General features: G+C 58.4%; 53 protein-coding genes and 1 tRNA gene (2 of these 54 only partly in view). 39 read left to right on the top strand and 15 right to left on the bottom strand.

Features of this window, described 5'->3' with window-relative positions:
* From pqqD to ACR0DB_RS13220, 7 genes are all read left to right on the top strand, one after another.
* Window positions 1-206, top strand: partial view of a pyrroloquinoline quinone biosynthesis peptide chaperone PqqD gene (pqqD, locus tag ACR0DB_RS13250; protein ID WP_170785996.1) — the 3' portion only. Its footprint begins 82 nt before the window's first position; the window shows 206 of its 288 coding nt (coding positions 83-288); its start codon lies beyond the left edge, outside the window; it ends in the stop codon at window positions 204-206.
* Window positions 203-1,282 (top strand): pyrroloquinoline quinone biosynthesis protein PqqE, encoded by a 1,080-nt coding sequence (pqqE, locus tag ACR0DB_RS13245; protein WP_480551452.1) that lies wholly within the window; start codon window positions 203-205, stop codon window positions 1,280-1,282. The genes pqqD and pqqE overlap by 4 nt, the downstream gene beginning before the upstream one ends.
* A gap of 125 nt (window positions 1,283-1,407) precedes the next feature.
* The gene (gene paaA / locus ACR0DB_RS13240) at window positions 1,408-2,403 is read left to right on the top strand and encodes a 1,2-phenylacetyl-CoA epoxidase subunit PaaA (RefSeq protein ID WP_170790034.1); all 996 of its coding nucleotides are present in this window, start codon (window positions 1,408-1,410) and stop codon (window positions 2,401-2,403) included.
* Between the two features lie 3 nt (window positions 2,404-2,406).
* Complete coding sequence (gene paaB, locus ACR0DB_RS13235; RefSeq protein ID WP_170785990.1) at window positions 2,407-2,697, top strand: 1,2-phenylacetyl-CoA epoxidase subunit PaaB; 291 nt, start codon at window positions 2,407-2,409, stop codon at window positions 2,695-2,697.
* Window positions 2,697-3,458, top strand: coding sequence for a 1,2-phenylacetyl-CoA epoxidase subunit PaaC (gene paaC, locus ACR0DB_RS13230; protein WP_480551450.1), 762 nt, complete (start codon window positions 2,697-2,699; stop codon window positions 3,456-3,458). Before paaB ends, paaC begins: the two co-directional genes overlap by 1 nt.
* 5 nt (window positions 3,459-3,463) lie before the next feature.
* Window positions 3,464-3,922 (top strand): 1,2-phenylacetyl-CoA epoxidase subunit PaaD, encoded by a 459-nt coding sequence (gene paaD, locus ACR0DB_RS13225; RefSeq protein ID WP_480551447.1) that lies wholly within the window; start codon window positions 3,464-3,466, stop codon window positions 3,920-3,922.
* Between the two features lie 9 nt (window positions 3,923-3,931).
* The gene (locus ACR0DB_RS13220) at window positions 3,932-4,999 is read left to right on the top strand and encodes a 2Fe-2S iron-sulfur cluster-binding protein (RefSeq protein ID WP_480551445.1); all 1,068 of its coding nucleotides are present in this window, start codon (window positions 3,932-3,934) and stop codon (window positions 4,997-4,999) included.
* Here ACR0DB_RS13220 and ACR0DB_RS13215 read toward each other — a convergent pair.
* From ACR0DB_RS13215 to paaI, 3 genes are read right to left on the bottom strand one after another with little or no spacing between them, the layout of a single operon-like run.
* Complete coding sequence (locus ACR0DB_RS13215; protein WP_480551443.1) at window positions 4,996-5,604, bottom strand: TetR/AcrR family transcriptional regulator; 609 nt, start codon at window positions 5,602-5,604, stop codon at window positions 4,996-4,998. The two genes, ACR0DB_RS13220 and ACR0DB_RS13215, sit on opposite strands and share 4 nt — an antisense overlap.
* 4 nt (window positions 5,605-5,608) lie before the next feature.
* The gene (paaK, locus tag ACR0DB_RS13210) at window positions 5,609-6,910 is read right to left on the bottom strand and encodes a phenylacetate--CoA ligase PaaK (protein ID WP_480551441.1); all 1,302 of its coding nucleotides are present in this window, start codon (window positions 6,908-6,910) and stop codon (window positions 5,609-5,611) included.
* 10 nt (window positions 6,911-6,920) lie between these two features.
* Window positions 6,921-7,346: a hydroxyphenylacetyl-CoA thioesterase PaaI gene (gene paaI / locus ACR0DB_RS13205; protein ID WP_480551439.1), complete on the bottom strand. Its 426-nt coding sequence runs from the start codon at window positions 7,344-7,346 to the stop codon at window positions 6,921-6,923.
* 149 nt (window positions 7,347-7,495) lie between these two features.
* Here paaI and paaZ point away from each other — a divergent pair, with 149 nt between their 5' ends.
* From paaZ to ACR0DB_RS13185, 4 genes are all read left to right on the top strand, one after another.
* Complete coding sequence (gene paaZ / locus ACR0DB_RS13200) at window positions 7,496-9,547, top strand: phenylacetic acid degradation bifunctional protein PaaZ (RefSeq protein WP_480551437.1); 2,052 nt, start codon at window positions 7,496-7,498, stop codon at window positions 9,545-9,547.
* 74 nt (window positions 9,548-9,621) lie between these two features.
* Window positions 9,622-10,356 (top strand): hypothetical protein, encoded by a 735-nt coding sequence (locus tag ACR0DB_RS13195; RefSeq protein WP_170785976.1) that lies wholly within the window; start codon window positions 9,622-9,624, stop codon window positions 10,354-10,356.
* 149 nt (window positions 10,357-10,505) lie between these two features.
* On the top strand, window positions 10,506-11,369 hold the full coding sequence (locus ACR0DB_RS13190; protein WP_170773555.1) for an SGNH/GDSL hydrolase family protein: 864 nt from the start codon (window positions 10,506-10,508) through the stop codon (window positions 11,367-11,369).
* A 23-nt stretch (window positions 11,370-11,392) separates the two neighbouring features.
* Window positions 11,393-12,277, top strand: coding sequence for an SGNH/GDSL hydrolase family protein (locus ACR0DB_RS13185; RefSeq protein WP_170773553.1), 885 nt, complete (start codon window positions 11,393-11,395; stop codon window positions 12,275-12,277).
* On the opposite strand, the gene ACR0DB_RS13180 is transcribed toward ACR0DB_RS13185, so the two are convergent.
* Entirely contained in the window at window positions 12,274-12,903 is a 630-nt protein-coding gene (locus tag ACR0DB_RS13180; RefSeq protein WP_170773551.1) for a response regulator transcription factor, read from the bottom strand. The genes ACR0DB_RS13185 and ACR0DB_RS13180 overlap by 4 nt on opposite strands.
* Window positions 12,904-13,121: 218 nt before the next feature.
* Here ACR0DB_RS13180 and ACR0DB_RS13175 point away from each other — a divergent pair, with 218 nt between their 5' ends.
* From ACR0DB_RS13175 to ACR0DB_RS13145, 7 genes are all read left to right on the top strand, one after another.
* Complete coding sequence (locus tag ACR0DB_RS13175; RefSeq protein WP_480551435.1) at window positions 13,122-14,363, top strand: pyridoxal-phosphate-dependent aminotransferase family protein; 1,242 nt, start codon at window positions 13,122-13,124, stop codon at window positions 14,361-14,363.
* 28 nt (window positions 14,364-14,391) lie between these two features.
* Complete coding sequence (locus tag ACR0DB_RS13170; protein ID WP_480551433.1) at window positions 14,392-15,591, top strand: malate--CoA ligase subunit beta; 1,200 nt, start codon at window positions 14,392-14,394, stop codon at window positions 15,589-15,591.
* Entirely contained in the window at window positions 15,588-16,478 is an 891-nt protein-coding gene (sucD, locus tag ACR0DB_RS13165) for a succinate--CoA ligase subunit alpha (RefSeq protein ID WP_170773545.1), read from the top strand. Before ACR0DB_RS13170 ends, sucD begins: the two co-directional genes overlap by 4 nt.
* A complete protein-coding gene (locus ACR0DB_RS13160) occupies window positions 16,478-17,449 on the top strand; it encodes a 2-hydroxyacid dehydrogenase (protein WP_170773611.1) in 972 nt (323 codons plus the stop codon). The genes sucD and ACR0DB_RS13160 overlap by 1 nt, the downstream gene beginning before the upstream one ends.
* Window positions 17,450-17,477: 28 nt before the next feature.
* Window positions 17,478-18,455, top strand: a complete 978-nt coding sequence (locus tag ACR0DB_RS13155) for an HpcH/HpaI aldolase/citrate lyase family protein (protein ID WP_480503809.1) — start codon at window positions 17,478-17,480, stop codon at window positions 18,453-18,455.
* A gap of 220 nt (window positions 18,456-18,675) precedes the next feature.
* Entirely contained in the window at window positions 18,676-19,197 is a 522-nt protein-coding gene (locus ACR0DB_RS13150) for a DUF4142 domain-containing protein (RefSeq protein WP_480551431.1), read from the top strand.
* Window positions 19,197-19,538, top strand: a complete 342-nt coding sequence (locus ACR0DB_RS13145) for a cupredoxin domain-containing protein (RefSeq protein ID WP_480551428.1) — start codon at window positions 19,197-19,199, stop codon at window positions 19,536-19,538. The genes ACR0DB_RS13150 and ACR0DB_RS13145 overlap by 1 nt, the downstream gene beginning before the upstream one ends.
* Before the next feature lie 102 nt (window positions 19,539-19,640).
* Here ACR0DB_RS13145 and ACR0DB_RS13140 read toward each other — a convergent pair.
* Window positions 19,641-19,725, bottom strand: a tRNA-Leu gene (locus tag ACR0DB_RS13140).
* Window positions 19,726-20,118: 393 nt separating this feature from the next.
* Between ACR0DB_RS13140 and ACR0DB_RS13135 the strand changes: the two genes are divergently transcribed.
* The 12 genes from ACR0DB_RS13135 (at window position 20,119) to ACR0DB_RS13080 (ending at window position 35,882) form a co-directional block, all read left to right on the top strand.
* Window positions 20,119-20,526, top strand: coding sequence for a hypothetical protein (locus ACR0DB_RS13135; RefSeq protein ID WP_174819453.1), 408 nt, complete (start codon window positions 20,119-20,121; stop codon window positions 20,524-20,526).
* 2 nt (window positions 20,527-20,528) lie between these two features.
* On the top strand, window positions 20,529-22,538 hold the full coding sequence (locus ACR0DB_RS13130; protein ID WP_480551426.1) for a dynamin family protein: 2,010 nt from the start codon (window positions 20,529-20,531) through the stop codon (window positions 22,536-22,538).
* 8 nt (window positions 22,539-22,546) lie between these two features.
* On the top strand, window positions 22,547-24,196 hold the full coding sequence (locus tag ACR0DB_RS13125) for a dynamin family protein (RefSeq protein ID WP_480551424.1): 1,650 nt from the start codon (window positions 22,547-22,549) through the stop codon (window positions 24,194-24,196).
* 30 nt (window positions 24,197-24,226) lie between these two features.
* Window positions 24,227-24,628, top strand: coding sequence for a hypothetical protein (locus tag ACR0DB_RS13120; RefSeq protein WP_170785957.1), 402 nt, complete (start codon window positions 24,227-24,229; stop codon window positions 24,626-24,628).
* A 23-nt stretch (window positions 24,629-24,651) separates the two neighbouring features.
* On the top strand, window positions 24,652-25,491 hold the full coding sequence (locus ACR0DB_RS13115) for a hypothetical protein (protein WP_480551422.1): 840 nt from the start codon (window positions 24,652-24,654) through the stop codon (window positions 25,489-25,491).
* A gap of 67 nt (window positions 25,492-25,558) precedes the next feature.
* On the top strand, window positions 25,559-27,601 hold the full coding sequence (locus tag ACR0DB_RS13110; RefSeq protein WP_480551420.1) for a dynamin family protein: 2,043 nt from the start codon (window positions 25,559-25,561) through the stop codon (window positions 27,599-27,601).
* Window positions 27,598-28,878 (top strand): dynamin family protein, encoded by a 1,281-nt coding sequence (locus ACR0DB_RS13105; protein WP_480551418.1) that lies wholly within the window; start codon window positions 27,598-27,600, stop codon window positions 28,876-28,878. The genes ACR0DB_RS13110 and ACR0DB_RS13105 overlap by 4 nt, the downstream gene beginning before the upstream one ends.
* Before the next feature lie 337 nt (window positions 28,879-29,215).
* Window positions 29,216-31,420: a protein kinase domain-containing protein gene (locus ACR0DB_RS13100; RefSeq protein ID WP_480551416.1), complete on the top strand. Its 2,205-nt coding sequence runs from the start codon at window positions 29,216-29,218 to the stop codon at window positions 31,418-31,420.
* A 202-nt stretch (window positions 31,421-31,622) separates the two neighbouring features.
* The gene (locus tag ACR0DB_RS13095; protein ID WP_480551414.1) at window positions 31,623-32,657 is read left to right on the top strand and encodes an FHA domain-containing protein; all 1,035 of its coding nucleotides are present in this window, start codon (window positions 31,623-31,625) and stop codon (window positions 32,655-32,657) included.
* 3 nt (window positions 32,658-32,660) lie between these two features.
* Window positions 32,661-33,449 (top strand): PP2C family protein-serine/threonine phosphatase, encoded by a 789-nt coding sequence (locus ACR0DB_RS13090; RefSeq protein ID WP_480551412.1) that lies wholly within the window; start codon window positions 32,661-32,663, stop codon window positions 33,447-33,449.
* Window positions 33,450-33,468: 19 nt separating this feature from the next.
* Window positions 33,469-34,731, top strand: coding sequence for a transporter substrate-binding domain-containing protein (locus ACR0DB_RS13085; protein ID WP_170790013.1), 1,263 nt, complete (start codon window positions 33,469-33,471; stop codon window positions 34,729-34,731).
* Window positions 34,732-34,775: 44 nt separating this feature from the next.
* A complete protein-coding gene (locus ACR0DB_RS13080; protein WP_170773525.1) occupies window positions 34,776-35,882 on the top strand; it encodes a LysM peptidoglycan-binding domain-containing protein in 1,107 nt (368 codons plus the stop codon).
* Between the two features lie 177 nt (window positions 35,883-36,059).
* On the opposite strand, the gene ACR0DB_RS13075 is transcribed toward ACR0DB_RS13080, so the two are convergent.
* The 7 genes from ACR0DB_RS13075 to ACR0DB_RS13045 all read right to left on the bottom strand — a co-directional run bounded on the left by ACR0DB_RS13075 (window position 36,060) and on the right by ACR0DB_RS13045 (window position 44,665).
* The gene (locus ACR0DB_RS13075) at window positions 36,060-38,276 is read right to left on the bottom strand and encodes an NADP-dependent isocitrate dehydrogenase (RefSeq protein ID WP_480551410.1); all 2,217 of its coding nucleotides are present in this window, start codon (window positions 38,274-38,276) and stop codon (window positions 36,060-36,062) included.
* Window positions 38,277-38,496: 220 nt separating this feature from the next.
* Window positions 38,497-39,522 carry a trans-3-hydroxy-L-proline dehydratase gene (locus ACR0DB_RS13070; protein WP_480551408.1) on the bottom strand — a complete coding sequence of 342 codons (1,026 nt, stop codon included), beginning with the start codon at window positions 39,520-39,522 and terminating at the stop codon, window positions 38,497-38,499.
* Window positions 39,523-39,530: 8 nt separating this feature from the next.
* The gene (locus tag ACR0DB_RS13065) at window positions 39,531-40,769 is read right to left on the bottom strand and encodes an NAD(P)/FAD-dependent oxidoreductase (RefSeq protein ID WP_480551406.1); all 1,239 of its coding nucleotides are present in this window, start codon (window positions 40,767-40,769) and stop codon (window positions 39,531-39,533) included.
* Window positions 40,766-41,698 carry a 4-hydroxyproline epimerase gene (locus tag ACR0DB_RS13060; protein ID WP_480551404.1) on the bottom strand — a complete coding sequence of 311 codons (933 nt, stop codon included), beginning with the start codon at window positions 41,696-41,698 and terminating at the stop codon, window positions 40,766-40,768. Before ACR0DB_RS13060 ends, ACR0DB_RS13065 begins: the two co-directional genes overlap by 4 nt.
* Entirely contained in the window at window positions 41,689-42,648 is a 960-nt protein-coding gene (locus ACR0DB_RS13055; RefSeq protein ID WP_480551402.1) for a dihydrodipicolinate synthase family protein, read from the bottom strand. The genes ACR0DB_RS13060 and ACR0DB_RS13055 overlap by 10 nt, the downstream gene beginning before the upstream one ends.
* A 155-nt stretch (window positions 42,649-42,803) precedes the next feature.
* Window positions 42,804-43,862: an ABC transporter ATP-binding protein gene (locus tag ACR0DB_RS13050; protein ID WP_480551400.1), complete on the bottom strand. Its 1,059-nt coding sequence runs from the start codon at window positions 43,860-43,862 to the stop codon at window positions 42,804-42,806.
* Window positions 43,859-44,665, bottom strand: a complete 807-nt coding sequence (locus tag ACR0DB_RS13045; RefSeq protein ID WP_170773516.1) for an IclR family transcriptional regulator — start codon at window positions 44,663-44,665, stop codon at window positions 43,859-43,861. The genes ACR0DB_RS13050 and ACR0DB_RS13045 overlap by 4 nt, the downstream gene beginning before the upstream one ends.
* Window positions 44,666-44,817: 152 nt before the next feature.
* On the opposite strand from ACR0DB_RS13045, the gene ACR0DB_RS13040 reads away from it, so the two are divergent.
* The 9 genes from ACR0DB_RS13040 (at window position 44,818) to ACR0DB_RS13000 (ending at window position 54,416) form a co-directional block, all read left to right on the top strand.
* The gene (locus ACR0DB_RS13040) at window positions 44,818-46,077 is read left to right on the top strand and encodes an ABC transporter substrate-binding protein (RefSeq protein WP_170773513.1); all 1,260 of its coding nucleotides are present in this window, start codon (window positions 44,818-44,820) and stop codon (window positions 46,075-46,077) included.
* Between the two features lie 95 nt (window positions 46,078-46,172).
* Entirely contained in the window at window positions 46,173-47,099 is a 927-nt protein-coding gene (locus ACR0DB_RS13035; protein WP_170785929.1) for a carbohydrate ABC transporter permease, read from the top strand.
* A gap of 1 nt (window position 47,100) precedes the next feature.
* Window positions 47,101-47,949, top strand: a complete 849-nt coding sequence (locus tag ACR0DB_RS13030) for a carbohydrate ABC transporter permease (protein WP_170773509.1) — start codon at window positions 47,101-47,103, stop codon at window positions 47,947-47,949.
* A gap of 22 nt (window positions 47,950-47,971) precedes the next feature.
* Complete coding sequence (gene melA, locus ACR0DB_RS13025; RefSeq protein ID WP_480551398.1) at window positions 47,972-49,312, top strand: alpha-galactosidase; 1,341 nt, start codon at window positions 47,972-47,974, stop codon at window positions 49,310-49,312.
* A 66-nt stretch (window positions 49,313-49,378) separates the two neighbouring features.
* Window positions 49,379-50,143 (top strand): SDR family NAD(P)-dependent oxidoreductase, encoded by a 765-nt coding sequence (locus tag ACR0DB_RS13020; RefSeq protein WP_480551396.1) that lies wholly within the window; start codon window positions 49,379-49,381, stop codon window positions 50,141-50,143.
* 4 nt (window positions 50,144-50,147) lie between these two features.
* Entirely contained in the window at window positions 50,148-51,041 is an 894-nt protein-coding gene (locus ACR0DB_RS13015; RefSeq protein ID WP_480551394.1) for a 2-dehydro-3-deoxygalactonokinase, read from the top strand.
* Window positions 51,038-51,643: a 2-dehydro-3-deoxy-6-phosphogalactonate aldolase gene (locus ACR0DB_RS13010; RefSeq protein WP_480551392.1), complete on the top strand. Its 606-nt coding sequence runs from the start codon at window positions 51,038-51,040 to the stop codon at window positions 51,641-51,643. Before ACR0DB_RS13015 ends, ACR0DB_RS13010 begins: the two co-directional genes overlap by 4 nt.
* Window positions 51,640-52,500, top strand: a complete 861-nt coding sequence (locus ACR0DB_RS13005; RefSeq protein WP_480551390.1) for an SMP-30/gluconolactonase/LRE family protein — start codon at window positions 51,640-51,642, stop codon at window positions 52,498-52,500. The genes ACR0DB_RS13010 and ACR0DB_RS13005 overlap by 4 nt, the downstream gene beginning before the upstream one ends.
* Window positions 52,497-54,416 carry a beta-galactosidase gene (locus tag ACR0DB_RS13000; protein ID WP_480551388.1) on the top strand — a complete coding sequence of 640 codons (1,920 nt, stop codon included), beginning with the start codon at window positions 52,497-52,499 and terminating at the stop codon, window positions 54,414-54,416. Before ACR0DB_RS13005 ends, ACR0DB_RS13000 begins: the two co-directional genes overlap by 4 nt.
* Before the next feature lie 21 nt (window positions 54,417-54,437).
* Here the strand turns inward: ACR0DB_RS13000 and ACR0DB_RS12995 are convergent, their stop codons facing one another.
* The 3 genes in view from ACR0DB_RS12995 to ACR0DB_RS12985 are tightly spaced (at most 11 nt apart) and all read right to left on the bottom strand, a layout consistent with a single transcriptional unit that may run on beyond the window.
* Entirely contained in the window at window positions 54,438-55,694 is a 1,257-nt protein-coding gene (locus tag ACR0DB_RS12995; RefSeq protein WP_480551386.1) for an ABC transporter permease, read from the bottom strand.
* Entirely contained in the window at window positions 55,691-56,611 is a 921-nt protein-coding gene (locus ACR0DB_RS12990) for an ABC transporter permease (RefSeq protein ID WP_480551384.1), read from the bottom strand. Before ACR0DB_RS12990 ends, ACR0DB_RS12995 begins: the two co-directional genes overlap by 4 nt.
* 11 nt (window positions 56,612-56,622) lie before the next feature.
* Window positions 56,623-56,864 carry the end of an ABC transporter ATP-binding protein gene (locus ACR0DB_RS12985; protein WP_170785917.1) on the bottom strand. 871 nt of this gene lie beyond the right edge of the window, so the window shows 242 of its 1,113 coding nt (coding positions 872-1,113); its start codon lies beyond the right edge, outside the window — the gene reads right to left on this strand; it ends in the stop codon at window positions 56,623-56,625.

Below are 56,864 nucleotides of genomic sequence, written 5' to 3'. Positions count from 1 at the left end.
CGGTGTTGATGGCACCCGAGAAGGTGATCGAGCTGGATCAGATCGGGATGGCTATTTTGTCTCGCGTCGATGGGTCTGCCCGGTTTTCCGAGATCGTGCAGGACCTTGCCGCTACCTACAACGCCCCGGCCGAGCAGATTGAAACGGATGTTCAGCGCTTTTTGCAGACCTTGCGCAGCCGCGTCTATCTGATGGTGCGGGAATGAGTGCCCCTGCCCCCATCGCCATGCTGGCCGAGCTGACGCATCGCTGTCCGCTGAGCTGCCCCTATTGCAGCAATCCGGTGGAACTTGAACGCAAAGAGACCGAGCTGGACACCGATACCTGGAAAGACGTGTTCAAACAGGCGCACGCGCTGGGTGTTTTGCAGCTGCATCTGTCGGGTGGCGAGCCCGCATCCCGCCGCGATCTGGAAGAACTGACAGAATACGCATCACAAATTGGGCTTTACACCAATCTGATCACGTCTGGCATCGGGCTGACCCCCAAAAGGTTGGACCGGCTGGAAGAGGTCGGGCTGGATCATGTCCAAATGTCGCTGCAAGGGACGAATGCCGCTCTGGCTGATCATATCGGCGGGTATCGCGGCGGGTTTGACCGCAAGATGATCGTCGTGCGCGAGATCCGGGATCGGGGCATTCCCTTGACCCTGAATGCCGTGATGCACCGGCAAAATCTGGATGATCTGGACCGCACGATTGAAATGGCCGTCGAATTGGGAGCACGCAGGCTTGAGGTTGCCTGTGTCCAATTCCATGGATGGGCTTTGAAAAATCGTGCCGCACTGTTGCCGACACGTGAGCAGGCTTTAGCCGTGAAGGACACGGTCGCCAAAGCCGCGCAGCGTCTGCAAGGTGTTCTGGCGTTCGATTTTGTTCCGCCAGATTACTACGCGGATTTCCCAAAGGCCTGCATGGGCGGCTGGGGCTCGACCGGGTTGAACGTGACGCCAGATGGCACTGTTCTGCCCTGCCACGCCGCGCAAACCATCAAACATCTGCAGTTTGACAACGTCCAAAGTAAAACGCTGGCGGAAATCTGGCAAAATAGTCCGGCCTTTAACGCCTATCGCGGGACGGATTGGTTGCCGGAACCTTGCCAGAGTTGCGAGCGGAAAGAGATCGACTTTGGCGGCTGCCGCTGTCAGGCATTGGCCTTGGCCGGGGATGCCGCGGCGACTGATCCGGTGTGCCGCAAGTCACCTTTGCATGCGCAGGTCTCGGCCATTTTGCAGGAAGAGCCGGAAGCAGGTTCGAATGATCTGATCTACCGAAAGCTTTGATTTCACGTTCGGTTTTTTGCTGGTGAAAATATGTTACAAAAATATTGAATATTGGAAAAAATGTAACATAATAGAGGGTGTGACGACTGAATCAGTCACCCAAGGTGTGTAAGGAGGACGCAGCCATGTACGCGCAGATGGTACAGTCGACCGGAAAAGGTGTTCAGGACCGCAAGGAGATGAGCCCCGAGGATCAGGCCTTTCAAGACCGCATTGATCGCGGCGAAAAGATCGAGCCCAAGGACTACATGCCCGACGCCTATCGCAAGACGTTGATCCGCCAGATCGGCCAGCACGCCCATTCCGAGATTGTCGGGCAACTGCCCGAAGGCAATTGGATCACACGCGCCCCGACACTTGAACGCAAAGCCAATCTGCTGGCCAAGGTGCAGGACGAGGCCGGGCATGGGCTGTATCTTTATTGCGCGGCCGAAACGCTGGGGGTCAGCCGGGATGAACTGGTCGAGATGCTGCATTCCGAGCGGATGAAGTATTCGTCCATCTTCAACTACCCCACCCTCACATGGGCCGATATGGGCGCGGTTGGTTGGCTGGTTGATGGGGCTGCGATCATGAATCAGGTGCCGTTGCAGCGCACCTCTTTTGGTCCTTACGCGCGGGCGATGGTGCGTATCTGCAAGGAAGAAAGCTTTCACCAGCGCCAAGGCTACCACATCATGATCAAGATGGCGAAAGAGGGCACAGCTGATCAAAAGCGCATGGCGCAGGATGCGCTGAACCGGTTCTGGTACCCCGCGCTGATGATGTTTGGGCCGTCCGACAAGGAAAGTGTGCATTCGGCGCAGTCGATGGCGTGGAAAATCAAGATCAACACCAATGATGAGCTACGGCAGAAATTCGTGGACGAAACCGTTCCGCAGGCCGAGTTCCTTGGCCTGACCATCCCCGACGAGAACCTGCGATGGAACGATGAGACCGGACACTATGAATTCAGCGAACCCGACTGGTCCGAATTCTTCGAAGTGATCTCGGGCAATGGCCCCTGCAATGTCGAGCGTCTGAACGCCCGGCGGAAGGCCTGGGACGATGGCGCGTGGGTGCGTGAGGCCATGCTAGCCCATGCCCGCAAATCCCAAAAACGCGCGCAAGCGGCGGAGTAAGAAATGACACATGAAAACGAATGGCCCCTGTGGGAAGTCTTTATTCGCGGTCAGCACGGGATGAGCCACCGGCATGTCGGCTCATTGCACGCAGCCGATGCGGAACATGCGATCCGCAATGCGCGCGATGTTTATACCCGTCGGAATGAGGGCGTCAGTATCTGGGTGGTCGAGGCCGCGAAAATCACCGCCTCTAGCCCCTCTGATAAGGGGCCTCTGTTCGATCCGGCGCGGGACAAGGTCTATCGTCATCCGACGTTTTACGACATTCCCGAAGAAGTTGGGAAAATGTGATGGCCGTGGAAAACCCCCTGTTCGAATTTCTGCTCAGGCAAGGGGACAATGCTCTTGTGCTGGGTCATCGCACGTCGGAATGGTGCGGGGTTGCGCCAATTCTGGAAGAAGATATCGCGCTGGCCAACATGGCGCTGGACCTGATCGGTCAGACGCAGATGTGGCTGGGCTATGCGGGCGAGGTCGAAGGGGCCGGTCGCTCGGCCGATGATCTGGCCTATCTGCGCGACGTCTACGATTTTCGCAACCTGTTGATGCTTGAGGTCCCGAATGGCGACTTTGGCCGAACCCAGATGCGTCAATTCCTGTTCGATGCGTTTCAGGTGCCTTGGCTGACGCGCTTGCAAGCCTCCGGCGATACCCGCATTGCGGAGATCGCGGCGAAATGCGTGAAAGAGGCGCTCTATCATCTGGAACGGTCGTCCCAGACCGTGATCGCGTTGGGTGATGGAACCGAGGACAGCAACGCGCGCATGGCTGAGGCGTTGACGTTCCTGTGGCCCTATAGCGGCGAGATGTTTGTCGATGACGCAACTGATCAGGCGATGGCCGATACGGGCGTTGCCCCCCTGCCCTCGGACCTGCGCGCGCCGTGGCTGGAGACCGTCGAAGCTGTTGCGGCAGAGGCCTGTCTGACCCTGCCCGATAGCGACTATGCGCAGAAAGGCGGGCGCACAGGGTTCCGCCACACGGAACATCTGGGCCATATGCTGGCGGTGATGCAAACTTTGCAGCGCTCCTATCCGGGGGCCACGTGGTAGGTACGATGGCTGTCACCGAAGCGGAGGTCTGGGATTGGCTTGAAAACGTGCCCGACCCCGAGATTCCGGTGATCTCGGTCGTTGATCTGGGCGTGATCCGGGGGGTGGACGTCAGGAATGACACTGTGACTGTGACGATCACGCCGACCTATTCCGGGTGTCCCGCCATGGCCGTGATTGCGTTGGACATAGAAACCGAATTGGCGCGCAACGGTATCGACAATCTGGACATCCAGACCCGTATAGCGCCGGCATGGACAACTGACTGGCTGTCCCCAAAAGGCCGCGCTCGGCTGGAGGAGTTCGGCATCGCCCCGCCGCAATCCGCAGGTGGCCCTGAACGGTGCCCGCATTGCAAATCCGAGCAGGTCGAAAAGATCAGCCAGTTCGGCTCGACCCCTTGCAAGGCCCAGTGGCGCTGCATGGATTGTCTTGAACCCTTTGACTATTTCAAATGTATCTGAGGTCCCGTTATGGCTATGTTTCATCCCCTTAAAGTAACGGACATCCACAAAACCATCCGCGACGCGGTGGTCGTGACCTTGCAACCTGTTAACCCCGAACATTTTGAATTTGCGCCGGGCCAGTATCTCACGTTCAAACGGGATTTTGATGGAGATGAGTTGCGCCGGTCCTATTCGATCTGCGCCGCCCCGCATGAAGGTATCTTGCAGGTCGGCATCAAAAGCGTGGATGGCGGGGCCTTTTCCACCTGGGCCAATACCGAGCTGCAGGTGGGCGATGTCATGGACGCCATGCCGCCGATGGGCAATTTCCATGCGGCCGCCAATGCCGATGCGCCGCACTACCTGGGCTTTGCCGGGGGCTCTGGCATCACGCCGGTGTTGTCGATCCTGAAAACCGCATTGACCGAGGACCCCTCGGCCCGGTTTACGCTGGTTTACGCAAACCGTACCCCCAATACGATCATGTTCCGGGAAGAGTTGGAGGACCTCAAGAACCGCTTTCTGCACCGGTTGAACATCGTGCATATCCTGGAAGATGACAGTCAGGAAATTGATCTGTTCAAAGGCCGCGTCGATGCCGAAAAATGCGCGGCCTTGTTCCAGCACTGGATCGACATCAAATCGGTTTCGTTGGCTTATATTTGTGGGCCAGAGCCAATGATGTTGGCGATTTCGCAATCGTTGAAAGATTACGGCCTGACCAAGGATCAGATCCGGTTCGAGCTGTTTGCTTCATCCCAACCGGGACGTGCCAGAACCCGCGCTGTCTCGCGGTCGGTGGCTGAGAATGGCATCAAGGGGCGCGTCACATTGGGCGGCGAAACGCGGCAGTTCACCATTCCCAAGGATACCAGCCTGCTTGAGGCCGCGCTGGCTGAAAACCTGGATGCGCCCCATGCCTGTAAGGCGGGCGTGTGCTCGACCTGCAAGGCGAAAGTGTTGGAGGGCGAGGTCGAGATGGTCGCCAACCATGCGCTGGAAGACTATGAGGTTGAGGCAGGGTTCGTTCTGACTTGTCAGTGCTTTGCACTGTCCGACAAGGTGGTCTGGGACTATGACGAGGCGGGGCACTAGCCCGCGTTCTGCACTCCGGGCAACCCGGCAACGGTTAGGCGCGCGATGGTTCTGGCATAGCCTTCGCGGTCGGCCCGCGTGGCTTTGGGTTGCCACATATAGTACCAGTTCAGCATTCCGAAGACTGACATGGTCACTTCGCGCAAAAGCTGCTGGTTGTCCCCCAGCTTGCCGTCACTGATTGCGTTGAGAATGGCGCTCATCTGCGAGACCATGTCTTTTTGGTAGGCCTTCAGAACTTGTTGCATGTTCTGCGGCAGTAGCGACACGCCTTCGCTTTGGATTTTGTGTTCGAAATCCATGCCTTCATAGGCCAACAGGTATTCCCGCAGAACCAGCTGCAATTGATCTGCAGGGGCTATGCCGTCCAGATCAAGGGCCGTGACGCGGCTGTTCAATTCAGAGAGGTAAGTGTCCAGAATGTCGAACAGCAAAGCCTCTTTGCCGTCGTAATAGTGGTAGATGTTGGCCTTGGAAATCCCCGCAGCCTTAGCCACTTGGTTCATCGAAGCCCGCGCGATGCCTTCGCTTGCGAACACGCTGGCGGCGACCGACAGGATGCTTTGACGTTTCTGGTCGTGATCCTTTGCGATGGTGCGGGCCACTGGCTTAGCCCTTGGGCCTGTTGTCGATCACGCGGCGGGCTTTGCCCTGACTGCGTTCAACACTGCCGGGGGTGCCGACAGATACGGTCGCGCCGACGCCAATTGTGTCCCTGATCTTTTTGGTCAACACCCCGGACAGGGCCTGTCTGGCGTCCTCGCTTGCCGCAGCCTCAACATGCACTGTCATCGCGTCCATGCGCCCGTCGCGGGTCAGTTCGATCTGGAAATAAGGGGCCAGATCAGGAGTTGCGAGAACAAGTTCCTCGACCTGAGTGGGAAAGACATTCACGCCGCGCAGAATGATCATGTCGTCCGAGCGCCCGGTGATCTTCTCCATCCGCCGCATGGACCGCGCCGTTCCCGGCAACAGCCGTGTCAGATCGCGGGTCCGGTAGCGGACCATGGGCAGGCCCTCTTTGGTTAGGGTAGTGAAAACCAATTCTCCCATTTCGCCATCCGGCAGAACCTCACCGGTTTCGGGGTCGATGATTTCGGGAAAGAAGTGATCTTCCCAGATATGCAAACCGTCTTTGGTTTCGACACATTCATTGGCCACACCCGGCCCCATGATCTCGGACAGGCCGTAGATATCGACCGCGTGCATGTTGAACGCTTCTTCGACCTCGGCACGCATGGCGTTGGTCCATGGCTCTGCGCCAAAAATGCCGACTTCCAAAGAGGTGTCACGCGGGTCGATCCCCGCCGCGTGGAATTGTTCGAGGATGTTGAGCATATAGGACGGCGTCACCATGATCGTGCTGGGGCGGAAGTCTTGAATCAGCATCACTTGCCGCTCGGTCATACCGCCCGAGACCGGGACGACAGTGCAGTTCAGCTTTTCCGCACCGTAGTGTGCACCCAAGCCGCCGGTGAACAGGCCATAGCCATAAGCGACTTGCACAGTATCACCGGGTTTGGTGCCGCTGGCGCGCATTGATCGGGCGACCAGATGGGCCCAGTTGTTGATATCCGTGCGCGTATACCCGACCACCGTCGGCTTTCCGGTGGTCCCGGATGAGGCATGAACGCGCAGGATCTGATCCTGTGGCACGGCGAAAAGCCCAAACGGATAATTGTCGCGCAGGTCATTTTTGTAGGTAAATGGGAATTTGGACAGGTCGCTCAGGTCCGTCAGGTCATCCGGGTGAACCCCTGCTGCATCGAACCGTTGTCGATACATGCGCACATTGTCATAGGCGTGTTTCAGTGACCATCTGAGCCGCTGTAACTGAAGCGCTCTGATTTCATCCAGAGACGCAATTTCGATCGGGTCGAGCGTGTCTCGGGCCGGTGTTAGGTCTTTCATGGGCGCCTCCCTATTCTTCGAACAACTGTCCGCGCACGGCCCGAGAGCATCCGCGGAATTCAGCGATCACAGCGTCGCTTTGGTTGGTGACGGTCACGTCGTAAATGCCGTTGCGCCCGGTCAGAGCGACCTCGCGCGCGCGGGCCGTCAGTCGGTCGCCCAAGCGGCCGGGCGTGATATAAGAAATCGTGTTGTGTTGGGCGACTGTGGATTGATTGCGACTGTTGCAGGCAAAGGCAAAGGCGCTGTCGGCCAGCATGAAGATCAGCCCACCGTGGCAAATCCCGTGCCCGTTGACGTGGTGTCCTTCGACGGTCAGGGACAGCTGCGCCTGTCCCTCATCCATCATATCAATCTGCATACCTGCCCAGGGGCTGGCATTGTCCGAGGCCCACATGACCTGGGCTGCACGTTCGGCGCGCTCTTTCGGGGTCATGAAGGCACCCTTGGGCGTCTGTCAGGCGCGTTATCCGGCACGACATTCTCCTTGATCTTTGCCCGTCCTAAATCTAAACATTCCATAAACCGACCGGTAGGTCAATTAATCAGTGACGCCTTGCCGGTCCTTATCGCGGGGATCGCCAGATGAATATTCAGGACGTGCACAGCTATGTTTGCGGGCAATGGATCGGCAGCGACAGCACCGCACGCGAGATCCATTCGGCCGTTACCGGCGAGCTGATCGCGCGCGCCGGAACCAGCCACTTGGATGTGGGCGCGATGCTGGAATACGCGCAGACCAAAGGCGGCCCTGCCCTGCGCAAGATGAGCTTTCACGACCGGGCCAGAATGCTCAAGGCGCTGGCGCTGCATCTGGGTCAGCATAAACAGGCGCTTTATGACGCCTCGTTTGCGACAGGGGCGACTCAAAGGGATCACATGATTGATGTCGATGGCGGGATCGGCACGGTTTTGGTCATCGCCAGCAAGGGTCGGCGCGAGATGCCCAATGACACGATCTATCTGGACGGCCCGGTTGAACGTCTGTCGCGGCAGGGCACGTTTTTGGGCCAGCATGTCTGTACCTCGCTGACCGGTGTGGCCGTTCACATCAACGCGTTCAACTTCCCGGTCTGGGGGATGCTGGAAAAGCTGGCTCCGACCCTGCTGGCCGGTATGCCCGCGATTGTGAAACCGGCCACCGCGACCTGCTATGTGACTGAGCTGTGTGTTCGGATCATGCTGGACAGTGGTCTGCTGCCCGAAGGGGCCGTGCAGCTGGTCAGCGGCAATCTGGGCCCGATACTGGATCATCTGGGCGGGCAGGATGTCGTCAGCTTCACAGGCTCGGCGGCGACGGCCCGCAAGCTGCGCAGTGCGCCCTGTATTCTGGACAACGCCACCCGCTTTGTGGCCGAGCAGGACAGCCTGAACGCGTCAGTCCTTGGTCCGGACGCAGTGCCCGGAACGCCCGAGTTTGACTTGTTTATCAAGGAGGTCCAGCGTGAGATGACCGCGAAAGCCGGGCAGAAATGCACCGCCATCCGCCGCATCATGGTGCCTGAGGCGCATATCGACGCGGTGTCAGATGCCCTGCGGGATCGGTTGAGCTCGGTCGTGATCGGGAATCCGGCGGATGAGAAGACTCAGATGGGAGCGCTGGTTTCGCAAGCGCAACGCCGTGATGTGTTGGAAAAGGCGGCTCTGATCGGGCAAGAGGCCGAGCGTATTTTCGGCGACCCCGATGATTTTATTGTCCTCGGTGCCGACGCGGACGAAGGGGCATTTGTCCCGCCGATGCTGTTCCGCTGTAATACGCCGGATGCGGCCCAAACTCTGCACGCGGTCGAGGCTTTTGGTCCTGTTTCTACCGTGATGCCCTATCGGGATTTGGATAACGCGATTGAACTGGCCAACAAAGGCGATGGCAGCCTAGTGGCCTCGGTCATTACACATGACCCCGAGGTCGCGCGCCAGTTTGTGATTGGTGTCGGGGCGTTTCATGGGCGGCTCTACCTCAACAACCGCGACTCGATGAAAGAAAGCACCGGCCATGGATCCCCCCTGCCCCACATGGTTCATGGCGGCCCTGGTCGCGCAGGCGGCGGCGAAGAGCTGGGCGGCATACGCGGTGTGATGCACTATATGCAGCGAACTGCCGTACAGGGTAGCCCGGACCTGTTGACGCGGATCGGCGAGAAATGGGTGCCGGGGGCGACCGAGGCCACGGACCGAGCCCATCCCTTCACCCGCACGTTCCACGAATTGGAGGTCGGTGAGACGCTGGTGACGGACCCGCGCGAGATATCGCTGGATGATATTGAAACCTTCGCCCATTTCACGGGCGACACGTTCTACGCGCATATGGACGAGGCAGCGGCAAGTCGAAATCCGTTCTTTCCAGGGCGGGTTGCCCACGGATACCTGCTGCTGAGTTTTGCGGCGGGGCTGTTTGTACAGCCGGACGAAGGCCCGGTACTGGCCAATACCGGCCTCGACAATCTGCGGTTCCTGAAACCGGTGCAGGCGGGCGATAGTATCCGCGTGCACCTGACGGTCATGCAAAAGACCCCGCGCAACCAGGACTATGGTGAGGTGCGCTGGCATGTCTCGATCCGCAACCAAGAGGACGAGCTGACCGCCGAATATGAACTGCTGACTATGAACGCCTATGCGCTGACTGATCCTGCGGGATAAGCGTAGCCACGTGACCCGTCGGCATGGTACTTAAAGGGGCGCAACAGAGTGTACCCCCTTGGAAAGACCTACATTTGACTCCTGCCGAGACATTGATTGAAGACCTTAGCGCGCTGGAGCCGATCAAGACCTGGTCCCTGATCGTGACGCTGTTTGGTGACCTGAATGGTCAGCCCGTCACCGGCAAGCAGCTGGGTGCAATTCTGGGCCGGGTCGGGATTAAGACCGAAGCCATGCGCGTTGCCCTGCACAGGCTGCGCAAGGACGGCTGGATCGTATCCACCAAAATCGGCCGCGAAGTGACCTATAGCCTGTCCAGCCATGGTTTGGCCGAAACCCGCGCGGTCTATGAGGACGTGTACCGTCAGGATGTTAAATTTCCCGATGGTTGGTGTGTGGCTTTGACTCGACAGGATTGTGAGCCGACCGGCGCGATGATCCGTCTGGACCGGGCATTGTTTCTGGTGCCGGTATCCGAGGCTACGCGCAGCGATCAGACACGGCTGCGGTTTGAACCCGAGCCCGTGCCCATGTGGTTCGCCGGCAAGATTGTTGCACCGCAGACCATAACGCATGTGCAGCGTCTTCATGATCTGGCGGGACGCATGGATTTTCTGACCCTGCCCGCCCTGCCCCAAGCCACGATACGCCTTCTGCTTCTGCACCATTGGCGCAAAATTGCGCTGCGAGGGTCAAGCTGGGCCCATATCTCACTATGTCCAGACGGCCCGCTTGCGCTATGCCATCAACGTGTTTCGGGTTTGTTGGCCGAACTGCCCAAACTTTCAACGGATCACCTGACGATGTGAGATCGACTCCGTCGTGCTCACCGATACAACAGCGCAACGAACCCTTTTTGTAACCTGGTGTTGATTGGTATTTCATTGCCCAATACGCCATCTTTTACCGATCAGTAAGAAAACGGGTTGAAATTTGACCGCACGATCAAGGTGACTGCGTGACGACAAAGATAGTTTCATTTCTAAACGCAGCGCTGGTTTCGGTGCTGATGTTGGGCGGCCACTCGGCCTCGGCACAGCCAGATATTCTGGTGCTTGGGGATAGCCAGATCTCGTTCGGGGCGGGCAAGGAATATGTTCGATTCTTTGCGGAATTGCCGAACCGCTGCGAGATGACGCAAAAGCGCACCAAGCTGCTGGAAAAGCTGGGCACGCGCCAGACGGCGGCCATCGGGGTGCGGTCGACATCGCTTCAATCATGGACCTCGACCAGCGGGCCGACGCGCGGTGCCATTTGTGACGTTGACAAGAAATACGGCGTGAATGCAGGGGCCTACGGCATCGACGGCAACCCGGACCGCGTGTTCATCCAGATCGGTAAAGGTAAGTCCTATCAGTTCTGCAAGCCGAAACAGACCGCCTTCGAGTCGATGTTTGCAGATGGCTACTATGACCCTGACCTGCTGATCCTGACCTTTCTGGGTAATTCTGCGGACAGATGGGCAAACTCACCCGACGCGGCCGAAGAGGACGTGCGGCGGACTTTAGCTCAGGTGCCTGAAGATACGGCATGTATCTATATCTCCAGCGCGCCGGTTTACCTGAAAAAGACCAATGACAAGCGGATGAAAGCGCAAACCGCCATCGCCCGCGCGTTCGACCGCGCCGATGCGCAGTGTATTGCGGTTGAGGGGTTCAACGCGAAAACACGTGCGGCAATCGAAGGGAAGCCCAAGTTTTTTCGCCGCAACGATGCCGGTCGCGTCAAAGACCCGCATCATCCCAGCAACGCCGCCATTCGCCAATTTTTAAAGATCAACACGACCGAGTTTTGCGATGCCATATTCTCGGCCCTTGAATAAAGAGACCGCATAAAGGGGGAAAAATGCAGTTTCTGACAAAAGCACTGAGCCTTGTCATAGGCGCGTTGATGATGGTGCCTGCAGCGCAGGCGGAACCTTTCGACTCGCCCGAGATTTTGATTATCGGTGACAGCCAGATATCTTTCGGGTCAGGCCCGGCATTTCTGGAGTTTTTCAGCGACATAAAAAGCCATTGCAAACCAAACGCCCAGCAAAAAAGCCATCTGAAACGTTTGGGGAAGATGCGCGTGGGTGTCATTGGTGTTCGTTCCAGCTCGATCAGCGCGTGGACGGCGCGATCGGGGGCCGGAAAGGACACGATCTGCAAGGTCGATCCGAAATGGCGGGTGAACGCGGGTGCCTATGGTTTTGTCAACAATTCCGACAAGAAATTCGTCCAGATCGGGCAAGGGCGCGAATACCAGTTCTGCGCGCCGGGGACCTCGCCTTTGGAGCAGATGCTGCGCGAAGATTACTATGACCCAAAGCTGATACTGATGTCATTTCTGGGCAATTCGGCCAAACGTTGGGCCAACAGCCCCGAGGCCGCGATCCGCGATGTGCAGCGCCTGAAAAGCCAGCTGCCGCCGGATTTGCCCTGTATCTTCATGACGACGGCACCGGCCTATAAGAAAAAGATCGTGGACCTGCGTCTGCGCGCGCAGGAAAACCTGATGAAGGCGTTTGAAACCTCTGGCCTGCGCTGTTCTTTCGTGCCGGGGGCGACGCCGGAAACCGTTGCGGCCAATCAGGGCAACAAAGAGTATTTCCGGCTGAACAAGAAAGGGCTGGTCAAGGATCCCTACCATCCCAACGAAGCGGCCGCGAAAAACTTCTTTGCGCTTGAGATGGATCAGATTTGCACGGCCATTTTCACCCAGATCGAACCGGTGAAAGAGCAGAGCTAGTCCGACGCCGTCTTGGACGAATAGTAGAACGCAATTGCCTGGGCCCGGTTCTTGACCGAGAGCTTTTCGTAGATGTTGGACAGGTGAAACTTCACCGTGTTGGCCGAAATTTGCAGCTCTTTCGATAGATCACGGTTGGATAAGCCTTTGGCCAAGGCTTCAAGGATTACAATTTCCTTGCGCGACAGGCTTTGCAGCGGGTCCCTTTGCATTTTGCGCACGTCGATAAAAGGGAACACCATCTTGCCGCGCGCAACGTCGATGCAGGTTTCCAGCAGCCCCTCGACCTCGCCCGAGCGCGAAGCGAACCCGGCCGCCCCCGCCTGCATCGCCAATCGGGGGATTTCTCCGCCGTCATCGCCATAGACGACAAAACGCGGCGGGTTCTCTTGTTCGCGCAGGACCTCGATCAGCTTTGCAGCACCAAGAACGGGCAAATTCCACGAGATCACGCAGATTTTGACCGGCACCCGCATGATGGCACCCAGAAACCCTTCGGCCGTTGCTGACGTAGCGACCAGAGAGAATCGGGGGTCACGCTCGAATATTTCAGACATGGCCGACAGAACCAGCGGGTTGTTGTTGGCCAGCATGACATCAATGGGGCGAGAGGCGGCATCGGACATTGATTTTCCCCGAAAAATTACAAAAACTACCCGTATGGGTAGGATAAAAATCCGTATACAACGGCATATTTACCAGAATGGGTAGTTTCTTACCCACCCCAACAGATATCCAAAGGCAGTAGTAAGTTACGTTGCGTGACGAGGCAAGATTCGATTTTCCTCAACCTCAACACGTCTGGCCGGGCGCCCCCAACCCCGGTCGTTTTGGAGGATCGAACGTGACATTTCAAATCTACCCTACCCTCGAAATCCCTGAAACACTTGCTGCGGGTCCTGGCCCCGGCAACACGGATGCCCGCGTTTTGCAGGCATTCGCCAGTGCCGGTGTTGCCGACCATATGCAGGGAGACGTTCTGCGCGGCATGATCGAATGCAAGCACATGCTGCGTCAGATCTGGGGGACTGAGAACACCTATACTTTCGCTGTCGCCGGAACCGGTTGGAGCGGGCTGGACACCATGTTCTCGGCTGTGATGCCGGGTGACAAGGTTGTCGCCTTTACCAACGGCACCTTCTCGGGCATCGATGCGCTGACCCTGCGGATCAAAGCCGCCACCCCGGCCGAGCACGCAGCAAACCCGCTGGACCCGCAAGCTGCCAGCGTCACCGTGATTGAGGTGCCCCATGGCCAACCCGTCACCGGCGAGATGGTCGACGAGGTTTTGGCGCAGCATAAACCGAAATGGGCCTTCATGGCGCACTGGGAAACCGGTTCGGGCCGTGTGAACGATATTCAGGGCTTTTCGGACGCGTGCGAACGTCATGGCGCGATGGGCCTGATCGACGCTGTGTCGTCTCTCGGTGTGTCGGATTTCCGCATTGACGATTTCCCTGGTGTCGCAGGATGGGCGTCGTGTCCGCAAAAAGGCCTGTGCTGCCTGCCGCTGACCTATGCACCAGTCAGCTTTACCGACGCTTATATCGAGGTATTGAAGACGTCGGGCGCTTATTCCTACGTTCACAACCCGATCTTCGAGGCACGCCACTGGGGCATCGTCGATGGACAAGATGTCGAGAAAGGCACTTACCACCGCACCCATTCGGGCTATGCCGTGGCCGCCTTCCATGAATCCCTCCGCCTGACCCTGATCGAGGGGCTGGCCAAACGTGCCCAATCCTACAAAACGCACGAGGCCGTGCTGCGCGATGCCGTGACTGCGATGGGATGCCAGGTGACGTCGGATATGCCCAGCCTTGTGGTGTTGAACCTGCCGCCGGAACTGGCCGGTCGTGAGATGGAGCTGGTGCAGAATTGTCGGGCACAGGGATTTGGTATCTGGCCGACGCTCAGCGCGCCTGTTCAGGTCCGGATTGGCATCCTGAACCAGCTGAACCACCAGGCCATCAGCCACATCGTGCGCCTGTTCGGCCAAGCGGTGCAGGACATGGGCGGCTCGGTTGATCTTGAGGCGGTCGAGGCCCTGCTGGAAAGCCGCTACGGCACGTCGATCGCGGCCTGACCGCACTGCATGAACGGGAGGTTTGCAGATGGATATCCATGAATATCAAGCGAAAGAACTGCTGTCGAAATTTGGTGTCGAGACCCCTTCTGGGGCCTTGGCCTACAGCCCCGAACAGGCCGCCTATCGCGCGCGTGAGCTGGGCGGAGACAAGTGGATCGTCAAGGCGCAGGTCCATGCCGGTGGGCGTGGCAAGGCCGGGGGCGTCAAGCTGTGCAACTCGGAAAGCGAAATCCATGCGGCCTGTGACGACATGTTCGGGCGCAAGCTGGTCACGCATCAGACCGGACCCGAAGGCAAAGGCATCTACCGCGTCTATGTGGAATCTGCCGTGCCGATCGACCGCGAGATTTATCTAGGCTTTGTGCTGGACCGGTCCAGTCAGCGGGTGATGATCGTGGCCTCGTCCGAAGGCGGGATGGAGATCGAGGAAATCTCGGCCGAGCGTCCCGACAGCATCGTGCGCTCGATCGTTGAACCGGCGGTGGGCCTGCAGGAATTCCAGGCCCGCGAGATCGCGTTTAAATTGGGGCTTGAGCCGAAGCTGACCCAACACATGGTCCGCACCTTGCAGGGTTGCTATGCCGCTTTCAGCGAGCTGGACGCAACTATGGTCGAGATCAACCCGCTGGTCATCACTGGCGATGACCGTGTGTTGGCACTGGACGCGAAGATGAGCTTTGACGACAATGCTCTGTTCCGTCGCCCTCAGATCGCTGAACTGCGCGACAAAAGTCAGGAAGACCCGCGCGAAAGCCGCGCGGCGGATCGGGGCCTGTCTTATGTCGGGCTGGATGGCAATATCGGCTGCATCGTGAACGGCGCCGGTCTGGCTATGGCCACGATGGACACGATCAAGTTGGCCGGTGGCGAGCCTGCGAACTTTCTGGATATCGGTGGAGGTGCCTCGCCCGAGCGGGTGGCCAAGGCCTTCCGGCTGGTTCTGTCAGATGACAATGTTCAGGCGGTTCTGGTCAATATTTTCGCCGGTATCAACCGGTGCGACTGGGTGGCCGAAGGTGTCGTGCAGGCGCTGCGCGAGCTTGAGATTGACCTGCCAGTTATCGTGCGCCTTGCGGGCACAAATGTTGAAGAAGGTCAGAAAATCCTGGCCAAGTCGGGCCTGCCGATCATCCGCGCGACGACACTGATGGAAGCCGCCGAGCGCGCCGTAGGCGCATGGCGCAACGATTTGACCCAAAACACCAAGATGAGGGCCGTGCAATGAGCATTCTACTGGACCGTGATAGCCGCGTTATCGTTCAGGGCATCACCGGACGCATGGCGCGCCTGCACACCAAGGACATGGTGCAGTACGGCACCAATGTCGTCGGCGGCGTTGTCCCGGGTAAGGGTGGCGAAACCGTTGAAGGTGTGCCCGTCTTTGACACCGTCAAACAAGCGGTCGAGGCCACCGGCGCCGATGCCAGCCTTGTCTTCGTGCCGCCCCCGTTTGCGGCGGATTCGATCATGGAAGCCGCAGATGCCGGTATCCGTTATTGCGTCTGCATCACCGACGGTATCCCGGCGCAGGATATGATCCGCGTCAAACGCTACATGTACCGCTATCCCAAGGACAAACGCATGGTGCTGACCGGCCCGAACTGCGCTGGAACCATCAGCCCCGGTAAGGCGCTGTTGGGGATCATGCCGGGCCATATCTACCTGCCTGGCAATGTGGGCATCATCGGACGCTCGGGCACGTTGGGCTATGAAGCCGCAGCGCAGTTGAAAGAGCGCGGCATCGGTGTTTCGACCAGCGTCGGCATCGGCGGCGACCCGATCAACGGCTCGTCCTTCCGCGATATTCTTGAGCGTTTCGAACAGGATGAAGACACTGAGGTTATTGCTATGATCGGCGAGATCGGCGGCCCTCAGGAAGCCGAAGCGGCGGAATATATCCGCGATCACATCACCAAGCCCGTTGTGGCCTATGTCGCGGGTCTGACCGCGCCCAAGGGCCGGACGATGGGCCATGCAGGTGCAATCATCTCGGCCTTTGGCGAAAGCGCCAGCGAGAAGGTGGAAATCCTGTCGGCGGCGGGCGTGACCGTGGCCGAAAACCCGGCGGTGATCGGCGAAACCATCGCTCGTGTCATGGGAAAGGCTGCGTGATGGTCAAACCTTCGGTCCTTGTCACCCGTCGCTGGCCTGCCGCCGTCGAGGCGCAACTGGCCGAAAGCTATAACACCGTGCTGAATACCGGGGACATTCCGATGTCCCCGGCCGAGATCCGCGACGCGCTGAAAAAATACGACGCGGTTCTGCCCACTGTGACCGATACGCTCAGCGCCGAGGCGCTGGACGTGCCCGCCGCGCAAACCAAAATCCTCGCCAATTATGGCGTTGGCTACAGTCATATCAACGAACCGGCCGCCCGTGATCTGGGCATGACCGTGACCAACACGCCGGACGTCCTGTCCGAATGCACCGCCGATCTGGCCATGACGCTGTTGCTGATGGCCGCCCGTCGCGCGGGTGAAGGTGAGCGCGAGCTGCGCGCTGGTGGCTGGACCGGCTGGCGCCCGACCCATCTTGTGGGCACCAAGGTCAGCGGCAAGACGTTGGGCATTATCGGTTTTGGCCGCATCGGTCAGGAAATGGCCCGCCGGGCGCATCACGGGTTCGGTATGAACATTCTGGTACAAAACCGCAGCACGGTCTCGCCCGACGTACTGAAGCAATTCAACGCCACGCAGGTCGACACGGTGGACGATTTGCTGCCGCAATGCGACTTCGTCTCGCTGCACTGCCCCGGTGGGGCCGCGAACCGTCACCTGATCAACGGGCGCAGGCTGGACCTGATGAAGCCTGATGCCTTCCTGATCAACACTGCGCGCGGTGAGGTGGTAGACGAGCATGCTCTGGTGCAGTCGCTGATGTTCGAAACCATCGGCGGGGCCGCGCTGGATGTGTTCGATGGCGAGCCGCGCATTAGCCCGGACCTGCTGCAATGCGACAATCTGGTGATGCTGCCGCATCTGGGCAGCGCCACCCGTGAATCGCGCGAGGCCATGGGCTTTCGCGTGTTGGACAATCTGGGCGACTTCTTCGCAGGCCGCTCACCCCGAGACCGCGTGATCTAACGCACACTTCTTTCAAAGGACCAAACCCATGAGCTTTTATGCCATCGAACAGGCACCCGCGCGCCTGAACCGCAGCGAACTCGCCGTGCCGGGCAGCCAGCCCAGTATGTTCGAAAAAGCGGCCCAGTCGGATGTCGATGTGATCTTCCTTGATCTGGAAGACGCGGTCGCGCCCGACGAAAAGGAACAGGCCCGCAAGAACATCATTCAGGCTTTGAATGACATCGACTGGGGTAACAAGACCATGTCCGTGCGGATCAATGGTCTGGATACCCACTATATGTACCGCGACGTGGTCGATGTGGTCGAACAGGCGGGTGAACGTCTGGACCTGATCATGATCCCCAAGGTCGGCACCGCAGCAGATGTTTATGCGGTCGACATGATGGTCACTCAGATCGAAGACGCGATGGGGTACAAGAAACGCATCGGGTTCGAGCACATTATCGAGACCGCGTTGGGCATGCAGAACGTCAGCGAGATCGCGGCCGCCTCGAAACGCAACGAAAGCCTTCATTTCGGTGTGGCTGACTATGCGGCCTCGACCCGCGCGCGCACCACGATCATTGGTGGCGTGAACCCGGACTATTCCGTACTGACCGATCCCGATGGTGACGCATCCCGCGCAACCCATTGGGGCGACATGTGGCACTATGCGCTGGCGCGTATGGTCGTGGCTGCGCGCGCCAACGGCCTGCGCCCGATTGACGGCCCGTTCGGCGATTTCCAGGACCCCGAAGGCTATAAGGCGGCTGCCAAACGCGCAGCCGTTCTGGGCTGCGAGGGTAAATGGGCCATCCACCCCAGCCAGATCGCGCTGGCCAACGAAGTCATGTCGCCCAGCGATGCTGAAGTCACCAAAGCACAGCGCATTCTGGTCGCCATGGCCGAGGCCGAGACTGCCGGCAAAGGGGCCGTATCGCTGGATGGTCGCCTGATTGACTATGCTTCGATCCGGCAGGCCGAAGTCATGGTCGAAAAAGCAAAGCAGATTGCAGCCGCTTGATCTGCTTGCCTCGCGCGGCGCTGCCTGATCCCAAACAGCGCCGCGCGTTTTAGTCCCTTTTCTGTGGGTTTGGACGGTCTGACTTGCCAATCCTGGTTCACATTTGCGCGCGCGTTCCGAAATCTGAACGATCTGTGCTGGATTTTGAACGGCTGAGTATGTGGTCTTGATCATCGTTGGGGATACTGGGCGCATCAGTCCAATCCAACGGAGATCCGTCATGAAAAGATTCCTCGCCACTTTCGCCATTTCGCTGGCTGTCGTAACCGCCGCTACGGCGCAGGACGTTGCTGATATGAGCGACCTGGAATACGCGCATATCGCCTATACTGCTGACAACATTGACATTCGCTATGCGCATCTGGCCTTGGCGTTGTCGGAAAATCCCGACATCCACGAGTTTGCCAATACGATGATCCGGGATCATACCGCCGTTAACGCAGCGGCGCTGGGATTGCTGGACAAGCTGGGTGCATCGGCGCAGGACAATGCATTCAGCCAGACATTGAATTCCAACGCGGAAGAGATCATCAACAATCTGTCGCAGCTGCGTGGTGCCGAGTTCGACAAGGCCTATGCGGCCAATGAACTGGCGTATCATCAGGCCGTCAACGAGTTGGTTGAAAACACAATGATCCCCAATATCGACAATGCCGAGGTCAAGGCGCTGTTCGAACAGGGCCTTGAGATTTTCAAGGCGCATGAAGGTCATGCGGAAATGATGGTCGAGTCTCTGAACTGATGTCCAAACCTGTGTCACGTCGATTCGTCGTGATCGGAGCGGCTGCTTCGGCAGCCGCTTTGGTATCGCGGGGAAGGGCAGAGAATGTCCCAAAGACGCATGAAATCCAAATCCGCCGCTTCAAGTTCGAACCCGATCATATACAAGTTCATCCGGGGGACAGGATCAAGTGGGTCAATCTGGATATCGCACCCCATACAGCGACCGCAGTTGATCGCAGTTGGGACACGTTTGAGCTTGTGAAAGACGCAAGCAGTGAAATTCAGGTTACGGAAGGGATGGAACAGTCCTATTTTTGCGAGTTTCATCCTCATATGAAGGGCCGGATCGAAATCCTTTGATCGGTCGATTTGGCTTTACCTAAGCCTCATCGAGCGAACCGTCGTCCCAATCTTTTGGAGCGTGGAAATCGGTTCCATTCCAACAAAAACTTTAGAAAGAAATGGTGCGGGTGGAGGGACTTGAACCCCCACGCCTTGCGGCGCCAGAACCTAAATCTGGTGCGTCTACCAATTTCGCCACACCCGCATCCGTGGCATCTCGTGCCAGACTGAGGGCCAAATAGCAAAGCTTGAACCCAAGTGCGAGAGGGAAATTTCGACTCAGGTCAATAAATTCGGCTGGTCGGATCACGTCGTAATCACGGGCCGGCAGCGTTCGCCGCTTGCTCGCGTGGACAGCTTGGTGGTTGAGTGCATTATTGTCGCCTGCGGTCGCACAAAAATTATCGCTAAGATATTGTATATAAACAAGAAACATATTTGCGCCACATTTCAAACGCCAAAAAATCTTATTCGCGTCAAATTAAGACCCCCTTGCAGATGGTTGATGGGCGCTGGGACCAGATGAGTCTTTTTGCCTCCGGGCGTTGTTGAAGAGCTTTTGCTCAACTCCAGAAAAAGGGTCGAAAACGTGACCAACATGATGAATTCAGCTGTGACCGAGCAAGATGCCGTTGGCCTTGCACGGGAAAGTTTTCTGGGCGAACTGAAATCCCTGAACCGGGATCACCCTAATACGGGTTTTGGCATTTCGTTGCGCACACATTCGGGGGGGCACTATCTGTTGGCCAATTCCCGCATGCCGCTGCCCGAAACCAAAGCCGCAGGTTTCCCCACGGGCCGTCGTCTGGCCTGTCTGGAAAACAGTGACAGTTTCAGCTCGATCGAAGTGCTGGCCGATTCCGGGGCTTATGAAAAGATTTCGCCCTCGGCCGAGGCTGCCATTCTGGGCAACGCACTGAACCTGATCGCGCGGATCGACACGCTGACCAGCGTGCAGCACGACCAGATAGACCATCCCATCGCCGCTACAGGAACCGGAGGTTAACCATGGCGCGTAACGATCACCTTTTGTCCGTTGGCAACGAAGCTCTGACGCCGATGACCTCGGCCATGACGGCTTTGACCACGCAGATCGACCAGCTGACAGAAGTGGCGGATGCGCGCTCCTCGGCGCGTCTTGCGACGCTGAAAACGCGGATGGAGAACTTCACTGCGAGTGTCACGCTTGTGGGGCAGGTCAAGGCAGGGAAATCGTCGATCGTGAATATACTGGCCGGGCGCCCTGCCCTGTTGCCGTCGGATGTGAACCCGTGGACCTCGGTGGTGACAACGCTGAACATCAACACCCGGACCGAGGGTGACAATAAGGCCAAGTTTACTTTCTTTGAACAGGAAGAATGGGACAACCTGATGGTCGGCGGTGGCCGGCTGGGCGAATTGGCCAATCGCGCCGGGGCCGATGACGAGATGGATGATATCCGCCGTCAGATTGGTGAGATGAAGGCCAAGTCGGAAGATCGTCTGGGCAAGCATTTCGACCTGATCCTGGGCCAGAGCCACCAATATGATTATTTCGACGAAGAACTGATCCAGCGCTATGTTTGCCTCGGGGATGAGGATGACCCGGATATCAATCCAAAGACTGGGCGATTTGCCGATGTGACGAAGTCTGCGGAACTGTTCATGGACATCCCGCAATACCCGATTTCGCTCAAGCTGTGTGACACGCCTGGTGTCAACGATACCTTCATGGTGCGGGAGCAAATCACCTTGCGCAGTCTGCGCGGGTCCGAGGTTTGCGTGGTCGTACTGGCGGCAAGCCAGGCGCTGACCACGATGGATATGGCGCTGATGCGGATCATCGCGCAGTTCGAGAACCGCCAAATCATCCTGTTCGTGAACCGAATTGATGAACTGGCCGATCCGGTCAATCAGGTACCCGAAATCCGCGACCGTATTCAGGACACGCTGAAACAGAACAATATCGATGGCAATACCAGCGTCGTGTTTGGCAGCGCGCTTTGGGCCGAGGCCGCACTGACCGGTAATCCTGACATCATGAACGAGGAATCGCGGCAGGCGCTGAACACCTTCTATTTGGCTGCCGGGTTTGGCGATCAGGCCCCCTCGCTGGACAAGATCTGGGCGCTTTCAGGCCTGCCCGATCTGCTGTTGGCGATGAACGAACGGATCGCCGAAGGCGCAGGCACCCGCCTGTTGGACCGTGTGCGCCACAAAGCGCGCAACATTGCCAGCCAAATCCGTGCAACTGCCGTGGCCAAGAAACTGTCAGATGGTGATGGTGTGGTGCGTGACCTCGACGGTGTCTCTCCTGAGCAGGCCATTGCGACCGTTATTGCGGAATATGACAAAAAGGCCGCTGTGCTGACCACATCCCTGCGGGGAAAAGTGCTGGAGCGTCTGAACTCGGCCGAAAAGAACTTTGTCAAACGCGCGACGGATTCCTTGATTGCGCATCTGGAAGAGAATGGCGAAGAAGGCACTTGGCAATACGATCCCGCCGGACTGCGGACCTTGCAAAAGGCGGCGTATTTCAGCTTTGCCCGCGCGATGCGCAAAGAGGCTGGTGCGCTTTACAGTGCTGCTGCGGCGGATGTTGAAGCCCTCTATCATAAGCTGCTGGGTAATCATCTTGGCGAGTTCGCAATCGAAGCACCAATTGTGCCGCGTGTCCCGCCCCCGTTGGGCATCGGGCGCACGATTGCGCTGGATTTGCAAAGCACGTGGTGGCGCCGCTGGTGGCAACGCCGCAAAGGGTTCGAGGCTTACGCCGCAGACTACACCCGCCTGATTGCGTCCGAGGCGAGCTCGATCACCAAGGATATCGAAGAAAACCAGATCGCGGCGGTGTTGGAAAACGTGCGTGCTGTTCTGTCTGACTTCCTGCGCGAGCAGAAAGAGACATTGCTGAACATATCGGCCACCGCCGAGACCGACGCATCCCGGAATGCGCTGATGGCGGGCATGGCCCCGCAGAAATCGCGCGACGATATCCTGGGCGACATCCTGAAAGATCTAAGCAACGAGGCAGCATAAGTAGCGACATGGCAAAAGATTCACAAACCCGCTTCGTTTCAACCAAGGCTTGGCAGCGCATTGAAAACTGGTCCCGGCGCAAACCCGTTTTCGCGCTCATGGGAGAGTTCAGCGCAGGCAAATCGACGCTGATGAACTTCCTGCTGCGCTCGGACGCTTTGCCGACACAGGTCACCGCCACCCAACTTCCGCCCGTGTGGTTTAGCTGGGGTAAGCAGTCCGCCTATGTCCAACGACCGGATGGGTCCCGGGACACAATCGGATTGGATCAGCTTGAATCGGTCGGGGTCAACGACGCTCAGTTCGTTCGGATTTTCCTGCAATCGGATATTCTGGAAGCTGTCGATCTGATCGACACGCCCGGTATCTCGGATCCGAAGATCTCGGATGATGTCTGGCGGCGTGCTGTGGGTCAGGCGAATGGCGTGTTGTGGTGTACCCATGCAACGCAAGCCTGGCGCGAGACTGAACGCGCGACATGGGTTTCTCTGCCCGAGCGGTTGCAGCACAATTCACTGTTGCTGATCACGCGAGCCGACGTGCTGGACGCAAAGGACCGCCAGAAAGTTTTGCGCCGGGTCAACCGTGAGGCTGGGCATCTGTTCAACCGTTCCATTCTGTTCTCGGCCCGCGATGCGATTGTGGCACGTGACAAAAGCGGCGATGCCGAGCAATGGGCGCGCAGTGGCGGTGGCAAAATGGTGGACAGTTTTCTTGAGATCACCGAACAGATCATGGACAACCGTGCCCATCAGTTGGCCAGATACCAGATTGATGACAGCCTGACCGGCGCGCCTGACATGAACGCTTTGCGCCCCGATGCCAACGGTGCGCGCGCGCCACTGAAGCTGGTAAACCCGGTTGATGTCTCGGATGCCGAGGATGTTGTGACATCCTTCCCGGTTCGCCCCGCCCGAGTGGAACTTTGCAAGGACGACGCGGATCGCGCGCCTCGGATCGACGCGGACGAAGCGGAACGGATGCGTGCGGAGATGACGAACTCGCCCGAGGACGCACAGGAGGAAGACCTGCGATCCTTCTTCCGGGACGCCGAAGAGCCCGAAGTGACGTTGACAGAAATGTCCGCTGGAGAAGAGAGCGACGACACCGAGGTTGATGCGTTCGAACAGGAAGTTGCTGCATTCGAAGCTCCAGTTGACTCGGACGAGGAAACATTTGTCGATGCGCTTGAGGAAAAACTGGCTTCAACTCCAGAACAGCCCGAGGTTGAGGATACCTCGGCTCCGGAAATCAGCGCGGAAGGGTCCGTTTCGTCCATTGCCGCGTTGATGGCCGAACAGCCCGAAAGTGCCGAGGATGAGTTTGAGCCTGAACCCGAGAGCAACAGCCTGATCGACATTCAGGTCGTCCCTCTCGCAGGGGCCAAGCGGACCGACAGCGACGCGCAGCCCGAAAAGCTGGAAGATCTGTTGAATGTGCCCGCCGGATCACCGCTGAGTGCGGCCGCGATGTGGCGCGACATTACCGAGGACGAGGACCTGCCTCAGGATGCGGACGGCCTGAAAGCTATGTTCCAGTCCTTCCTGGTCGAGTTTGACCAGATCGCGGCAGAACACAGCGCACGCAAATCTAAGCAGGACATGTCTTCGCTTGCCAAAAGCAACAAATCCGGCGGGGCCGAGTGGCATGTTCTGTAACCGACCGGCAGGTAGAAAGTAGACGTTCAGATGCCTATCGAAGCCGCTTTGAATGCCGCCATGAGCACAATACCCGACTGCATCGCAGCCGGGTATGTCGATATGGAGACGGGGATGTTGTTGGGCTCGGTCACTCCGGACCCAAACGATGCAGAGAATCTGGATACGCTCGCGATCGCGGTTGCCAACCTGTTTCAGGGGCGTGGTGTAAAGGGGTTCGAAGCACTGCTGCGCGAGGCCGGCGAGGATGCGAATGAACCGACTGGATTTGGTGAAATTGCGGTGTTCTCGAAGGACCGTTTGAACATCTTCCTGCGTACCAAGGCCTATCCGGACCATGTGCTCTGCTACATCTGCCGCAGCAGCGCCAATCTGGGCCTTGCGCTAACGAAATCACACCTAACCCGCGGGCCGGTTGCGGCTGCGGTATGAGCGGGACCAGAGGGGGTCACGGCATGATCGACGCGAACATACTCGATATGCTCGAGAATATCGGGCGCAGCGTTGTCGCGCGGGTGAATCCAGCGGTAACCTTGACAGGTACAACGGCTCAGGATCGGCGTGATCAGGTTTTGCGCACTATTCGCGGAACCGTTTTGCCCCGCAGGTTGGAGTTTACGGCAGCCAATGGTGACTGCCTCGCGATTGAGGTCAACAGCTCGCGCGTCACAGATGTTTTCTGCGTGAGCGACGGGGTTGCCCCTGATTTTGAAACAACTTCGCGGGAAGAGTTGGCTGACCGCCTGGCGCAGCTTGTCAGTGACATTGCCACCGCCCCTGCCCCGCTGGAGCTTGTGTCCTTGCAACCTGATACAACGCTGGATGCAGATGATGTCGGGATCACGTTCAGCGAGATTTCCAAATGCTGCAAAGCGATTGAATTGCATGCCGAGCCAGTGGTGTCGCTGGTGACAGATGCGCCAAAGGCAGAAGAAACGCAGGGCTTGGCTGATCTATTCTATGACGGGTCCGACCGGTTCGGATTGGGTCGCGTGTTGGCTTCGGCCAAGGACGGGACCCTCATGTCCACCGCAGGCGATTGTGCTGCCGACGGTTCCGTGCATGTAAGTCAGGACCTGATGCAGAGTTTCGCGCGTGATCTGGCGGGTTGGGACAAGGATACCCACGCAGATCTGGATTATCCGCAGCTAGTTGTCATGCGCCCCTCGGGCGGCAAAGGCACCGGGCTGGCCGTTCTGCATGACGGTGAAAAGGTCTCGGTCGTGACCCATGAGGCGCGCAGGCTGGGTGCTGTTGTGGGCGTATGGACAGCGTTAAAGGGGACGGACGAATGATTGCGCCCCAACCATTCAAATTTTCCAAGAATCCGATCAGTGAACAAGTGTGACCAGGGTAAGTGTTATGAGTGAGAGTAATCGCCGCGAGTTGATACGCATCGCCGAAGACCTGAACGAGGTCAGCAATGACGAAACACGTCAGTTTATCTCGCGCATCGTGGGAGATCTGTCGAACCTCAAGCCCTCGATCGCCTTTGTGGGTCAGATCAAGGCCGGGAAATCGCGCCTGATCAATGGCTTCACTGGTCAGGCCGAGTATTTGCCGTCGGACGTCAACCCGTGGACGACCGTGATTACTGACATGCATTTCGGCCATCCTTCGGGTCGGACAGAGGGCGCCGAGTTCCACTTTTTCGACAATCGCCAATGGCAAGCCCTGATCGCAGAGGGCGAAGAACTGCGCAACATGTTCCCCGATGACGAGGACAGTTATAAGCGCGAGATGATCGAACAGCAGGTCGAGGCGATGAAAACCCGCGCCAAGCTGCGGTTGGGCGAAAGCTATACGCAGCTTCTGGGCCAGCATCACGATCTGGATCATCTGACATCTGACGATCTGGCGCGCTATGTCTGCGCCGGTGATGAGCCGTCTGAGGATGGCACGCTTGATCCCGGTTCCGATCGCGGGCTTTACAGCGACATCACCCGCAAAGCCGAGGTTTACTTCGACATTGGCCATTTCCCGTTCCCGATCACCGTGACGGACACGCCGGGCGTCAATGACCCGCTGCTGATCCGCGAGGAAATCTCACGCCAGTATCTCAAGGAAAGCGATTTCTTCGTAGTTGTCCTGTCGGCGCATCAGGCGCTGTCGCGGGCGGACCTCAAGCTGTTCCGTCTGATGCAAGCGTTGGAGCTGGGCCAGATTGTGGTTTTCATCAACCGTGTCGATGAATTGGGCGGGGGTGCAGATGACGCGACCAAAGTCCGCGCCGATGTAATGGACGGGTTGGAAAAAGCGCTTGGGAATTCGGATATCGACGTTCTCATGGGCAGTGCGCAATGGGCGCACTACGCATTGACCGGCGATGAAACCGGCGTAAACCATGACGATGTTCTGGCCTGGCTACGTGCCCACCCCGAGCAGATGAAGCAATATCTGGACGGTGTCGAAGAGATCAAGCAAGGTCCCGGCCCGATTAGCCGCGAGGGCGTTCTGCGTTTTGCGGCCATGATCGCCTCGGGACTGCCGGATTTGCGTCGCCATGTGACCCGCGCCCTGGCAGATGGGCCGCGCAACGAGCAGATGCAAATGGCGTGGCAACACCTCAACAGCTTTGCGCAGGGTGAGCTTGACCGCACCAAGGCGCATCTGCGCGCGATCGAGGATCAGGGCACGGACGGGGCGGATGACCCCAGCGAAAACGACAAGACTCAGGCCGACCTGCGCGCGCTGGTCCAAGACAAGACCGAGATGATCGTCAAGGATATGGATGACGTTTTGGCCAACCTGCGTGGTGTCATGGACGATACCGTGGCCGAGGCCGTATCGGACGTGGTGCGTGGCCCGAACGGAGATTCTCCGCTGTTGGCCAAAGGGGGCGAGACAGAGCTGAACTTTGGCCCCTTACGTGATCGGATGCGAGAGCTGGTGCAAGGCGCAACCCAAGTTGTCCGCCAGCGTATGCTGAGCGAGCTTTATGCGGTGGACATGCAAAGCAATGCGACGTTGCGATCCCTGCCGGGCTGGCAGGATTCCGGGGACAACCGGATGAACACCAGCGCGGTTCGCTGGTTCCGCCCTGATACGACGGCCTTGACCCGTGGCATCACCGTGGAACTGCGCGTGACATGGTTATCGCGACTGATTTCGCGCAAAAGCGTGGTCAATCGGGCGGAACGCATGATCGTTCAGGAATTCGAAATGATTGGCGACGATCTTGTCGATACGGCCCGTGAAAACCTGCTGGGGCGTTTGAACACAGTGCTCGACCACTATCTGGCCCTTCTGGCAGGACACCTTGAGCATCGCGCTGGAAGTGGTGAGACCAACGAACGGACCGAGGCGCAAACTGCCTTTAACACCGCGCAACGGATTGCGGATGAACTGGGTGCTGTCTACGGACCGGGCCAATCAGAAATTGAAATACCAAAGGCTGCGGAATGATCGAATTTCCAGGGACCGAACAGGAAGTACGCCAACTCGAGCGTTTCCTGACCGCGACTGAAAAACTACCATCCGACGATTCTGTGGATGACATGCGCGCGCGTGCACTGAGCCATGCCGAGCGGCTGTCGAATGCGATCAACATTGGGTTTGTTGGGGAGTTTGGAGCTGGCAAGTCGAGCCTCGCCAATATGTTGGCAGGGGCCGATATCCTGCCAACCGGACCACAGCATCTTAAATTGCCCTTGGTGATCGTGGCCTATGCGGATGAGCCGGAAACCACGGTGGGCTGGTGGGACAAGGAACCCAAGGTCTATTCTGGCATCGCTTTGGAAAAGGCAGCGGCAGACAAGCCTGATTTCATCTCGGTTGGGCTAAATACGCCCGCTTTGAAGGAAATTTCCCTGTTTGACCTGCCTGGCACGGGGTCGCTTGATGACGCGTCGAAAACTACGCTGGATATGTTACAATATGTCGATTGCGCCATCTGGTGCACCAATGGCACCAGCGCCTGGCGCGAGTCAGAGCGGCATTTGTGGTCCAAAGTCCCACCCGAATTGCGTGCAAACAGTCTGCTGGCCATCACACATACGGACCTTCCGCCGGTTCATGACGCGCTGGATCGGGTCCTGGCCCGGTTGAATAAGGAAAAAGGCGGTATGTTCCGGGCGGTCGTGCCGATTGGAACGCCGGTTGCCGTCAAAGCCATGGCGCAAGAGCCCGAGCCCGATTTTGCCCTGTGGGAGAGCTGTGGTGGTCAGAACCTTGCTGAGCAAGTATTGCAAATCGCCTCGGACCGGCGGCTGGGAGATTTGAAGGCCGCGCGGGATGCGCTGGAACGCGAGTTTCTGCCCTTCCTCGACAGTACGACCCTCGATCAGCCTGCACCTGTCGCGTCGCCCTCGGTTCAGGCCCCGATTGAGGCTGCGTTGCCTCCGTTGGAAAACCCGATCCTAGAAGATTGGTTGGCTGCTATCGCCAGCATCTATGAGGATTTACGTGAATCCTCGGATATGGAGCCCAGCAGTTTTCTGAGCAGTTGTCAGGAGATTGTCGAAAATTTTGCCGAGCGTCTGGAACAGGGTGGCGAGATTGATCCGTCAGCCGATTGGATTCCAGCCGAGTTTGAAAAGGCGACCGACCTGCTGTTGTTGCTGCAATTCGAAACGGGGGCCGGGCCGCTTAGGGATGCCGTCAGTATCCTCACACAGCTGAGTGACTGCCTTGCCTGGGCCGGAAGTCGCGCAGAGCCCGTTCACACAAAAACCGGAACCTGAGGTCATATCGCATTTGAATCGCGCCGCAGGGCGCGATTCGAGTTGTCAAGAATCGCGCGCTTATTGTTTCGGAATCGCGCAACAATCATCCTAAATCCTGCGTTCAGTCCGCAATTTCTTGCGGGAGTTAGACTATATATTGCCTCGTTAGTCGTGTCGGAAACAATATATGCGATTCGCGAAGATTTGGTTCTCAGTGAAGCCATGAGGCGGCCCCAATAAAGTCAAATTTGAAACGTCTAACGTTCTTAAGTGTCCTGCGGTTGTGTTTGGTCGTGAGTTGACGGGCAGTTTACCCGAACACGAACCGCAAAATGTTTAGAACGGGCGGAAAGAAATGAGCCACAATCAGGCTGTCGATACGACGCATGACGAACCCAAAATTGAAGGCCTGGCACCCGGCGCAAAGCTGTTGCGCGGGCAGTATGAAATCCTGCGGTTTCTCAGCAATGGCGGTTTTGGCATCACCTATTTGGCGCGCGACAGTCTGGAACGCGACGTGGTTATCAAGGAATGCTTCCCCGGCGCCCTGTGTCATCGCAACGGCGATACGGTCGAACCAATCGATCCTTCCTACAAGGACGACCTGCGCTCGATCATTGACCTGTTTATTTTGGAAGCCCGCAACCATGCGCGGCTGGTGCACCCCAACATTGTCGACGTTCATCAGGTGTTTGAGGACAATGACACAGCCTATATCGCGATGGATTTCATAAAAGGCTGCGACCTGCTGGATTATGTTGAAAACCCCGAGAATGATGCCGGTCCCGATTTCATCGTGCAGGTCACCGAAAAGATGCTGTCGGCCGTGTCCTTCATCCATCAAAGCGGGATGCTGCACCGGGATATCTCGCCCGATAACATTCTGATCAACGAACATGGTGAGCCCGAACTGATTGACTTCGGTGCGGCGCGGGATCAGGCGGCCAATCAATCGGCGGCGCTGTTGACCCTGCGTGTGATCAAGGACGGGTATTCGCCGCATGAATTCTATGTGCGGGGGGCCGAGCAAGGCCCAAGCAGCGACCTCTATGTTCTGGCGGCAACGCTTTACCATGCCATCAGTGGCGAACGCCCCATTGATGGTCAGACGCGGCTGACAGCCTTCAATAACGGGCAGGATGATCCCTATCAGCCTTTGACAGGTCGGTATGATGGATACCCCGATGGGTTCCTTGAAGCGATTGACAAGGCGATGGAGGTGCACGCAACCGACCGTCTGCAAAACGCGCTGGACTGGCTGCGGATGTTCCGTGGGCCTGGCGTAATGTTCGATACCTTCGCTCACCGTCCCATCTCGGTCATTGTCGGGATGGATCGCAAGGATGAAGAGGCCGAGAAAGCCCGGATCAAAGCAGAAAGCGAAAACGCCGAGGCAGTGGTGACCGCACTGCTGGCAGGCAACCCGGATATCGTCCTGGGTCATGAGGACAAGAAAGAAGAGGAACTGGCCACATTCACCGCGCCTGAGGAACCCCCGATCGCCGTTGATACCGTGGTCAAAAGCGGCTCGGGTGGTAGTGGAAAACTGATTGCTGCTGCCGTAGTCGTCATCGCGGCCGCAGCCGCAGGTGGGTTTTTCGTGATGTCGGGTCAGGACGCGCCTGCAACTCAGGACCTAGCCCTTGACGAAACTCCTGCCGAGATTGAACCGGTCGAACCACCCGAACTGGCCGTGCTGCAAGACCCGGCCCCTGTTGAGTTGACCGCGACCTCCGAACCGCAAGACATCGCGCCAGAGCTGACCTCACCCGAGGTTTACGCTGGCGAACCGACGTCACCCAAGCAGGCGGAAGCAGTGCCAGAACCTGTCGAGCAGACCTTGGCCGAAACGGCTGCCACAGAAGGGCTAGAAGCCCCGGCAGCCGACCTTCCCGCAGAAGATGTGACCGAAACTGTCGCGGAAGACCCGGTTGAGCCTGCAACTCCGGTCACTTTGGCCGAACAACAGGTGGCGTTTTCCCATTGGGACGTTGAAATTCCGTTCCAGACCTCGAAACGGCGCGCATCGACCGGCAGCGTCATTGCTGTGACTGGTGTTGATCCGGCGCTGGACATGTCCGTGATCGGAGATTGGGTGCAGCGTGGGGCCGCGATCTACACCCTGAATGGCGAACCGATCGAGGCCGACACCAGCTTTGCGGCTCAGGTTCTCAATGATCTCAACGTGGATCCTGACGGCTATACCCGCATCACCGCGCGCTATCGCCCGCTGGGTCAGACCCGCGCGCAGAACGGCCTGTTGGCTCTGCCCACCATGCGCATGGTGGGGCTGGACAACGGCTATGGCTTCACAGTTCGCAACAGTGGCGGTACCGGATGGCAAACCGTGGTCAAAAGCGTTCCCGCCGCAACCGCTGGTAGCCTGCAGGTGGGCGATATCCTGATCTCTGAGGCGCAGACGGGGCTGGCCATCGACGGGCCGCAAAGCCTGGATGCCATGCTGGCTGATCTTGTGTCCGAAGGACAAGCTGAAGCCCAGTTGAACGTTCTACGGAACGGTACCGAAGTAGATGCCACCATGCAGTTGACGCAGGAGTAATCAGACCGGTTCGTTTGTAATCCGCCAGTGTGTGTTTGCTGAGGGTCACGACAGTGGAGTGACCCCGACGGGAACCGGCCCGTCGCGGAAAGTACCAGTGACGTTTGTTTTCCATCATCAGTGCCTCTGCGTGATCTGCGAAGGGGTGAGTAGAAGCCCAGCGGGGCATTGCCTCGTGCCAAGAAACAAAGGTGTCGTCACCATGTTCAAATATAAAAGCCCTCTCAGCCGGCTTCTCGAAGGTGCCGGCAAACCGAAAGAAGCCGAGGCGGAAGACATCGCTGAAACCAGCGAAGACAAGCCCGAGCCGATTGCAGACTTCAACGCACTGCGCGTGGCGCTTGCTGGAAACAACATGCCAGCGTCGGACAGCTACGATGAGGCTGAGGACCTGATCCCCGAAGCCGAGATGCCGGACTTCTCCGAGACCGATGCCGAAGACAGCGCTGAAACCGATGATGCGGCAATCCTTGCGGATGTTGTGGACGTCCTTGAGCCGACCGAAGAGCCCGCCGCCGAGGAAGAGATTGCCGAAGAAGACCCGATTGTGACGTTGCACGTTGCATCGGACGAAGAGGTTGACGAGGCAGAAGAAGAAAACAGTAACCTGTTTGATACGACGCCGGCCGATCCTGTGATCGAAGTCGTCGCGGAAGATCCTGCGCCCGAGTCGGTGGCCGAGATCGTGGAGGCTGTGGACCTGCAACCTGAACCACTGCCCAATGCTCCGGCGGCGCAGTTGGCGGAAACACCGTCCGCCGCGCAACCGGCCCAGTCGGATCGTCGTGGTCGTGTCAAAACCACCTTCCTGGGGTTTGAGCGAGCCGACACCCATGTTCAGGACCTGATGGAAACCGCCGAGCCCGTCGCCAAAACCGAGACTGCACAGCAGACCTTTCCGGTCGGTTGGCTGGTTGTAACCGGCGGTCCGGGCCGCGGCGCGTGCATTACTCTGACCGAAGGGCTGATGCAGATTGGTCGCAACGACGATCAGGCGATCCAGCTTGATTTTGGCGACACCGGCATTTCGCGCAGCAACCACGCTGTGATTGCCTATGACCCTGAAGATCGCAAATGCTATCTGGGTCACGGTGGCAAGGCCAATCTGGTACGTCTGAACGGTAAACCCGTTCTCAGCACCGTGGCGCTGGCCAGCGGCGATTTGATCCGCATCAGCGAAACCTCGATCCGGTTTGCAGAATTCTGCGGTGACAATTTCGACTGGCGGGATGCCTGATAGATGCTGGCGACCCCGGCATATGACATTGCGCTGATCCTCGATCAGGGTCGGCGCGACACGCAAGAAGACTCGGTCGCCGCGCGCATGTTCGATGTGGCGAATGCTGGGTATATCGTGGTTGCTGATGGCATGGGCGGGCATGCGGCAGGTGACATCGCATCCGAGCTTGTGATCAAAGCCTGGCGGGGTGCGCTGGACCCTGAACTGGAAACGGGTGCGCCATCGAAGCCCGCCCTGATCGACGCCCTGCCCTTGGCGGCAATGCAGGCAAATGCGCTGATCGCGCAGCATTCCGAAGAACAGGGTGATGGTTTCAACATGGGCTCGACCCTGTTGGGTACTCTTCTGATGGGGTCGGACGTCTATTGGATATCGATCGGGGACAGCCCTTTGTACCTGTTCCGCGACGGAGCGCTGCGCCAGATCAACGAAGATCATTCGATGGCGCCGATCATCGACGCGCAATGCGCCGAGGGCAAGCTGACGCAGGACGAAGCGCATACGCACCCGGATCGCAACCAACTGACCTCGGTCATCATGGGCGCGGCGATCCCAAAAGTGGATTGTCCCGAACACCCCGTCGCTTTGACTGCGTCGGATGTTCTGATCGCGGGCAGCGATGGGCTGCAATATCTCAGCGATGCTGAGATCGAGGCCATAGTTCAGGCCCAATCGGGTGACTTGGCACAGGATATAGCCGACGCGCTTTGGCAGGCGCTTCGGGATAAAGGCGACCCCGATCAGGACAACGCGTCCATTGCGGTCGTGAAATTGACAAGAAACGAATGAAGGCAAAGCGACAGGACACATGAGACCTCAACTGATCATCTCCAGCCTGGCTCTTGCGGCGGCAACAGGTGCCGCCTCGGCGCAAGAGGCGTGCTCGACCTACGAAATCAAGCGCGGCGACAGCCTGCGCGAGCTGGCCATTCAGGTCTATTCGACCGAAGACTTCAGCATAATCTTTGACGCCAACCGCGATGTGATCGGGAACAATCCCAACATCATTCGCGTGGGCGACGTTCTAACCATGCCCTGTCTGGAAGATGTGGGCCGCGCGCCGGAACCGCCTGCGACCGAAGCCGAAGCGATGGCCGCCGAGATGGCGTCTGAACTGGTCAAAGCCGCTGAGGAACGTGCCGCCAAAGCCATTGCTGAGGCCGAAGCTCGCGTGGCCGCCGCTGAGGCCGAGGCCAAACAGGCCAGCGAAGACGCGGTGCTTGAGGCCAAAGCCGCCGCCAAGACGGAAATCGAAGCTGCCCGTGCCGAAGCCGCTGCGCTGATCCGCGACGCCGATACAAGTGGCCGTCCCGAATTCCAGGACCGTCAGCTGCTGTTGATCACAGGCGGCAACTATGCGCCCTTCACCGATGAGGCCCTGCCCCACCGTGGCCTTTACACCAATCTGGTTGAGACCGCGATGCTACGCGCCGCGCCCGAGCAAGGGTACAAGATCCAGTTCGTGAATGACTGGTCCTCGCATCTGGACCTGTTGATGCCGACGCTGGCCTTTGACGCAACCTTCCCGTGGTCGCGCCCGAATTGTGAAGAACCCGCTGCCCTGTCTGAAACTGACCGGAACCGGTGCGAGACCTACAACTTCTCGAACCCGTTCTACGAGGTTGTGGATACCTTCTTTGCCCGTGAAGGCTCGGGCTATGAGCAGACCCTGACCTATGCCGATTTCGCGGGTACCACGATCTGCCGCCCCGAAGGCTGGTCACTGTCGCATATGGATGCGGTGGGTCTATATGAGCCAGCGATTTCGATGCTGCGTCCGGTGTCGCCTGACGATTGCTTCCACGCGCTGATGGACGGCACGGCCGATATCGTCGCGGTCGAAGCGCATCTGGCGGTCGAAGCAATTGCGCGCCTTGGCTATGAACATCGCATTGTAGAAAACCCCAACCTTGCGGCGATCAAGTCGCTTAACATCATGACCCACAAAGATAATCCGGATGGGGAAGCGATCCTTGAGACGCTCAACCAGGGTCTGTCGATCATGCAGCAATCCGGAGAGTGGCGGGACATCGTTTCGACCGCTCTGCGCTATCAAATGGAAAATGGATAAGGCTCCAACTGGCCTGAAAACAACAAGAGTCTGGAGGACGAGACATGTTTAATTTCAATCTGAAGAAGGTGGCATTGTCGGCCACGGCTGTAACTGCCCTCAGCGCTGGCGCGGCGGCGGCTCAGGAAGCGTGTACCAACTACACCGTGCAGGATGGCGACACGATGGCAACCATTGCCATCGCGGCCTATGGCACCTCAAACTATCAGCCGATCTTCAACGCGAACCGCAATGACATCACCAACCCCAACGCGCTGGAGCCCGGTCTGGTTCTGGCCCTGCCCTGTGACGATGGCAGCCTGCCGAACGGCCAGAGCGCGCAGGACATCATCGCCGCCGAAGAGCAGCGCGCCGCCAGTGTCAAACGTTCGAATGTCTACGCTCCGCCGATCAAGATGGTTGCCGGCAATGGCTGGGAACCTTTCACCAGCGAAGGTCTGGGCGGCGGCGGTATCATGACCCGTCTGGCGACCACCAGCCTCCAGCGTGCAGGAAACCAGCGTGAATATTCGGTCAGCTTTGTGGATGATTGGGCATCGCACCTGGATACGCTGCTGCCGCTTGGCGCGTTCGATATCTCGATCGCCTGGACAGTTCCGGATTGCACCAACCGCACCTATGAATGGTCCGAAGAAACCGAAGCACGCTGCTCGCAATTTGTGGCTTCGGTTCCGGTCTATGATGTCGTAGGCGGCTTTTTCACCCTGCCCGAGAGCGAATATGTCGACGCAACCTCCTTCTCGGATTTCGAAGGCGCAACCATCTGCCGGATGGCCGGTTGGAGCATGGTCGTTCTGGAAGAGGTTGGCCTGAACCGCAGCAACACCACCGTGGTTCAACCCAACTCGGCCCGCGAATGCTTGGATGCGGTTCTGACTGGTACCGCCGATGTCGCAGCGTTCGAAGTTGAATTGTTTGCGGCCACGAAGAAAGACATGGGCCTTACGTCGGCTGACATCGTGGAAAACCCCTATGTTTCGACCCTGTCGTCCATGAGTTTCCTGGCGCACCGCACCAACCCGTTCGCACGCGAATACATCGCCATGATGAACAAGGGCCTGAACGAGATGCGCGAAAGTGGCGAATGGTATGCGATCATTTCGGACACGCTGCGCGAGCAGAATGAAAAGCTGAACGCAGCATCGAACTAATAGATTGGGGCTGGTCCCACGATCGGCCCCTTTTTTACGACGCCGCCGCATAGCAGGCGTTGCAGACCAAGAACCTCGATCGGAAAGGCGCAATTCTTTCCTACTCACTCTAATAAAGGGCCGACTTTGGGGGTCGGCCCTTTTTCTATTTTTGATAATGTGCGCGTTCGCTGTGTTTTATGCGTCTATCAACGCATTCAGCGTGGCACTGGGGCGCATAACCTTGGCGGTCTTGGCCGGATCGGTGTGGAAATAGCCACCCAAATCAGCCGCCCCACCCTGAGCCGAGGCAAGCTCGGACAGGATCGCCGCTTCGCCATCGGCCAGCGCTTTGGCCAAAGGCGCGAACTCGGCGGCCAGGTCGGCATCGTCCGATTGCGCCGCCAAAGCCTCGGCCCAGTAGCGCGCAAACCAATAGTGGCTGTCGCGGTTATCGGGCTGACCGACCTTGCGGCTGGGCGAGCGGTTGTTGTCCAGAATGCCCTGCGTCGCGGCCTCGGCTGCCGCGCCCAGAACGCCCGCCTTGGCATTACCTTTGCTGTCGGCCAGGAAGTTCAGCGACTCGCCCAACGCGCAGAATTCACCCATCGAATCCCATCGCAGATGGCTTTCCTCGACCAGCTGCTGCACGTGCTTCGGGGCGGAACCACCCGCGCCGGTTTCGAACAGGCCACCGCCATTCATCAGCTTGACGATGGACAGCATCTTGGCCGAGGTGCCCAGTTCGAGGATCGGGAACAGATCAGTCAGATAGTCGCGCAGCACGTTGCCGGTAATCGCAATCGAGTCGTTGCCGGCCGTGATCGTCTCCAGCGATTGACGGGTCGCTTCGCGCGGGGCCAGGATCATGAACTTGTCAGCCACGCCTGCGGCCTCAAGCGCCGGTTTGACGTATTTGATCAACTCAGCGTCATGTGCGCGGTTTGCGTCCAGCCAGAAGATCGCCTCGGACCCGGTCAGGCGCTGACGGTCCATAGCCAGCTGAATCCAGTTCTCGATTGGGGCTTTCTTGACGGTGCAAGAACGCCAGATGTCACCCTTTTCGACGTCGTGCGAATGTAGCAAGTCACCATTGGCCAGAACGATGCGAATGGTGCCGTCGGCGGGTGCCTGGAACGTCGTCGGGTGGCTGCCGTATTCTTCGGCCTTCTGCGCCATCAGGCCCACATTGGCGACCGCGCCGGCGGTGGCCGGGTTCAGCGCGCCATTGTCTTTGAAGAAGTTAATCGTTTCGTCATAGACGGACGCATAGCAACGGTCGGGGATCACGCAGTTGGTGTCACCCTTGGCGCCTGCCTCATCCCAGCCTTTGCCACCCGCGCGGATCACGGCGGGCATCGAGGCGTCGATGATCACGTCCGAGGGCACGTGCAGGTTGGTGATGCCTTTATCGCTGTCGACCATATACATGGACGGGCGGTCGCCCTTTATCGCGTCGATGGCGGCCATGATATCGGCATTGCCCTGAACACGCTCCAACAGGTCGCCGAGCCCTGAGTTCGGGTTCACACCCAGCGCATCCAGTTCCGCACCGAATTCGTCAAACACCGGGGCCAGCCACGCTTTGACTGCATAGCCAAAAATGATTGGGTCCGAGACCTTCATCATGGTGGCTTTCATGTGCAGCGAGAACATGGTGCCGTCTGCTTTGGTGTCCTCGATGGCCTCGGCCAGAAACGCGGACAGAGCTTTGACCGACATGAATGTTGCATCTGCCACAGTGCCCTCAGCCAGCGGCCAGCCGTCTTTCAGAACGGTGGTGCTGCCATCTTTGCCGACGAATTCAATCTTTGCGTCGCCTGCTTGGTCTGCGGAGATGGTGGCCGATTTCTCATTGGCGTAAAAATCGTTGCCGGGCATGGACGACACTTTGGTTTTGCTGTCCGAGACCCATTCGCCCATCGAATGCGGGTTCTTCTGGGCGTAGTTCTTCACGGCCTTTGCCGCGCGACGGTCGCTGTTGCCTTCGCGCAGAACCGGGTTCACGGCCGAGCCCTTGATGGCGTCATAGCGCGCGCGAATAGCCTTTTCTTCGTCACTCGAGGGTTCTTCGGGATAGTTCGGAATGTTGTAACCCTGCGATTGCAGCTCGTCGACGGCGGCCACCAATTGCGGGACCGAGGCCGAGATGTTGGGCAGCTTGATCACATTCGCTTCGGGTGTTTTCACAAGTTCACCCAGGGCGGCCAGATCATCGGTGATGCGCTGCGCGTCGGTCAGGTTTTCGGGGAAGGTCGCCAGAATACGTCCGGCCAGCGAAATATCCTTGGTCCCAACGCTTACGCCTGCGGCGGATGCGAACTTGCGGATGATGGGCAGGAACGAGGCGCTGGCCAGCTCGGGCGCTTCGTCTACAATGGTATACAATATGTCGAAGTCTGATTTATCTGCCATATTCTTTTACCTTTTTTAAAGCCTTTCGGGGCGTGCGTTCCAAGAGTTGGCCACTTTCGAGTGGCATAGGCGGGGCACGGCTATCCTGGTGCCCCAACGGTGACTCTGATTTGACAGGGCCTCCCTTAAATCACGTTTGGCTTGGGATCAATCACATCTGACCGCGCATTTTGACACGGTTTGCGGAAAATCGCGTCAATCACCCCGTCGCGCTCAATTTTCAGACGCCCCAGGTGTCGCTCAGCTTGTAGCCGCCCGGCCAGGGATCGCTGGGGTCCAGCATGTGTTGATGAGTGCCAGTGATCCAGCCGCGACCGCTGATTTCGGGGATGATGGCGGGGTGTGACCCGACTGTTGCGGTGTCCAGAATTTTGCCGGTAAAGCGCGAGCCGATGATCGAGACGGCCTCGAACGTCTGCCCAACGGCCAGTTCACCCTTGGCGGCCATCAGGGCCATGCGCGCCGATACAGCAGTTCCTGTGGGCGAGCGGTCGATCTTGCCCGGTTGAATAGCGACGGCGGATTTGCCCCGCAGCCCGGTTTCTGTCTGCTCAACCGGGCCACAGAATGCGCAGAACGAGATATGGGTCCAGTCCGGGTTTTCGGGGTGCCGGAAATCGAGTTGTTCATTCGCAGCATTGGTGATTGCAACGCCAACGCGTGCCAGTTCGCGTGCCTCAGATTCGACGATGTCAAGGCCAAGTTGCGCCGCATTGGCCACGACGAAGCTATCGCCGCCATAAGCGGTATCCACCGTCAGGTGCCCGAGCCCCGGAACTTCCAACGATGCCGCAATCCGGTCGGCGAAGCTGGGCAGGTTCTGCACATAGATGCGCTCGGCAGTGCCATTGCGACAGTCGGCCCGCACGCGGACCAGCCCGCCGGGGGCCTCGAGCGTCAGATGCGTGACGGGTTCCTGCATGGGGATCATCCCGCTATCCAGCAGCACGGTCGCTACGCAGATGGAATTCGACCCGGACATAGGCGGGGTGTCTTCAGGCTCCATGATGATAAACGCTGCATCCGCCTCGGGGTGTTTGGGCGGCACCAGAAGGTTCACATGCCGAAACACGCCGCCGCGCGGCTCATTGAGCACGAAGTTGCGCAGTGTCTGGTCCCGCGCGATGAAAGAGCGTTGATCCCAGAGGGTCTCACCGGGCGGAGGCAAAACGCCCCCGACGATGACATCGCCCACCTCGCCTTCTGCGTGGGCGGAGATGATGTGGATGGTCTTCACGCTGCGCATCTTACTCCCTAAAACCGAGTGGCGGAATAGGGGTTCATCGAGATGGGCGGCTGTGTCCCGTCCAGCAACGCACCAACCAATTCGGCGGTGCCTGCCGATTGCGTCAGCCCCAGATGGCCATGTCCGAACGCATAGATCACATCGGGCGCGTTGGGGGATGGCCCGATGACCGGCATACTATCTGGCAGCGACGGTCGAAACCCCATCCACTGTGTGCCCCCGTGCGTGTTCAGTCCGGGCATGAACTGCGCGGCCTTGTTCAGTAGAGCCTTGGCGCGTTTGAAATTGGGTGGCAGGGACAGCCCTCCCAATTCGACCGCACCACCGATGCGCACGCCGCCGTTGATCCGGCTAGCCACAAAGCCGTGGCCGGAAAACGTGAGATGCATCCGCAGATCGAAGGCACCCGGCGGCAGAGTCGTATTGTAGCCACGCTCGGTCTCAAGGGGGATGTGATCTCCCAGCGTTTGCGCCAGATGGTGCGACCACGCGCCCGCCGCGACGATGACCTTTGCCGCATCCAGCGTCCCATCCTCAAGGGTGATGCGCGTCCCGTTTTCCAGCGGGGTCAGGGCCCGGACGCCACGCGTCTCGATCCGCCCTTGCCGGTCGCTGAATGCTTTGGCCAGATGTTGGACCCACGTCTTTGGATCGATTGTATTCATCCAGTTCGGCGTAAACCCTGCATGGGTGAAGCGGGGGCTGAGGCCCGGTTGTTTCTCGGCTATCGCTTCGCGCGTTTCAAGCAGTTCGAACTCAATCCCATGCGCGCGCCGCTGGTCCCAAGCGGGCAAACTGATGCGGAATTCAGCTTCGGATTCGTAGAGTTGCATCTGTCCATCGCGCTGCATCATCGTCTCGCCCTCGACGGCCGGTATCAAACGCTCTAACGCAGAGCTTGAGACCTGCATCAGTCGGGCCTGCGCGTCCAGCAGATCCGCATAGCGCGAAGGCCGACTTGCCCGCCAAAAGCGGTACATCCACGGTGCGATCTTCGGCGCGTATGAGGGCGGGATAGACAAAGGACCCAGCGGGTCCAGCAGCCATTTTGGCGCTTTGCGCATGATACCGGGCGTAGCCAGCGGCTCGACCTCGGGGAAAGCAAATGCCCCTGCATTCCCCGCCGAGGTTTGAGAGGCGACCCCGTCCCTGTCCAGCACCAGAACCGAATGCCCTCGGCGCTGCAGTTCCAGCGCGGTCGTGATGCCAATTACCCCAGCCCCGATGATGACGACCTGCTCGCTCAAACTTGTATCCCTGTTCTGAACGGGTCAGATTCCGGGAAGATCAGCGTGGTTTCCGCCATGACATAGGCCTGCCCGGTGATGGAGGGGATCACGCCGCCATCCAGGCCGGGGTGATAAGACAGGCGATAGGTGCTGCCGATAACGCTCTGCTGCGTGATCTCATCGCCGGGGGCCAGCGCGCCATCGGCGGCCAAACAGGCCAACCGGGCCGAACAGCCGGTGCCGCAGGGCGAGCGGTCATAGTTATCGTCCGGGCACAGCACGAAATTGCGACCATGAATGGCAGGATCATCCGACGCGCCCTGAAAGATCACATGGTCTATCGGCTCACCCTGTTCGCCGCTTATCCCCTGCGCAATCGAGGCCTCGCGAATAGCGACCGTCATATCGGTGAGTTTGCGAATATTGGCAGATTCAACGGCAATCGGGCTGGGATCTACGATAAAGAACCAGTTTCCGCCATATGCAACATCGCCGGTCACCTGGCCATGACCCGGCACGTCCAGTGTCACGTCGCGATGCACCCGGCGGCTTTCGATATTCTGGACGGTCACTGTGTTTGCGTCGTGCAAAGTGACCGTCACCACACCGGCGGGGGTTTCGATGCGATGTTCTCCGATGCCGATACGTCCCAGATGCGCCAGCGTCACCGCCAGCCCGATGGTGCCGTGGCCACACATACGCAGCACTGCGTCAACGTCGAAATAGATCACGCCGGTTACGCAGGTTGGATCGACCGGTTCAACCAGCAACGCCCCGACCATGGCGGGTTGGCCACGCGGCTCCAGCATGATCGAGCGGTAGAATTCCTCGTGATCGGTTGCCAGCCTTCGGGCGCGGTCGGCCAGCGACCCGGTACCCAGATCGGGTGCTCCATCCAGAATGACCCGCGTGGGCTCGCCTCCGGTATGGCTGTCGATCACATGCATTCAGCGATCACTCCGCCCTGTTTCGACCAATTGGCGAACCACGCGCCGAACAGGGCATATTGCTGCTCGCAATAGTTACGCTGCGCGTCGGTCAGCTCATCCGTATCGTTGAAGTGCAACCTGTATTCCTCGTCCCCGTTCAGCACCAGAAGATGCTTGTAGTAAAGCACCAGATCCGGCCCTTCGTCAAAGCTGGACAGAACATGAATCGCCTCGGTCAGTTCCTGTGCGCGCTGGCGGGCTTCGGCATCGCCTTTGGCTGCCCTCTTGGACAGTTCGGCCAGCAACAGCGTCTCGCGCGGCAATGCGGTGCCGATGCCCGTAATCGAGCCAGTTGCGCCGCAATTGACGAACCCATGGTACACCTCGGTATCGACGCCGACCATAAGCGTGACCTGATCGTCCTGGCTGGTGATATTTTCCGCTGCATAGCGCAGGTCTTCTTTGCCGCCGAACTCTTTAAAGCCGATCAGGTTGGGATGCTCGGCCCGCAGTGCAAAAAACAAATCGGCCCGCGTGGCGAACCCGTAGTAGGGACTGTTATAGATGATCGCAGGCACATCCGGCGCTGCGGTCAGGATTGCCTTGAAGTGGTTCTTCTGCGCGGTCGGAGAGCTGCCACGCGACAGAACACGTGGGATCACCATCAACCCAACGGCACCCACCTTTTGCGCATGCGCCGCATGGGCCACAGCGGATTTGGTATTGATCGCCCCGGTGCCGACGACAACGGGTAGCCCCGCGGCCACTAGGCGTTCAACCCCTTCCATACGCTGGGCATCGGTCAGCAAAGGCCAATCCCCCATCGACCCGCAATAGACAACGGCCGACATGCCTGCGTCGATCATCTGTCGCCCCTTACGCACCAACGCGTCGAAATCTGGTTGACGGTCCGCTGTGCAGGGGGTCATGAGCGCTGGCATTGTGCCAGTGAAAACATTGGTCGTCATACGGCGATCCTTCGACAAATCCGAGGTTGCGGCGCAGGAGATGCGCCGTTTCAATTGCGATATCGGATATTGGATACAAAATCCACAACAAAATTGCGCTACAAAAGGCGCCGTGCCTCGTGACCGGCGCCCTTCTGCGATAGGCTGGTCTGCGTTTACCGCAACCGTTCGCCCGTTTCCGCGTCGAACATCATTGCACGGTCGGGCGAGAAGGTGACGCCGATACGTGCGCCTTGCTTGCTGCGCTCATCGTCCCGCTCTTCCACGATCAGCTTGTCGCCATTCGCGGTCAGCAGATACGAGTAACTGACACCCCCCAACGCTTCGGTCAGGTCCACGGTGCAACTGTCGCCAGAACGGTCCACCTGAAGGTGTTCGGGGCGAACGCCCAGCGTCACTTTCGTTGCGTTTGCAGGAACCGAGGACGTCACCGGCACTGGCTGGCTGAACGCGGGGTGCGTCACATGGCCATCTGCCACGTCGCACTCCAAAAAGTTCATCGCTGGCGAACCGATGAAGCCCGCGACGAACCGGTTGTCCGGGTCGCGGTAGAGGTCCATCGGCGCGCCCACTTGTTCGATCCGGCCATCGCGCAGAACCACGATCTTGTCCGCCATGGTCATCGCTTCGACCTGGTCATGGGTCACATAGATCATGGTCGCGCCGATTTCATTGTGCAGGCGCGCGATCTCGACACGCATTTCGACGCGCAACTCGGCATCCAGGTTGGACAGAGGTTCATCGAACAGAAACACCTCGGGGCCGCGCACGATGGCCCGGCCGATAGCAACACGTTGCCGCTGGCCACCGGACAGAGCTTTGGGCTTACGCTTCAGATACTGATCGAGTTTCAGAATGCTCGACGCTTCTTGTACCTTTTTGTCGATTTCGGTCTTGGCGACGCCGTTCATACGAAGACCAAAACCCATATTCTCGGCCACTGTCATATGCGGGTAGAGCGCGTAGGTCTGGAACACCATTGCAACCCCCCGTTTGGCCGGGTCCAGATGGGTCACATCGCGCGACCCGATCCGGATCTCACCCTCTGTCGTTTCCTCAAGCCCCGCGATCATCCGAAGCAAAGTGGACTTGCCGCACCCCGATGGACCGACAAAGACGCAAAACTCGCCATCCTCGATCTGTAAATCGATTCCGTGAATAACCTGCGTCTCACCATATCGCTTGATCGCACTGTTCAGAGTGACGCCTGTCATGTCGCTTGCATCCTGTCCTTAGATCCGTTTGGACGGCTTTCGGGAAACCGCCACGCTTGCGCTTCAATTCCAATTTGATCAGCCACGCGGCGTACACGGGGTACCCATGCCTGCAACTGATCAAAGCTCATTCGTTCCGTCGATCCGGTGATCGAAATCGCACCCAAAATCCGCCCCCCTTCGGTCAGGACGGGACAGGCTACGCAGATAATGCCCGGTTCGTGTTCTTCATCATCCACGGCGTATCCCCGCGCACGGATGACATCGAGATCCGCCCGCAAGAGTTGTTCCGACGCCAAGGTCTTGTCGGTAAACCGATGAAAGCTTTGCTGCGACAGAGCTTTATCCAGCGCGTCAGCGTCCAGATAAGCCATCATGGCCTTTCCCACGCCTGTGCAATAAGCGGGGCCAACTTTACCCGCTTGCGAATACATTTCTACAGGTTGGGTCGCGTTGCGCTTGTCGACATACAGAACCTGACCTGAATCCAGTTGGGCAAGGTGTACAGTCTCGCCCGTTTCGCGGCTGAGCGCGTCCAGAAAAGGTCGTGCGATCGGGGCAAGCGAACTTTGGGTCCACGCAGCGTGCGCCAAACGGACAAGGCGCAGCCCGGGCGCATATGTCTGCCGGTCCGGGTCATAGGACAGCATGCCCTGGTTTGTCAGGCTTTGAAGAAAGCGATACAGGGTCGCCTTTGGAAAATCGCTGCTTTCCAAAAGTTCCGCGAATCGGACCGGGCGAGCAAACGCTGCCACCTGCTCCAGTACGTCGCACGCTTTTCCTATAGTACCGTCGCCAGCCACGAGCGCCTTCCATCCTCCCATTGATCCACCGTCTTCGTCACGAGGGTCTTGACAAGATTAACCGATTCGATGTGTAGTTTTCAATATGTAAAACAAGGTTTCATTATTTGGAACCAAAATAACCAAAAAAATGGAATCTAAGGGAGGACACCATGAATTCCATCTTCAAGCGCACTGCAGCAGCTTTGGCGGCGAGTGTGGCACTTGCAGCGCCTGTAGCAGCTGAACTGACCGGCGAGCTGCGCATTTTCCTGGACACATCGAACCCGGCGCCTCGCGCAACGATGGAAGCGATGATCGACCGGTTTGCGGCGCAACACCCTGGTCTGGAGATCGAGACCACTGTGATCGACCGTGAAGCCTACAAGACTCAGATACGCAACTTTCTGACTGCTGATACTCCGGATGTTGCCACCTGGTATGCTGCCAACCGGATGAAGCCCTATGTCGAGGCTGGTCTGTTCGAAGACGTGTCGGACCTTTGGGCCGAAGCCGAGATTGGCGACAATCTGGCCTCGACCAAAGGCGCGATGACCATCGACGGAAAGCAATGGGGCGTGCCCTATACCTATTACCAGTGGGGTGTTTACTATCGCAAAGACATCTTCGATGAGCTGGGTCTGACCGAGCCGACCACATGGGAAGAAGAGCTGGCCAACTGTCAGAAGATCGTCGATTCCGGCCGCGCCTGCTATACGATCGGCACCAAATTCTTGTGGACCGCAGGCGGCTGGTTTGACTATCTGAACATGCGTACCAACGGCTTCGACTTCCACCAGCAGTTGGCCAATGGCGAAGTGAGCTGGGAAGACGACCGCGTCAAGCAGACCTTCGCCAATTGGAAACAGCTGATCGACATGGGCGCGTTCATCGACAACCACCAGACCTATAGCTGGCAAGAAGCCCTGCCCTTCATGGTCAATGGCGAAGCTGCAGCCTATCTGATGGGCAACTTCGCCGTGGCCCCGCTGCGCGAAGCCGGTCTGAGCGATGATCAGCTGGATTTCTATCAGTTTGTGTCGATCAACCCCGATGTCGAACTTGCCGAGGACGCGCCAACGGATACGTTCCACATCCCGTCGAACGCCTCGAACAAGGAAGCTGCGCGTGAATTCCTGCGCTTCGTTGTCTCGCCTGACGAACAGACCGAAATTAACAACGGCAAAAACCTGGGCCAGCTTCCTGTCAACGCAAAATCGGCCGTGGATGACGACAAATTCCTGAACCAGGGCTTCGAGATGCTGTCGTCCAACAGCCCCGGCGGTGTCGCCCAGTTCTGGGACCGCGACGCACCGGCAGAAATGGCCAAAGTGTCGATGGAAGGCTTCCAGGAATTCATGGTCAAGCCTGACAATGCCGACCGCATCCTGGCCAAGCTGGAACGCGCGCGTCAGCGCATCTACGACAACTGATCCGGTCAGACCGGGCCTCTGGCCCGGTTTGTACCAAGACCTGCGCAAGGCGGGTAAAGCCCGCCTTGCTCCTTTGATCCAATCCGAGTGTCCCCATGACCACTGCCGCCGAAGCTCCTGAACAGGAAAGCTGGTTTCACCGCAACCAGCAGCGCATCGCCCCGTGGCTGTTCCTTGCCCCTGGCCTGCTGTTCTTCATGGTCTACGTCATCATTCCAGTTTTTCAGTCCTTTAACCTCTCTCTTTATGAGTGGGATGGGCTGGGTGCTGCGGAATATGTAGGCTTTCGCAACTATGAGGACCTCTATTGGGAGTGGGTCGACCGGGATGCCTTTTTCATCTCACTCAAGAATAACCTGATCTGGCTAATACTGTATCTGGCCGCGATCCCTGCAGGGCTTTTCATTGCGCTGTTCCTGAACCAGACCGTTTGGGGTATTCGCCTCTACAAGTCGCTGTTTTTCTTTCCGTTCGTGATCTCACAGGTTGTTGTGGGCCTTGTTTTCACATGGTTTTACGACCCGACCTTTGGATTGCTGAACGAATTCCTCGCCTTCTTCGGTCTTGGCCCGCTCAACGTGCTGGGCGACGAGCGTTTCGTGACCTATGGCATCATCGTTGCCGGTCTCTGGCCGCAAACCGCTTATTGTATGATCCTGTATCTGACAGGTTTGAACGCAGTGGACCCGGAACAGATTGAAGCCGGCCGCTTGGATGGCGCAAAGGGCTGGCGGATGCTGTGGCACATCATCCTGCCGCAACTGCGCCCTGCCACATTCATTGCTTTCGTCGTTACAATCATCGGCGCCTTGCGCAGCTTTGACTTGATTTCGATCATGACCCAGGGTGGTCCTTTCGGTTCGTCTCGCGTGCTGGCCTACTACATGTTCGAAGTTGCCCTGTCCGAATATGGATTCCGTATGGGCTACGGTGCCGCCATTGCGGTCATCCTGTTCCTCATCATGCTGTGCTTCATCGCCTACTTCCTGTGGTCGATGTACCGTGAAGAAAGGGGACACTGAGATGTTTCCCAAACCTATCGAAAAACAGCCCCGCGCGGCGCAGATCACCTATCAGGCCATGCTACCCGTTGCCCTGCTGCTGTGGTTGGGACCATTGCTGGCGGTGGCGCTGTTCTCGGTCAAACCCGCGGCGGATTTCACCAACGCCAACTACTGGGGTATGCCGTCCAGTTTTGAAGGAGCCTTCAACTATGGGCAGGTGTTCTTCAACTCGGACATGCCGCGATATCTGCTGAACTCGTTCCTGATCACCATTCCTACTGTGATTGGTGCTGTTGCGCTCAGCTGCATGACTGGTTTTGCCCTGGGTATCTACAAGTTCAGGTCGAACCTGTGGATTTTCTTCCTCTTCGTGGCCGGCAACTTCGTGCCTTTCCAAATCCTGATGGTGCCGGTGCGCGATCTCACGCTGGAATTGGGCCTCTACAACACCAAAACCGGGCTGGTGCTATTTCACATTGCCTTCCAGACTGGGTTCTGCACTCTCTTCATGCGCAATTTCATCCGGGCGCTTCCGTTTGAGCTGATCGAGGCCGCGCGGGTAGAAGGTATTAGCGAGGTGCGTATCTTTTGGTACGTCGTTCTGCCGCTGATGAAGCCGGCCATCGCTGCGTTGAGCGTGCTGATCTTCACCTTCATCTGGAACGACTATTTCTGGGCGGTGGTGTTGACCCAAGGGGCTGAAAGCCAGCCTGTTACCGCCGGGATCACCAGCTTTAACGCCCAATTCCGCGCCGCTTATCAACTGATGAGCGCCGGTTCCATCGTCGCGGCGCTGCCGCCCGTGGCGATGTTCTTCCTGATGCAGAAACACTTCATCGCGGGTCTGACCCTCGGTGCCGTAAAATAACGTCAAACCAAAGGTTTGCAAAATGACAAAGATTGCCTTCGTCGGAGCGGGCTCCACGATCTTCATGCAGAATATCGTCGGCGATGCCCTGCTGACCCCTGCGCTTGCAGACAGCCATTTTGCGTTGATGGATATCGACGCGAACCGCTTGGCCGAAAGTGAAACCGTTGCCCGCGCCATGATCCGCTCGGTCGGGACCGGCGCAACCGTCACGACCCATACAGACCGCCGCACGGCGCTTGATGGGGCGGATTTCGTGGTAACAGCGTTTCAGGTGGGGGGCTACAGACCCTGCACGATCACGGATTTCGATATCCCCAAGCAATACGGACTGCGCCAGACCATCGCCGATACATTGGGCGTCGGCGGCATCATGCGGGGCCTGCGCACGGTTCCGGTTCTTTGGGATATCGCGCATGAAATGCTGCAGCTTTGTCCAAACGCAACGATGTTGCAATACGTCAACCCCATGGCGATCAACACCTGGGCTCTGGCCGAACGTTTCCCGACGCTCAAACATGTCGGGCTGTGTCACTCGGTCCAGAACACCGTCGAAGAACTGGCCCATGATCTGGACCTTCCAAAAAGCGATATTCGCTACAAGGTAGCGGGCGTAAACCACGTCGCCTTTTTCCTGCGGTTGGAGCATGAAGGACACGATCTTTATCCCGCGCTGCGTCAGGGCTATGCCGGTGGGCGGTTCCCGAAGCCGCCTTTGTTGATGCCCCGCTGTCCCAACAAAGTGCGGTACGAGGTGATGGACCACCTTGGCTATTTTTGCACCGAGAGTTCCGAGCATCTGGCCGAGTATGTTCCATGGTTCATCAAGGACGGTCGTGAGGACCTGATCGAGCAGTTTTCGATCCCGCTGGATGAATATCCCACCCGGTGCGAGGAACAAATCGCCAGTTGGAAAGAACAGGCAAAGACCCTGACGGATGGGCGCGACATCGCAGTGACGCGCAGCCACGAATTTGCGGCCGATCTGATGAATGCTATCGTAACCGACACGCCTTATGTGGCTTATGGCAACTTGCCCAACACCGGCCAAATCCCGCAATTGCCTTTGGGCGCGGCGGTTGAAACGCCCTGTCTGGTGGATAGTAACGGGGTGCAGCCCTCAGTCGTGACAGATATCCCGCCCCAACTGATCGCGCTGATGCGCAGCCAGATCAATGTGCAAGAGCTGATCGTGCGCGCGCTTGTCGACCAAAACCCTGAATATATCTATCACGCCGCGATGATGGACCCGCATACAGCTGCGGAACTGGACTTGCGGCAAATTCGCAATCTGGTCACCGATCTCCTGACCGCGCATTCCGAATGGCTGCCGGATTGGTGTCAGCCTGCCAGGGCCGCGTGAGAGGCCCTACAAATTTATTTTCCAAACGGGCCAAACTACGCGCCCCGTAAGCAGAAAGAGCCGCTGATGAGCCAACCCGCCACATTCCACGACCTAAACGGTGCCTCGGTTTATATCACCGGTGGAGGCTCAGGCGTTGGCGCTGCGCTGACCGACGGGTTCATGGCGCAGGGGGCCAATGTCGCGTTCATCGGCCGGTCTGATGCCAGTGCTTTTGTTGAAGAGATGCGCGAAAAACACGGTCGTGCGCCGCTGTTCCTGCAAGGGGATATGACGGATACCGAACTGCTACGCGCCACGATGACCAAAGCGGCCGAGGCGCACGGACCGCTCAACGTGTTGGTCAACAACGCAGCCAATGACAAGCGCCACTCACTCGAAGAAACAACGCCCGAATTCTGGGATTGGATGATCGAGGTGAACCTCAAGGCGTATTTCTTTGCCTCACAGGAAGCCGCACGTCAGATGACTGAAGGCGGCGCGATCATCAATTTCAGTTCGATCAGTTACATGATGGGCAATGCCGGCTATCCGGTCTACACCACTTCGAATGCAGGGATAACCGGCATGACCCGCTCATTAGCACGTGAACTTGGCCCCAGGAATATCCGTGTCAACGCGCTGGCCCCCGGTTGGGTGCTGACGCAGAAACAACTGGACATGTGGGCCACGCCCGTAGATCTGGCCTCGCATCTGGACCGACAATGCCTGAAAGAACATCTGACCCCAGAGGACATGATTGCGCCTACGCTGTTTCTGGCTTCACAAGCCAGCCGGGCGATGACTGGTCAGTGCATGGCGGTCGATGGCGGTGTCGTGGTGACGGGATGAGACCATGAGTATCGAATGGATCGCAGCAGATTGGGGAACATCCCATTTACGAGTTTGGGCAATGCAGGGCAGCCATGTTCTGGATCAGGCGGACTCGGACAAGGGTATGGGAAGTCTGACCCGGGGCGCGTTTCAGGATGCATTGCTGGAATTGATCGAGGATTGGCTTGGTGCCGAGCCGGTCGATGTCGTCGCCTGTGGTATGGTAGGCGCGCGTCAGGGCTGGGTCGAGGCCCCCTACTCTGCCGTGCCTTCAGCGCCAGTGCCACGCGCTCCGATCAGGGTGCCGGGCACGGACCCGCGCTTCCGCGCTTTTGTGGTGCCCGGTTTGAAACAGGCCAACCCGCCAGACGTCATGCGGGGTGAGGAAACTCAGATCGCAGGCTATCTGGCAGGATACAAGAATTGGGACGGCGTGATCTGCTTACCGGGGACCCATACTAAGTGGGTGCAAGTCAGCGCGGGCGAAGTGGTCAGCTTTCGCACCTTCATGACCGGTGAGATGTTCAGCCTGCTCAGCGGGCATTCGGTGCTGCGTCACTCGGTCGGAGAAGGATGGGACGATGCGGCTTTTGCCGAAGCCGCGGCGGATGCTTTGTCCAAACCTGAACAGATGGCGGCGCGCCTGTTTGGACTGCGCGCAGCTGATTTGCTGAATGGGCAGGATGCTTCTGTTGCCCGCGCCCGTCTGTCAGGATTTCTAATCGGGGCAGAACTGGCTGCCACGCGACCCTATTGGCTGGGTCAGCAGATCGCGATCATCGGGGCTGAGGGGCTGTCGGATGTCTATGGTCACGCCCTGAAACAGCAAGGCGCTTTTTTTGAAATCGCCGATAGTACGAACACCACTCTGGCGGGTCTGCATCAGGCCCGAAACCTGACGAGGCAGACCGCATGAGCCGTCCCATTATCGCAATCCTCAGAGGTCTTCACCCGACCGAAGCGACCGATGTTGGCCAGGCTCTGATTGATGCCGGTATCGACCAGATTGAAGTGCCGCTGAATTCGCCCGAGCCGCTAAGAAGCATCGGCATACTGGCCGAAAAATTTGGTGATACGGCGTTGATTGGCGCGGGCACGGTGTTAACCGCGGATCAAGTGGATGCCGTGGCCAAGGTTGGCGGCAAGCTGATCGTTTCGCCCAATTGCGACACGGATGTCATCCAGCGCACGGTCGCGCTGAACATGCAAAGCTGGCCCGGCGTCTACACCCCGACCGAGGCGTTTGCCGCCCTCAAGGCAGGCGCAACGGGGCTCAAGTTGTTTCCCGGTGTGATGGCGGGACCGACCGGATTGGCCGCTATGCGCCCAGTATTGCCAGAAGGGGCAAAGGTCTACGCCGTTGGTGGTGCTGGGCCCGATAATTTCGATGTGTGGATCAATGCGGGGGCGGACGGTTTCGGCATTGGATCGGCCCTTTTCAAGCCCGGCTTTTCAGTAGCCGAGATCTCGGAACGTGCACGCGGAATCGTCGCGGCCTACAACGAGGCCGCCGGATGAGCACCGTCTTTGACGACCGCCCTTGCGCATTGGGCGAGGGGCCGCTGTGGCATCCCCAACGGAAGCAGCTTTTCTGGTTCGACATTCTTGGCAAACGTTTGATGACGCAGGTCGATAGCGCGCCCGTTGAATGGCAGTTCGACGAACATGTCTCGGCCGCCGGGTGGGTCGACACTGAGACGCTGCTGATCGCGTCCGAAACCGGGTTGTGGCACTTCAATCTTGAAAGCCGCAAAAAGGCGCTGATCACTGCGCTTGAGGCAGAAAACTCTGTCACACGCTCGAATGATGGCCGGGCTGATCCGTGGGGCGGGTTCTGGATCGGAACGATGGGGAAAAATGCTGAGCGTGGAGCAGGCGCGATTTATCGGTTTTGGCGCGGGGAACTGCGCCGTTTGGTGCCTGACGTCACGATCTCGAACGCGATCTGTTTCGCGCCCGACCGATCCTGCGCCTATTTCACCGATACGGCGACCAAGCAGGTGATGCGCTGGACGCTGAACCCGTCGGATGGCTGGCCCGAGGGCGACAGCTCCGTTTTTCTTGATTTACGCGCAGATGATCTGAACCCAGATGGTGCAGTGGTAGATGCCCAAGGCAACATTTGGATTGCCCAATGGGGTGCAAATCGCGTTGCAGCCCATGCGCCGGACGGTCAGTTCCTGCAGTCGGTGGAATTCGATGCGGCACATACCTCATGTCCCTGCTTTGGAGGGGCTGATCTGACAACCTTGTTCTGTACTTCGGCCCGGCAGGGGCTGGATGCGGATATCCTTGCAAAACAGCCTTCAAACGGCATGACCTTTGCGGCACACAGCGCGGGAAAGGGTCAGCCAGAATACAGAGTTATCCTATGAAACCGGAACTTGGCGTCTGCTATTATCCTGAACATTGGCCAGAAGTGATATGGGCCGAAGATGCCGCACGCATGGTCGAAAACGGCCTGTCCTGGGTGCGCATCGGCGAATTCGCTTGGAGCCGGATGGAACCAACTCCGGGTGATCTGCAATTCGACTGGCTTGACCGGGCCATCGACACTTTGGGCGCGGCGGGTTTGAAAGTGGTTCTGGGGACACCAACCGCCACGCCACCGCGCTGGATGCTTGAGAAATACCCGGACATGCTGGCAGTTGACGCGGACGGGAACCCACGCAAATTCGGATCGCGGCGGCATTACTGCTTTAGCCATCAGGGTTATATTGAGGAATGCGCTCGGATCACGCAGATCATGGGTGAGCGATATGGCCGGAATCCCCACATCGCCGCGTGGCAGATCGACAATGAATATGGCTGCCACGATACCACCATCAGCTATAGCCCGGTCGCCCTTGCCGCGTTTCAGAATTGGCTTGAGGGTCAATACGGCTCGATCGATGCATTGAATACAGCTTGGGGGAATGTGTTCTGGTCGATGGAATATGATGGTTTCGACCAGATTGACCTGCCCAACCTGACTGTGACTGAACCCAACCCCGCCCATGTTCTGGCTTTCCGCCGGTTCAGCTCGGATCAGGTGGTGGTGTTCAACAAGGCGCAAGTGGATGTGCTGCGCAAGCTGACCGACGCGCCGCTGCTGCACAACTACATGGGCCGGGTATTGGAATTCGACCATTTCAAGGTGGGCGATGACCTGGATATCGCCACGTGGGACAGCTATCCGATCGGCTTCTTGTCTGACCGGCTTGAGGTGGACGAGGCGCATAAAGCCGCCTTTATGCAACAGGGTGATCCCGACATGCAGGCGTTCCACCACGACCTATACCGCGCCGTGGGGCGGGGCCGCTGGTGGGTGATGGAGCAGCAGCCTGGCCCGGTGAATTGGGCGCCCTACAACCCGGCACCGTTGCCGGGTATGGTCCGGCTCTGGTCGCTTGAGGCTGTCGCCCACGGGGCCGAGGTGGTCAGCTATTTCCGCTGGCGACAAGCTCCCTTCGCGCAAGAGCAGATGCATGCAGGATTACTGACACCAGACAATCGCCCTGCCCCAGCCTTGACCGAGGCGCGAGAAACAGCGGATACCCTTGCCCAAATCGGTTCTGTGACACAGCGCAAGGCGGATGTAGCCATTCTGTTCGACTACGCCTCAGACTGGGCGTGGGCGACCCAACCTCAGGGGGCAGGGTTTGATTATTTCCGGCTGGTCTTCTCGACCTACCGCGCGTTGCGAAGGGCGGGCTTGTCGGTGGACTTCCTGTCGCCCGACAGCATTCCGGCGGATGGCTACAAAATCATACTGGCACCTGGTCTGGCCACGATCGACAAGGACTTGGAGCGGAGTATTTCAAACGGCTGTGATCTGGCCATTCTGGGACCGCGTAGCGGGGCGATTACCCGCGATTTTCAGATTCCTCAGACTGGTCGACCGGGCCTGGTCGGCCTGGACAGCCATGTTGACCTGATCGAAACCCTGCCGCCCACGTCCAAACGCGATGTCTCGGGCGGAGGAGCGGCCTGTCACTGGGTCGAGCGTTTGTCTGGGACCGCCACAGCACTGTTGACCCATGCAGACGGAACGCCAGCGCTGACGGGCACCGGATCCATGTGGTATCTGGCCAATTTCCCGAACGACACTCTTTGGGATCGTGTCGTTCGGATGGCCGCTCAGCATACGGGGTTGAGTGTGTATCCCATGTTGAGCGGCCTCAGACGTCGTGAGACAGGCGAACATACATTCCTGATCAACTACAACGCCGCGCCGGTCACGTGGAACGGGCATGTGATTGATGCCTGTGATGCGCTTGTTCTGGAAAAAGGCGCGCCCGCCGAGGGGTAATCCCGGCGGGCGCAGATTGCGCTATTCGTCCGTTTTCAGACTGTTGGGGTCAAACGCTCCGCCGAACCCGCCATTGGTCGAAGGTTGCGGCTCGGCGTTGGATTCATCTTCGTCACCACTCAAAGCATTTGGCGCGAAGACATTGCCAAACCCGCTATTGTTCGACGGTTTCGGAGCGGATTGCGTCTCGCCTTGTTCTGCCTCGTCAGCTTCGCGCTGTTTGCGGCGTTCTTCGCGCTGCTTGCGCAGCTCTTGGATACGCTGGTCGGCTTCAAGCTGCTTTTGCTCTTTCACGTTGGCGATGCATTGGTCCGGGCTGTAGGCGGTTGCCGTGCCCACAACTGTGATCGTAGCGGCCGCGAAGACAACCACGAGCATGGCGGCGACATTGCCTGCAAAGAAACTGGGCAGTTTGATCTTGCCCGCCAGTTCTTCGACCGTGGCATTCTTGCGCGCGGCGGCGACCAGTTCCTGTCGCTTCAACTTCGCCTCGTTCAGCAGGGCAAAAAACACCGTCAGCGCCACGATGATAAAGGCCAGGGCCGAGATCGACGGCGTGATGCCATAGCGTACTTTCTGTGCCAGTTCGATGGTCAGTGTCGGGTATTCGCCGAAGGTGAAGGTGGTCGTGTTGTAGTTTTCGAACGACGCGAGGAACGCCAGCACTGCGGCGCTTGCAATCGCGGGCCGCATAAACGGCAGCAGGATTTTGCGGAACGCCTGCGCATGGGTCGCGCCAAGGTCCAGTGCGGCCTCGGTCAAGGCCACGTCATACCGCTGCAGCCGCGCCACCAGAACCAACATGCAATAGCTGGCGATAAAGGTGGACTGGCCAATCACCGTCAGGAAAATGCCGTTCGACAGGACACTATCCGCGCCCAGCCCCAGCATCCGGTTGATCCGGTCCCAGAACACCAGGGTTGAAATCCCCAGAACAACCCCGGGGATCAGGATAGGCGCGATGATGATTGTGTAATAGGTTGCGCGCAGCTTGGGCCATATCTGGGTCAGCATCAGCGCCCCCGCCAGCCCCATCGCCACCGACAGAACCACCGTACCGGCCCCGATGATCAGCGAGTTCTTGATGCCGTTCAGGATACGCTGATCCTGAAACAGCGCTCCGAACCACTGGAAGGTCAGGCATTCCCACGGAGTCATCCGCGGGAAGGCAGACGAGTTGAAGGCCGTGACCGACATGATCACCAGCGGGCCCAACAGATACAGGAAGAAGATTGCCAGATAGACCCAGATACTTACACGAAGGAAGGACAGGTTCATTTGCCGATATCCCCCATATTCACCTTGAACAGACGCATTACGGCCAACACAAACAGGATACAGGTCACCAGCAGCACGATCGCGTAAGCGGCCCCCTGCGGCCAGTCATTGTTGTCGTTGAATTGCTGATAGATCAGCTGCGTGAACCACAAGCTGGACGGCCCACCCAGAATTTGCGGCGCAGCCAGCGCTCCTGCCGACAGCATGAACACCATCGTACAGCCCGAACTGATCCCCGGCTTGGCATAGGGGATGACGACCCGCCAGTGAATCCGCCACCACGGGGCACCCAGATCCCGTGCGGCCTCGATCTGGTTGCCGTCGAGGCTTTCGATCACGTTATACATCGGGAAAATCATCAGCAGGATGTAGGCGTAGCCAAGCCCTGCATAGAGCGCGATGTCGTTGCGGATGAAGTCGAACGGTGTGTCAAAGACGCCAAGGCCGACGAACAGGGTATTCAGCACGCCTGTCTCACCAAAGATGATGCGCAATGCAAAGGCGCGCAGGATTTCGTTGATCCAGTAAGGGATGATCAGCATGATCGCAAAGATGCGAATATGGCTGCCCTTGGACTGGCCCAGATAGTATGCGATTGGGTAGCAGAGGATCAGGTTGAAGATCGTCACACAGACCGCCGCAACCAGAGTACGGAAGAACACGCGCAGATCGACCGCGTTGTATTCCTGACTGCCGCCCTCGGGGCCGTAGATCAAATATTTGTAATTCTCCAGCGTGTAGACATCCTTGGGCCCGCCAATCTCAGGCGGAGGCAGGTTAGGCCGGAATGAGAAATCCAGCATCGACAGCTGCGGCAGGATGATCAGGCCGATGGTCCAGAAGATCACCAGACCCAGAATCGCTAGCCCCATACCGGTGCCGTTGCGGTTAAAGAACTCTTTCAGGAAGCGGGGCATTTCAGTTCCCCCTATTCCGCGGCCAGTTCACCCGCCGGAACCAGAACCGCATTCTGCGCCTCATATTCCAGCGTGATGTTCTGTCCGGTGTGATCCTGGAAGGATTGACCATGGTTCGGGATCGAGACCTTGATCTCCTTCCCGCCCTCACCCTCAGTGAAGATGTTGAAGACGTTCCCCTCGAATTCCTCGTGGTTGACGCGGGCGGTGACGAAATGGTCGCCCGTCGCCCCATCGGGGGCGATGGCAAACG

This window comes from Ruegeria sp. AB6, assembly GCF_056542685.1.
The sequence above is the reverse complement of the archived record's forward strand: the minus strand, read 5'-3'. Positions and strand labels throughout refer to the sequence as shown.

What these genes read in the sequence shown, in the direction of transcription:
- paaC (WP_480551450.1), top strand. Translation starts at nt 2,697, where the DNA reads ATGGCCGTGGAAAACCCCCTGTTCGAATTTCTGCTCAGGCAAGGGGAC.
- ACR0DB_RS13070 (WP_480551408.1), bottom strand. Translation starts at nt 39,522, where the DNA reads ATGCGCAGCGTGAAGACCATCCACATCATCTCCGCCCACGCAGAAGGC.
- pqqE (WP_480551452.1), top strand. Translation starts at nt 203, where the DNA reads ATGAGTGCCCCTGCCCCCATCGCCATGCTGGCCGAGCTGACGCATCGC.
- paaA (WP_170790034.1), top strand. Translation starts at nt 1,408, where the DNA reads ATGTACGCGCAGATGGTACAGTCGACCGGAAAAGGTGTTCAGGACCGC.
- ACR0DB_RS13125 (WP_480551424.1), top strand. Translation starts at nt 22,547, where the DNA reads ATGGCAAAAGATTCACAAACCCGCTTCGTTTCAACCAAGGCTTGGCAG.
- ACR0DB_RS13145 (WP_480551428.1), top strand. Translation starts at nt 19,197, where the DNA reads ATGTCCAAACCTGTGTCACGTCGATTCGTCGTGATCGGAGCGGCTGCT.
- sucD (WP_170773545.1), top strand. Translation starts at nt 15,588, where the DNA reads ATGAGCATTCTACTGGACCGTGATAGCCGCGTTATCGTTCAGGGCATC.
- ACR0DB_RS13110 (WP_480551420.1), top strand. Translation starts at nt 25,559, where the DNA reads ATGAGTGAGAGTAATCGCCGCGAGTTGATACGCATCGCCGAAGACCTG.
- ACR0DB_RS13185 (WP_170773553.1), top strand. Translation starts at nt 11,393, where the DNA reads ATGCAGTTTCTGACAAAAGCACTGAGCCTTGTCATAGGCGCGTTGATG.
- ACR0DB_RS13020 (WP_480551396.1), top strand. Translation starts at nt 49,379, where the DNA reads ATGAGCCAACCCGCCACATTCCACGACCTAAACGGTGCCTCGGTTTAT.
- ACR0DB_RS13015 (WP_480551394.1), top strand. Translation starts at nt 50,148, where the DNA reads ATGAGTATCGAATGGATCGCAGCAGATTGGGGAACATCCCATTTACGA.
- ACR0DB_RS13055 (WP_480551402.1), bottom strand. Translation starts at nt 42,648, where the DNA reads ATGACGACCAATGTTTTCACTGGCACAATGCCAGCGCTCATGACCCCC.
- paaD (WP_480551447.1), top strand. Translation starts at nt 3,464, where the DNA reads ATGGCTGTCACCGAAGCGGAGGTCTGGGATTGGCTTGAAAACGTGCCC.
- ACR0DB_RS13150 (WP_480551431.1), top strand. Translation starts at nt 18,676, where the DNA reads ATGAAAAGATTCCTCGCCACTTTCGCCATTTCGCTGGCTGTCGTAACC.
- ACR0DB_RS13085 (WP_170790013.1), top strand. Translation starts at nt 33,469, where the DNA reads ATGAGACCTCAACTGATCATCTCCAGCCTGGCTCTTGCGGCGGCAACA.
- ACR0DB_RS13170 (WP_480551433.1), top strand. Translation starts at nt 14,392, where the DNA reads ATGGATATCCATGAATATCAAGCGAAAGAACTGCTGTCGAAATTTGGT.
- ACR0DB_RS13050 (WP_480551400.1), bottom strand. Translation starts at nt 43,862, where the DNA reads ATGACAGGCGTCACTCTGAACAGTGCGATCAAGCGATATGGTGAGACG.
- ACR0DB_RS13060 (WP_480551404.1), bottom strand. Translation starts at nt 41,698, where the DNA reads ATGCATGTGATCGACAGCCATACCGGAGGCGAGCCCACGCGGGTCATT.
- ACR0DB_RS13010 (WP_480551392.1), top strand. Translation starts at nt 51,038, where the DNA reads ATGAGCCGTCCCATTATCGCAATCCTCAGAGGTCTTCACCCGACCGAA.
- ACR0DB_RS13160 (WP_170773611.1), top strand. Translation starts at nt 16,478, where the DNA reads ATGGTCAAACCTTCGGTCCTTGTCACCCGTCGCTGGCCTGCCGCCGTC.
- ACR0DB_RS13005 (WP_480551390.1), top strand. Translation starts at nt 51,640, where the DNA reads ATGAGCACCGTCTTTGACGACCGCCCTTGCGCATTGGGCGAGGGGCCG.
- ACR0DB_RS13130 (WP_480551426.1), top strand. Translation starts at nt 20,529, where the DNA reads ATGGCGCGTAACGATCACCTTTTGTCCGTTGGCAACGAAGCTCTGACG.
- ACR0DB_RS13000 (WP_480551388.1), top strand. Translation starts at nt 52,497, where the DNA reads ATGAAACCGGAACTTGGCGTCTGCTATTATCCTGAACATTGGCCAGAA.
- ACR0DB_RS13090 (WP_480551412.1), top strand. Translation starts at nt 32,661, where the DNA reads ATGCTGGCGACCCCGGCATATGACATTGCGCTGATCCTCGATCAGGGT.
- ACR0DB_RS13080 (WP_170773525.1), top strand. Translation starts at nt 34,776, where the DNA reads ATGTTTAATTTCAATCTGAAGAAGGTGGCATTGTCGGCCACGGCTGTA.
- paaZ (WP_480551437.1), top strand. Translation starts at nt 7,496, where the DNA reads ATGAATATTCAGGACGTGCACAGCTATGTTTGCGGGCAATGGATCGGC.
- ACR0DB_RS13155 (WP_480503809.1), top strand. Translation starts at nt 17,478, where the DNA reads ATGAGCTTTTATGCCATCGAACAGGCACCCGCGCGCCTGAACCGCAGC.
- ACR0DB_RS13120 (WP_170785957.1), top strand. Translation starts at nt 24,227, where the DNA reads ATGCCTATCGAAGCCGCTTTGAATGCCGCCATGAGCACAATACCCGAC.
- paaB (WP_170785990.1), top strand. Translation starts at nt 2,407, where the DNA reads ATGACACATGAAAACGAATGGCCCCTGTGGGAAGTCTTTATTCGCGGT.
- ACR0DB_RS13075 (WP_480551410.1), bottom strand. Translation starts at nt 38,276, where the DNA reads ATGGCAGATAAATCAGACTTCGACATATTGTATACCATTGTAGACGAA.
- ACR0DB_RS12990 (WP_480551384.1), bottom strand. Translation starts at nt 56,611, where the DNA reads ATGCCCCGCTTCCTGAAAGAGTTCTTTAACCGCAACGGCACCGGTATG.
- melA (WP_480551398.1), top strand. Translation starts at nt 47,972, where the DNA reads ATGACAAAGATTGCCTTCGTCGGAGCGGGCTCCACGATCTTCATGCAG.
- ACR0DB_RS13095 (WP_480551414.1), top strand. Translation starts at nt 31,623, where the DNA reads ATGTTCAAATATAAAAGCCCTCTCAGCCGGCTTCTCGAAGGTGCCGGC.
- ACR0DB_RS13100 (WP_480551416.1), top strand. Translation starts at nt 29,216, where the DNA reads ATGAGCCACAATCAGGCTGTCGATACGACGCATGACGAACCCAAAATT.
- ACR0DB_RS12995 (WP_480551386.1), bottom strand. Translation starts at nt 55,694, where the DNA reads ATGAACCTGTCCTTCCTTCGTGTAAGTATCTGGGTCTATCTGGCAATC.
- ACR0DB_RS13135 (WP_174819453.1), top strand. Translation starts at nt 20,119, where the DNA reads ATGATGAATTCAGCTGTGACCGAGCAAGATGCCGTTGGCCTTGCACGG.
- ACR0DB_RS13030 (WP_170773509.1), top strand. Translation starts at nt 47,101, where the DNA reads ATGTTTCCCAAACCTATCGAAAAACAGCCCCGCGCGGCGCAGATCACC.
- ACR0DB_RS13220 (WP_480551445.1), top strand. Translation starts at nt 3,932, where the DNA reads ATGGCTATGTTTCATCCCCTTAAAGTAACGGACATCCACAAAACCATC.
- paaK (WP_480551441.1), bottom strand. Translation starts at nt 6,910, where the DNA reads ATGAAAGACCTAACACCGGCCCGAGACACGCTCGACCCGATCGAAATT.
- ACR0DB_RS13040 (WP_170773513.1), top strand. Translation starts at nt 44,818, where the DNA reads ATGAATTCCATCTTCAAGCGCACTGCAGCAGCTTTGGCGGCGAGTGTG.
- ACR0DB_RS13115 (WP_480551422.1), top strand. Translation starts at nt 24,652, where the DNA reads ATGATCGACGCGAACATACTCGATATGCTCGAGAATATCGGGCGCAGC.
- ACR0DB_RS13035 (WP_170785929.1), top strand. Translation starts at nt 46,173, where the DNA reads ATGACCACTGCCGCCGAAGCTCCTGAACAGGAAAGCTGGTTTCACCGC.
- paaI (WP_480551439.1), bottom strand. Translation starts at nt 7,346, where the DNA reads ATGACCCCGAAAGAGCGCGCCGAACGTGCAGCCCAGGTCATGTGGGCC.
- ACR0DB_RS13105 (WP_480551418.1), top strand. Translation starts at nt 27,598, where the DNA reads ATGATCGAATTTCCAGGGACCGAACAGGAAGTACGCCAACTCGAGCGT.
- ACR0DB_RS13180 (WP_170773551.1), bottom strand. Translation starts at nt 12,903, where the DNA reads ATGTCCGATGCCGCCTCTCGCCCCATTGATGTCATGCTGGCCAACAAC.